General features: G+C 70.5%; 52 protein-coding genes and 1 pseudogene (2 of these 53 cut by a window edge). 24 read left to right on the top strand and 29 right to left on the bottom strand.

From position 1 onward, the window contains the following. The 4 genes from A4R43_RS05970 to A4R43_RS05955 form a co-directional block, all read right to left on the bottom strand. Positions 1–617 carry the 5' portion of a solute symporter family protein gene (locus A4R43_RS05970; RefSeq protein ID WP_113691390.1) on the bottom strand. The gene continues 907 nt to the left of window position 1, outside the view, so 617 of the gene's 1,524 nt are visible here — the first part of the coding sequence; its start codon is at positions 615–617; its stop codon lies off the left edge, out of view. Beyond that, entirely contained in the window at positions 614–835 is a 222-nt protein-coding gene (locus A4R43_RS05965; RefSeq protein ID WP_162788335.1) for a DUF485 domain-containing protein, read from the bottom strand. Before A4R43_RS05965 ends, A4R43_RS05970 begins: the two co-directional genes overlap by 4 nt. Before the next feature lie 112 nt (positions 836–947). After that, complete coding sequence (locus tag A4R43_RS05960; protein WP_113691388.1) at positions 948–1,313, bottom strand: hypothetical protein; 366 nt, start codon at positions 1,311–1,313, stop codon at positions 948–950. Further along, the gene (locus A4R43_RS05955) at positions 1,310–2,365 is read right to left on the bottom strand and encodes a WXG100 family type VII secretion target (protein ID WP_113691387.1); all 1,056 of its coding nucleotides are present in this window, start codon (positions 2,363–2,365) and stop codon (positions 1,310–1,312) included. Before A4R43_RS05955 ends, A4R43_RS05960 begins: the two co-directional genes overlap by 4 nt. Positions 2,366–2,549: 184 nt before the next feature. On the opposite strand from A4R43_RS05955, the gene A4R43_RS05950 reads away from it, so the two are divergent. The 6 genes from A4R43_RS05950 (at position 2,550) to A4R43_RS05925 (ending at position 8,770) form a co-directional block, all read left to right on the top strand. Continuing rightward, the gene (locus A4R43_RS05950; RefSeq protein ID WP_113691386.1) at positions 2,550–2,873 is read left to right on the top strand and encodes a hypothetical protein; all 324 of its coding nucleotides are present in this window, start codon (positions 2,550–2,552) and stop codon (positions 2,871–2,873) included. After that, positions 2,870–3,688: a hypothetical protein gene (locus A4R43_RS05945; protein WP_113691385.1), complete on the top strand. Its 819-nt coding sequence runs from the start codon at positions 2,870–2,872 to the stop codon at positions 3,686–3,688. The genes A4R43_RS05950 and A4R43_RS05945 overlap by 4 nt, the downstream gene beginning before the upstream one ends. Positions 3,689–3,767: 79 nt before the next feature. Beyond that, positions 3,768–4,238 (top strand): formate dehydrogenase subunit gamma, encoded by a 471-nt coding sequence (locus A4R43_RS05940; protein ID WP_113691384.1) that lies wholly within the window; start codon positions 3,768–3,770, stop codon positions 4,236–4,238. Beyond that, positions 4,235–5,782, top strand: a complete 1,548-nt coding sequence (locus A4R43_RS05935; RefSeq protein ID WP_113691383.1) for a formate dehydrogenase beta subunit — start codon at positions 4,235–4,237, stop codon at positions 5,780–5,782. Before A4R43_RS05940 ends, A4R43_RS05935 begins: the two co-directional genes overlap by 4 nt. Then, positions 5,779–8,559, top strand: a complete 2,781-nt coding sequence (gene fdhF / locus A4R43_RS05930) for a formate dehydrogenase subunit alpha (protein ID WP_113691382.1) — start codon at positions 5,779–5,781, stop codon at positions 8,557–8,559. The genes A4R43_RS05935 and fdhF overlap by 4 nt, the downstream gene beginning before the upstream one ends. A 4-nt stretch (positions 8,560–8,563) precedes the next feature. After that, positions 8,564–8,770 (top strand): formate dehydrogenase subunit delta, encoded by a 207-nt coding sequence (locus A4R43_RS05925; RefSeq protein ID WP_113691381.1) that lies wholly within the window; start codon positions 8,564–8,566, stop codon positions 8,768–8,770. 82 nt (positions 8,771–8,852) lie between these two features. Here the strand turns inward: A4R43_RS05925 and A4R43_RS05920 are convergent, their stop codons facing one another. Both A4R43_RS05920 and A4R43_RS05915 read right to left on the bottom strand, forming a co-directional pair. Further along, positions 8,853–9,722 (bottom strand): DUF4394 domain-containing protein, encoded by an 870-nt coding sequence (locus tag A4R43_RS05920; protein WP_113691380.1) that lies wholly within the window; start codon positions 9,720–9,722, stop codon positions 8,853–8,855. Positions 9,723–9,922: 200 nt separating this feature from the next. Next, complete coding sequence (locus tag A4R43_RS05915) at positions 9,923–11,461, bottom strand: aldehyde dehydrogenase family protein (RefSeq protein ID WP_113691379.1); 1,539 nt, start codon at positions 11,459–11,461, stop codon at positions 9,923–9,925. 112 nt (positions 11,462–11,573) lie between these two features. On the opposite strand from A4R43_RS05915, the gene A4R43_RS05910 reads away from it, so the two are divergent. From A4R43_RS05910 to A4R43_RS05900, 3 genes are all read left to right on the top strand, one after another. Then, on the top strand, positions 11,574–12,917 hold the full coding sequence (locus tag A4R43_RS05910; protein ID WP_113691378.1) for an MFS transporter: 1,344 nt from the start codon (positions 11,574–11,576) through the stop codon (positions 12,915–12,917). A gap of 188 nt (positions 12,918–13,105) precedes the next feature. Then, on the top strand, positions 13,106–13,858 hold the full coding sequence (locus A4R43_RS05905) for a GntR family transcriptional regulator (RefSeq protein ID WP_236808795.1): 753 nt from the start codon (positions 13,106–13,108) through the stop codon (positions 13,856–13,858). A gap of 119 nt (positions 13,859–13,977) precedes the next feature. Continuing rightward, complete coding sequence (locus A4R43_RS05900; protein ID WP_113691376.1) at positions 13,978–14,169, top strand: hypothetical protein; 192 nt, start codon at positions 13,978–13,980, stop codon at positions 14,167–14,169. A gap of 5 nt (positions 14,170–14,174) precedes the next feature. On the opposite strand, the gene A4R43_RS05895 is transcribed toward A4R43_RS05900, so the two are convergent. From A4R43_RS05895 to A4R43_RS05865, 7 genes are all read right to left on the bottom strand, one after another. Next, a complete protein-coding gene (locus A4R43_RS05895) occupies positions 14,175–15,131 on the bottom strand; it encodes a TerC family protein (RefSeq protein ID WP_113691375.1) in 957 nt (318 codons plus the stop codon). Between the two features lie 27 nt (positions 15,132–15,158). Beyond that, positions 15,159–15,716 (bottom strand): hypothetical protein, encoded by a 558-nt coding sequence (locus A4R43_RS05890; RefSeq protein ID WP_113691374.1) that lies wholly within the window; start codon positions 15,714–15,716, stop codon positions 15,159–15,161. After that, positions 15,716–17,224: an Nramp family divalent metal transporter gene (locus A4R43_RS05885; RefSeq protein WP_113691373.1), complete on the bottom strand. Its 1,509-nt coding sequence runs from the start codon at positions 17,222–17,224 to the stop codon at positions 15,716–15,718. The genes A4R43_RS05890 and A4R43_RS05885 overlap by 1 nt, the downstream gene beginning before the upstream one ends. 83 nt (positions 17,225–17,307) lie before the next feature. Then, positions 17,308–19,455: an acetate--CoA ligase family protein gene (locus tag A4R43_RS05880; protein ID WP_113691372.1), complete on the bottom strand. Its 2,148-nt coding sequence runs from the start codon at positions 19,453–19,455 to the stop codon at positions 17,308–17,310. 1 nt (position 19,456) lies between these two features. Continuing rightward, positions 19,457–20,689, bottom strand: coding sequence for a formyl-CoA transferase (frc, locus tag A4R43_RS05875; protein ID WP_113691371.1), 1,233 nt, complete (start codon positions 20,687–20,689; stop codon positions 19,457–19,459). Positions 20,690–20,701: 12 nt separating this feature from the next. Continuing rightward, the gene (locus A4R43_RS05870) at positions 20,702–22,438 is read right to left on the bottom strand and encodes a thiamine pyrophosphate-binding protein (RefSeq protein ID WP_113691370.1); all 1,737 of its coding nucleotides are present in this window, start codon (positions 22,436–22,438) and stop codon (positions 20,702–20,704) included. A 135-nt stretch (positions 22,439–22,573) separates the two neighbouring features. Next, positions 22,574–22,819, bottom strand: coding sequence for a DUF6457 domain-containing protein (locus A4R43_RS05865; RefSeq protein WP_113691369.1), 246 nt, complete (start codon positions 22,817–22,819; stop codon positions 22,574–22,576). Between the two features lie 91 nt (positions 22,820–22,910). Between A4R43_RS05865 and A4R43_RS05860 the strand changes: the two genes are divergently transcribed. Both A4R43_RS05860 and fdhD read left to right on the top strand, forming a co-directional pair. Then, a complete protein-coding gene (locus tag A4R43_RS05860) occupies positions 22,911–23,885 on the top strand; it encodes a 2-dehydropantoate 2-reductase (protein WP_113691368.1) in 975 nt (324 codons plus the stop codon). Next, positions 23,885–24,730: a formate dehydrogenase accessory sulfurtransferase FdhD gene (fdhD, locus tag A4R43_RS05855; RefSeq protein ID WP_113691367.1), complete on the top strand. Its 846-nt coding sequence runs from the start codon at positions 23,885–23,887 to the stop codon at positions 24,728–24,730. The genes A4R43_RS05860 and fdhD overlap by 1 nt, the downstream gene beginning before the upstream one ends. Here fdhD and A4R43_RS05850 read toward each other — a convergent pair. From A4R43_RS05850 to A4R43_RS05830, 5 genes are all read right to left on the bottom strand, one after another. Beyond that, entirely contained in the window at positions 24,699–25,844 is a 1,146-nt protein-coding gene (locus A4R43_RS05850) for a DUF222 domain-containing protein (protein ID WP_113691366.1), read from the bottom strand. The genes fdhD and A4R43_RS05850 overlap by 32 nt on opposite strands. Before the next feature lie 198 nt (positions 25,845–26,042). Then, positions 26,043–26,924, bottom strand: coding sequence for a 2-hydroxy-3-oxopropionate reductase (locus A4R43_RS05845; protein ID WP_113691365.1), 882 nt, complete (start codon positions 26,922–26,924; stop codon positions 26,043–26,045). Beyond that, positions 26,921–27,808 (bottom strand): succinate--CoA ligase subunit alpha, encoded by an 888-nt coding sequence (gene sucD / locus A4R43_RS05840; protein ID WP_113691364.1) that lies wholly within the window; start codon positions 27,806–27,808, stop codon positions 26,921–26,923. Before sucD ends, A4R43_RS05845 begins: the two co-directional genes overlap by 4 nt. A gap of 4 nt (positions 27,809–27,812) precedes the next feature. Further along, positions 27,813–28,934: an ADP-forming succinate--CoA ligase subunit beta gene (gene sucC, locus A4R43_RS05835; protein WP_113691363.1), complete on the bottom strand. Its 1,122-nt coding sequence runs from the start codon at positions 28,932–28,934 to the stop codon at positions 27,813–27,815. A 104-nt stretch (positions 28,935–29,038) separates the two neighbouring features. Then, positions 29,039–29,800, bottom strand: coding sequence for a chitinase (locus A4R43_RS05830; RefSeq protein WP_113691362.1), 762 nt, complete (start codon positions 29,798–29,800; stop codon positions 29,039–29,041). A gap of 348 nt (positions 29,801–30,148) precedes the next feature. Between A4R43_RS05830 and A4R43_RS05825 the strand changes: the two genes are divergently transcribed. From A4R43_RS05825 to A4R43_RS05805, 5 genes are all read left to right on the top strand, one after another. After that, positions 30,149–30,433, top strand: a complete 285-nt coding sequence (locus tag A4R43_RS05825) for a hypothetical protein (protein ID WP_113691361.1) — start codon at positions 30,149–30,151, stop codon at positions 30,431–30,433. Positions 30,434–30,469: 36 nt separating this feature from the next. Further along, positions 30,470–31,357: a DUF3800 domain-containing protein gene (locus A4R43_RS05820; RefSeq protein ID WP_113691360.1), complete on the top strand. Its 888-nt coding sequence runs from the start codon at positions 30,470–30,472 to the stop codon at positions 31,355–31,357. A gap of 4 nt (positions 31,358–31,361) precedes the next feature. Then, positions 31,362–31,730, top strand: a complete 369-nt coding sequence (locus A4R43_RS05815) for an STAS domain-containing protein (protein ID WP_236808793.1) — start codon at positions 31,362–31,364, stop codon at positions 31,728–31,730. 110 nt (positions 31,731–31,840) lie between these two features. After that, positions 31,841–36,355 (top strand): HAMP domain-containing protein, encoded by a 4,515-nt coding sequence (locus A4R43_RS05810; RefSeq protein WP_113691359.1) that lies wholly within the window; start codon positions 31,841–31,843, stop codon positions 36,353–36,355. Continuing rightward, positions 36,356–38,686, top strand: coding sequence for a SpoIIE family protein phosphatase (locus tag A4R43_RS05805; protein WP_113691358.1), 2,331 nt, complete (start codon positions 36,356–36,358; stop codon positions 38,684–38,686). A gap of 68 nt (positions 38,687–38,754) precedes the next feature. On the opposite strand, the gene A4R43_RS05800 is transcribed toward A4R43_RS05805, so the two are convergent. The 4 genes from A4R43_RS05800 to A4R43_RS05785 all read right to left on the bottom strand — a co-directional run bounded on the left by A4R43_RS05800 (position 38,755) and on the right by A4R43_RS05785 (position 42,923). After that, entirely contained in the window at positions 38,755–39,948 is a 1,194-nt protein-coding gene (locus tag A4R43_RS05800; protein WP_113691357.1) for a glycoside hydrolase family 64 protein, read from the bottom strand. A 105-nt stretch (positions 39,949–40,053) separates the two neighbouring features. After that, positions 40,054–40,848 (bottom strand): carbon-nitrogen hydrolase family protein, encoded by a 795-nt coding sequence (locus A4R43_RS05795; protein ID WP_113691356.1) that lies wholly within the window; start codon positions 40,846–40,848, stop codon positions 40,054–40,056. Positions 40,849–40,851: 3 nt separating this feature from the next. Further along, positions 40,852–42,168 (bottom strand): MFS transporter, encoded by a 1,317-nt coding sequence (locus A4R43_RS05790; RefSeq protein ID WP_113691355.1) that lies wholly within the window; start codon positions 42,166–42,168, stop codon positions 40,852–40,854. Further along, positions 42,165–42,923 carry an HpcH/HpaI aldolase family protein gene (locus tag A4R43_RS05785; RefSeq protein ID WP_113691354.1) on the bottom strand — a complete coding sequence of 253 codons (759 nt, stop codon included), beginning with the start codon at positions 42,921–42,923 and terminating at the stop codon, positions 42,165–42,167. Before A4R43_RS05785 ends, A4R43_RS05790 begins: the two co-directional genes overlap by 4 nt. A gap of 104 nt (positions 42,924–43,027) precedes the next feature. Between A4R43_RS05785 and A4R43_RS05780 the strand changes: the two genes are divergently transcribed. Then, positions 43,028–43,696: a GntR family transcriptional regulator gene (locus A4R43_RS05780; protein WP_113691353.1), complete on the top strand. Its 669-nt coding sequence runs from the start codon at positions 43,028–43,030 to the stop codon at positions 43,694–43,696. A gap of 91 nt (positions 43,697–43,787) precedes the next feature. Continuing rightward, positions 43,788–44,297 carry a hypothetical protein gene (locus A4R43_RS05775; RefSeq protein WP_113691352.1) on the top strand — a complete coding sequence of 170 codons (510 nt, stop codon included), beginning with the start codon at positions 43,788–43,790 and terminating at the stop codon, positions 44,295–44,297. A gap of 232 nt (positions 44,298–44,529) precedes the next feature. Here the strand turns inward: A4R43_RS05775 and A4R43_RS05770 are convergent, their stop codons facing one another. From A4R43_RS05770 to A4R43_RS44495, 4 genes are all read right to left on the bottom strand, one after another. Beyond that, positions 44,530–44,955 carry an SRPBCC domain-containing protein gene (locus tag A4R43_RS05770; protein WP_113691351.1) on the bottom strand — a complete coding sequence of 142 codons (426 nt, stop codon included), beginning with the start codon at positions 44,953–44,955 and terminating at the stop codon, positions 44,530–44,532. Positions 44,956–45,007: 52 nt separating this feature from the next. Continuing rightward, the gene (locus A4R43_RS05765) at positions 45,008–45,544 is read right to left on the bottom strand and encodes a hypothetical protein (protein ID WP_113691350.1); all 537 of its coding nucleotides are present in this window, start codon (positions 45,542–45,544) and stop codon (positions 45,008–45,010) included. A 133-nt stretch (positions 45,545–45,677) separates the two neighbouring features. Beyond that, positions 45,678–45,950, bottom strand: a complete 273-nt coding sequence (locus A4R43_RS05760) for a WhiB family transcriptional regulator (protein ID WP_113697370.1) — start codon at positions 45,948–45,950, stop codon at positions 45,678–45,680. Positions 45,951–46,085: 135 nt separating this feature from the next. Then, entirely contained in the window at positions 46,086–48,611 is a 2,526-nt protein-coding gene (locus tag A4R43_RS44495; RefSeq protein ID WP_162788334.1) for a LuxR C-terminal-related transcriptional regulator, read from the bottom strand. A 115-nt stretch (positions 48,612–48,726) separates the two neighbouring features. On the opposite strand from A4R43_RS44495, the gene A4R43_RS05750 reads away from it, so the two are divergent. The 4 genes and pseudogenes from A4R43_RS05750 (at position 48,727) to A4R43_RS05740 (ending at position 51,361) form a co-directional block, all read left to right on the top strand. Continuing rightward, complete coding sequence (locus A4R43_RS05750) at positions 48,727–49,392, top strand: dioxygenase family protein (protein ID WP_113691348.1); 666 nt, start codon at positions 48,727–48,729, stop codon at positions 49,390–49,392. Positions 49,393–49,698: 306 nt separating this feature from the next. After that, a pseudogene (locus A4R43_RS44730) lies at positions 49,699–50,052 on the top strand (ATP-binding cassette domain-containing protein); the annotation flags it as partial. Then, positions 50,038–50,547, top strand: coding sequence for an AAA family ATPase (locus tag A4R43_RS44725; RefSeq protein WP_418190836.1), 510 nt, complete (start codon positions 50,038–50,040; stop codon positions 50,545–50,547). The pseudogene A4R43_RS44730 and the gene A4R43_RS44725, both read left to right, overlap by 15 nt. Then, positions 50,534–51,361 (top strand): ABC transporter permease subunit, encoded by an 828-nt coding sequence (locus tag A4R43_RS05740; RefSeq protein WP_236808792.1) that lies wholly within the window; start codon positions 50,534–50,536, stop codon positions 51,359–51,361. Before A4R43_RS44725 ends, A4R43_RS05740 begins: the two co-directional genes overlap by 14 nt. A gap of 48 nt (positions 51,362–51,409) precedes the next feature. On the opposite strand, the gene A4R43_RS05735 is transcribed toward A4R43_RS05740, so the two are convergent. Both A4R43_RS05735 and A4R43_RS05730 read right to left on the bottom strand, forming a co-directional pair. Further along, the gene (locus A4R43_RS05735; protein WP_113691347.1) at positions 51,410–52,783 is read right to left on the bottom strand and encodes an MFS transporter; all 1,374 of its coding nucleotides are present in this window, start codon (positions 52,781–52,783) and stop codon (positions 51,410–51,412) included. A gap of 99 nt (positions 52,784–52,882) precedes the next feature. Continuing rightward, positions 52,883–53,722, bottom strand: a complete 840-nt coding sequence (locus tag A4R43_RS05730) for a helix-turn-helix transcriptional regulator (RefSeq protein WP_113691346.1) — start codon at positions 53,720–53,722, stop codon at positions 52,883–52,885. 174 nt (positions 53,723–53,896) lie between these two features. Here A4R43_RS05730 and A4R43_RS05725 point away from each other — a divergent pair, with 174 nt between their 5' ends. After that, positions 53,897–55,606, top strand: a complete 1,710-nt coding sequence (locus A4R43_RS05725; protein WP_113697367.1) for an AMP-binding protein — start codon at positions 53,897–53,899, stop codon at positions 55,604–55,606. 86 nt (positions 55,607–55,692) lie between these two features. Further along, positions 55,693–56,622 carry an SMP-30/gluconolactonase/LRE family protein gene (locus A4R43_RS05720; protein WP_113691345.1) on the top strand — a complete coding sequence of 310 codons (930 nt, stop codon included), beginning with the start codon at positions 55,693–55,695 and terminating at the stop codon, positions 56,620–56,622. A gap of 47 nt (positions 56,623–56,669) precedes the next feature. Here the strand turns inward: A4R43_RS05720 and A4R43_RS05715 are convergent, their stop codons facing one another. After that, positions 56,670–56,746, bottom strand: the end of a protein-coding gene (locus tag A4R43_RS05715; protein ID WP_162788333.1) for a hypothetical protein. 796 nt of this gene lie beyond the right edge of the window; the window shows 77 of its 873 coding nt (coding positions 797–873); its start codon lies beyond the right edge, outside the window — the gene reads right to left on this strand; the stop codon is at positions 56,670–56,672.

The raw sequence follows: 56,746 nt of genomic DNA, 5'->3' as shown, positions 1-56,746 counted from the left end.
CCGAGCGGGTTCCCGCCGGTGCGCACCGCGATCAGCACCAGCAGGCCGAGCACGGTGACGATCAGCAGGATCGCCTTGAACACCTGGATGTAGGTGGTGCCGACCATGCCGCCGAGCATGGTGTACAGCGTCATCAGCAGCCCGATCACCACCACCGCCAGCGGGAACTCCACGCCGAGCAGCAACTGCGCCAGCACGCCGGCGCCGACGAACTGGATGACCAGGTAGACGATGCTCAGGATCAGCGACGCCACCGCGAGCACCGCGCGCAGCAGCCGCCCGTCGAACCGCGCCGCCACCGCGTCGGCCAGGGTGAACCGGCCCAGGTTGCGCAGCGGCTCGGCGATCACCAGCAGCACCAGCAGGTAGGCGATCGGAATGCCGAGCGCGAGGTAGAAGCCGTTGAACCCGGTCAGCGCGACCGCGCCGGTGATGCCAAGGAACGACGCCGCCGAGAGCTGGTCACCGGCCAGCGCCAGGCCGTTCTGCCAGCCGCTGACCCGGCCGCCCGCGACGTAGTGGTCGTCGGTGCTCTTGTTGCGCCGGGCCGCGTAGCTGGTCAGGCCGAGGGTGACCGCGACGATCGCGGCGACCACCAGCACCGCGAGCACGTTCACCGCTCGTCCCCGTTCCGGCGCTCCCAGCGATCGGCCCACCGGCTGTAGGCGAAAGCGGCGCCGAGCGGGAAGACAATGGCGAACGCGCCGGCGACGTAACCCGCGCCGACCGGCCCGATCCAGCCGTCGAAAAGCGGGGTGAACACGGTCAGCACGGGCACCGCGAGAAACACCGCGAGCGCACTCGTGCCGCCGACGAGCGCGATTCTTTTGCGCACCGCCAATTCGTTGTCGCGCACCGGCCACCCCGCTTTCGAAGACCCGCCGATAATCACCGCACGGGCCCGCTCGCGGCAACCGTCGCGTTCCGTTCCCCGGAATCGCGGGTTTTCAGGTGGTGAACAGCCAGAGGTGCACCACCGGCCGGTCCGGGTCACCGCGGTCGACGAGCACCTCCCTGGTCACCTTCGCCGGGCGCACCCGGCCGGCGGGCAGCGCGTCCTGCGCCGAGGCGATGTCGGTGCCCCGGTCCGGGTCGAAGCCGGGCACCGGCGGCAGGAAGACCTGCCTGCCCGGCTGGAGCGCCTTGGTGAAGCCGGAATCCGCCAGCAGACTGTCCACTGTGTCCGGTTCCACCGCGACGACGACGGCGTAGAGCTGGTCGATGCCGCGCTCGTCGAGCACCCCGAGGACCTCGGCACCCGGCGGCAGCACGATGCCACCGAAGTCCAGTGCGGTCGCGGCCTGCGTGCTCATCGGCGGAGGTCCCATCGGGTGCCGTCGCGGTTGTCGGGGCTCTGCGGCAGCGCCACCTGCGTGCCGGCGCCCGGCACCGCGCCGGAGTAGTGCCGCGGATCGGTGGAGCCGGAGATGTTGTACTCCTGCGCCAAACCGGACCGGTGCAGCTCGGCCAGCGACGCGTCGGTGACCGTCATCGGGCCGATCTGGGTGGCCTTGCCGCCGTCCCAGTTGTACCGGTCGAACACGTGCGCGCGGTAGTCCATCTCGATGGTCGGCGCGCCGCCCGGCACCGCGGGCGGGTGCACCGTGGCCACCCCGGTGACCGAGTACTGGACGCCGCCCATCGCGTAGTACCAGTTCTTGCTCTCGGCCGGGCCGAGGTAGTGCCCGTGCCAGCCGGAGTCGAAGGTGACCGGCGTGCCGTAGTTGCCGGTCCGCGCGGCTTCCGCGGCGAGTTCGCGCATCTGCTCGGTGACCGTGCGGTCCACCACGCCGCGGAACGAGGGCACGTCGCGGGCGATCTGGTCGGCGTCCACGGTGACCGGGGTCCCGCTGTTGTCCAGGAAGTGCTTGAGGTGGCTGGAGGCGTTGGTCCAGCCGATGCCGTCGGCCACGTCCGCGCCCGCGTAGGCGGCCTGCCAGGTGGCCTGGTCCGCCAGCGAGGGCTGCTGCGAGGCGTGTGCCCCGGCGCCCGGATCGGTGGCGGGCTGCGGGCCGGGGCCCGGCAACTGGGTTCCGCTGCCGCCCTGCGTGCCGCCGTGCCCGGTGCCGCCGCCGTAACCACGCGCGGTGGCGTCGTCGGCGGCGGTGTACCCGTCGGCGGCGAGGCGCACGTATTCGCTGATCTGGCCGATCAGCTCGACGAACCGGCCGAGCGCGCCGGTGAGCTGCTGCTGGAGTGAGGCGTTGGCACTGCCCACCGCGCTGCCGATGCCCGCGAACGAGGCGATGTCGATGGCCAGCGAACCGACCTCCCGCGCCGACGTCGCCGCCGTGGCGTTCAGGTCCTCCATGGACCGGACCACCGATCTCGCGGCGTCCGGCTCCACCCGGAACGCTCCCGTCATCACGCCTCCTCGTCCGCGAACTCCCCTGGCGGCAAGCCTTCCGCGAGCACACCGCCCGCCGGACGGCCGAATTACCCACCGGCGAGCGGGCAATTCCGGCCGGTCCACCATTCGGCTGACGTGCGGGCCCCAGTGGTGACGCGGCGGTGGCGACCGGCGACGAACACGGCGAGGGGAGGACATCATGAAGTGCACCCGCCTGCCGTTGCTCGCCGCGCTGGCCGTGCTGCCGTTCACCGCGGGGTGCGACGAAGAGCCAAGAAGCCCCGGGTCCCCGACCTCGGCCGCCGAGCCGACGCCGGGTGGGGACCTCCTGCCGTCCGGCCACAAGCCGACCGGGCCCAAGCCGACGCGGACCCGGACCGGTGTGGTCCCGGAGCCGACGCTGACGGACACACCAGGACCGGAACCCGAGCCCGAACCGGAGCCCGAGCCCGAACCCAAGCCCAAGCCCGACCCCGAGCCGGGCCCGGAGCCCGAACCGGGTAAGCCCGCGGATCCGCCGTGACCGAGGCCGGTCCGCCCGCGCTGCTCGGCCGGGTCGGCGCGATCGTCTCGGAGGCACTGGTCGGCACCGGGCTGCTGTTCTACTTCGGCTGGATACGCACGCAGTCCACGTTCGCCTACTTCGGCGTCGACGTGAGCCTGCTGGGCTTCGCCACCGCGGACTACGTGCTGCGCAGCCTCAACGCCGCGGTGGTGCCCGCGGTGCTGGCGATCATGCTGCTGCTCCTGCTGCACACGGTGCACCGCCGGGTGGTCCAGCCCGTCGTGCGCAACGGCCACCCGTTCACCGGCGTGGTGCTCGCCGCGGCTTCCGCCACCGGTGCCGTGCTGCTCACCCTGGCCGCGGTCGGCACGGTCACGCAGATCATCACTTCGCGCTCGCTCGGCCTGGTGCTGCCGATCGCGCTGCTCACCGGCGCCGCGCTGCTCGCCTATCTCGGTTTCCTGCGCCAGGACCGCGACAGCCTGCGGAAGGTCCTGCTGATCACGCTCACCTTCGCCGGGCTGCTCTGGACCCTCACGCGGTTCGCCGAGCAAACCGGTGAGCGCGTCGCGACCGGGGTGGCGATGGACCTCTCGGCGCGCCCGTCGGTGACGCTCTACAGCGTGGACCGGCTGGCCATCGCCGGGCCGGGCGTGGCCGTGGACCCGATCACCCAGCCCGATTCGAAGTACCGCTTCCGGTACAGCGGCCTGCAGGCGCTCGCCCACACCAAGGACAACCACGTGCTGCTCCCCGCCCAGTGGAAGAAGGGCAGGGACAGCGTGTACGTCATCCCCGTCGGCGAGGTGCGCATCGACATCACCGGCGGATGAGCCCTACCCCTTTTCCCGCGCGCCCGATCTGAGTACCGTAGTGTATACCGTATGCACCGGCAGTGAGGGGAGCGCGAAGATGAGCGACATGGCCGACCGCGCACGCGCCGTGGTCGACGCACACCGCGGGGACCGGGGCGCGCTGCTGCCGGTACTGCACGGGCTGCAGGCCGAGTTCGGCTACATCGACCAGGCCCTGCTGCCACTGGTGGCCGAGGAGCTGAACCTGTCCCGCGCCGACGTGCACGGGGTGGTCAGCTTCTACACCGATTTCCGCGGTGAACCGGCCGGCCGCACGGTGGTGAAGCTGTGCCGCGCCGAGGCCTGCCAGTCGGTCGGCGCGGAACGCCTGGTCGCCCACGCCGAACAGGTGCTGGGCAGCAAGATCGGCCAGACCACCGCCGACGGCTCGGTGACCCTGGAACAGGTGTTCTGCCTCGGCAACTGCGCGCTCGGCCCGGCCGCCCAGGTCGACGGCCGGCTGCACGGCAGGCTCGACGAGGCCGCGCTGGACAGCATCATCGCCGAAGCGGAGGCGGGCAAGGCATGACCACCACGATCTACGTTCCCCGGGATTCCGCCGCCGTTTCGGTCGGCGCCGACGCCGTCGCGGAGGCGATCCAGCGAGACGCCGCCGCGCTCGGCGAAGAGATTCGCTTGGTGCGCAACGGTTCTCGCGGCATGCTGTGGCTGGAACCGCTGGTCGAGGTGGTCACCGACCGGGGCCGGATCGGCTACGGGCCGGTCACCCCCGGCCGCGCGGGCGAAGTCCTCACGGCGATTCTCGACGGCGGCGAGCACGAGCTGAACCTCGGCCGCGTCGACGACCTGCCGTGGATGAGCGGCCAGACCCGGCTGTGCTTCGCGCGTGTCGGCGTCACCGATCCCCTGTCCGCCGACGACTACCTCGCCCACGGCGGCACCGCCGGGCTGCGGCGGGCGCTGGAACAGGACCCGGCCGACGTGGTCGCCGCGGTCACCGAGTCCGGCCTGCGCGGGCGCGGTGGTGCCGGATTCCCCGCCGGGATCAAGTGGAAGACCGTGCTCGACACCCAGGCCGAGCAGAAGTTCGTCTGCTGCAACGCCGACGAGGGCGACAGCGGCACCTTCGCCGACCGCATGCTCATCGAAGGCGACCCGTTCTGCCTGATCGAGGGCATGACGATCGCCGCGTACGCGACCGGCGCCACCGAGGGCTACGTCTACCTGCGTTCCGAATACCCGGACGCGGTGGCCACCCTGCGCCAGGCCATCGAGATCGCCTACGCCCGCGGCTGGCTCGGCGAGAACATCCTCGGCTCCGGTGCGAAGTTCGACCTGTTCGTGCGCGTCGGCGCGGGTGCCTACATCTGCGGTGAAGAGACCTCCATGCTGGAAAGCCTGGAGGGCAAGCGCGGCATGGTACGGGCGAAACCGCCGATCCCGGCGATCACCGGCCTGTTCGGCAAGCCGACCGTGGTGAACAACGTGCTCACCCTGGCGTCGGTGCCGGTGATCCTCGCCGACGGCGCCGAGGCCTACGCCGCGCTCGGCCGCGAACGCTCCCGCGGCACGCAGGTTTTCCAGCTGGCGGGCAACATCGCGCGCGGCGGGGTGTTCGAGACCGCGTTCGGCATGTCGCTGGCCGAGCTGATCGACGACTACGGCGGCGGCACGCGCTCGGGCAGGCCGGTGCGCGCGGTGCAGGTCGGCGGCCCGCTCGGCGCCTACCTCCCGGCGTCGCAGCTGGACGTCCCGCTCGACTACGAAGCGTTCACCGCGGTGAACGCGATGCTCGGCCACGGCGGCATCGTGGTCTTCGACGACACCGTGGACATGGCGTCGATGGCCCGGTTCGCGATGGAGTTCTGCGCGGAGGAGTCGTGCGGCAAGTGCACGCCGTGCCGGGTCGGCTCGGTGCGCGGGGTGGAGACCATCGACCGGATCAGAGCCGGTGAGGATCCCGACGCGAACCTGGCGCTGCTGGGCGATCTCTGTGACCTGATGACCGACGGATCGCTGTGCGCGATGGGCGGGCTCACGCCGAACCCGGTGCTCAGCGCCCTCCGCCACTTCCCGGACGACTTCACGGCGCGGCAGGAGAGCCAGTCATGACGCTGTACAAGGAACACGACCTCGGCACCCCGGCGGTCCCCGGCCCGGCCACGGTTTCACTGGAGGTGGACGGCCATCCGGTGGTGGTGCCCGAAGGCACCTCGGTGATGCGCGCGGCGGCGATGACCGGGATCGACATCCCGAAGCTGTGCGCCACCGACAGCCTCGAAGCCTTCGGCTCGTGCCGGCTGTGCCTGGTGGAAATCGACGGCCGCCGCGGCACCCCGGCCTCGTGCACCACCCCGGTCGCCGAGGGCATGAAAGTCCGCACGCAGACGCCGCGCGTGGAAAAGCTGCGCCAGGGCGTGATGGAGCTGTACATCTCCGACCACCCGCTGGACTGCCTGACCTGCTCGGCCAACGGCGACTGCGAGCTGCAGGACATGTCCGGGGTGGTCGGCCTGCGCCAGGTCCGCTACGGCTACGAGGGCGAGAACCACCTCGACGCCGAAACCGACCACAGCAACCCGTACTTCGACTTCAGCCCGTCCAAGTGCATTGCCTGCTCGCGGTGCGTGCGGGCGTGTGGTGAGGTCCAGGGCACCTTCGCGCTGACCATCGAAGGCCGCGGGTTCGAGTCGAAGGTCGCCGCGGGCGCGGGCGAGCTTTTTATGGACTCCGAGTGCGTGTCGTGCGGGGCCTGCGTGCAGGCCTGCCCGACCGCCACCCTGCAGGAGAAGTCGGTGGTCGAACTCGGCATGCCGACCCGCAGCGTGCTGACCACCTGCGCCTACTGCGGGGTGGGCTGCTCGTTCAAGGCCGAGCTGCGTGGCGACGAGCTGGTGCGCATGGTGCCGCACAAGGACGGCGGCGCCAACGAGGGCCACTCGTGCGTCAAGGGCCGCTTCGCCTTCGGGTACGCCACCCACCCCGACCGCAAGCTCAAGCCGATGATCCGCGAGAAGATCACCGACGAGTGGCGCGAGGTCGAATGGGACACCGCGATCACGTATGTGGCGGACAAGCTGCGCGAAGTGCAGGCACGCCACGGTGTCGGCGCGATCGGCGGCATCACCTCGTCCCGCTGCACCAACGAAGAGGTGTACGTGGTGCAGAAGATGGTGCGCGCGGCGTTCGGCAACAACAACGTGGACACCTGCGCGCGTGTCTGCCACTCCCCCACCGGATACGGGCTCAAGCAGACCTTCGGCACCTCGGCGGGCACGCAGGACTTCCGCTCGGTGGCGGCCTCCGACGTGATCGTGGTGATCGGCGCGAACCCGACCGACGGGCACCCGGTGTTCGCGTCGCGGATGAAGCGCCGCCTGCGTGAGGGCGCGAAGCTGGTGGTGGTCGACCCCCGCCGGATCGACCTGGTCCGCTCACCGCACATCGAGGCGGCCCACCACCTGCAGCTGGCGCCGGGCACCAACGTCGCGGTGGTCAACGCGATGGCGCACGTGGTGGTCACCGAGGGGCTGGTCGATCAGTCCTTTGTGGACGAGCGCTGTGAGGACTTCGAGGAATGGGCCGAGTTCATCGCGCGGCCGGAGAACAGCCCGGAGGCGGTCGAAGAGATCACCGGTGTGCCCGCCGCCGAACTGCGGGCCGCCGCGCGGCTCTACGCCACCGGCGGCAACTCGGCGATCTACTACGGCCTCGGGGTCACCGAGCACAGCCAGGGCTCGACCATGGTGATGGGCATGGCGAACCTGGCCATGGCGACCGGCAACATCGGCCGCGAGGGCGTCGGCGTGAACCCGTTGCGCGGGCAGAACAACGTGCAGGGCTCGTGTGACATGGGCTCGTTCCCGCACGAGCTTTCCGGTTACCGGCACGTGTCCGACGACGCGGTGCGCGAGGTGTTCGAGACGCTGTGGGACCGGCCACTGCTGGCCGAGCCGGGCCTGCGCATCCCCAACATGTTCGACGCCGCCATCGACGGCACCTTCCGCGCGCTCTACGTCCAAGGTGAGGACATCGCGCAGTCCGACCCGAACACCAAGCACGTCACCGCCGCGCTCGAGGCGCTGGACCTGCTGGTGGTGCAGGACCTGTTCCTCAACGAGACGGCGAAGTTCGCGCACGTGTTCCTGCCGGGCACCTCGTTCCTGGAGAAGGACGGCACCTTCACCAACGCCGAGCGCCGGATCAACCGGGTGCGGCCGGTGATGGCGCCGAAGACCGGCAAGCACGAATGGGAGATCGTCTGCGAGATCGCCCAGGCCATGGACTACCCGATGTCGTATGCGGCGACCAGCGAGATCATGGACGAGATCGCCGCGGTGACGCCGACCTTCGCCGGGGTGTCGTTCGAGAAGCTGGACAAGCTCGGCAGCGTGCAGTGGCCGTGCAACGACGCCGCGCCCGAAGGCACGCCGATCATGCACGTGGACGGGTTCGTGCGCGGGAAGGGCCGGTTCGTGCCGACCACGTACGTGCCGACGGAGGAGCGCAGCACGCGCAAGTTCCCGCTGATCCTGACCACCGGGCGGATCCTGAGCCAGTACAACGTGGGCGCGCAGACGCGGCGCACGAAGAACGTGGCCTGGCACCCGGAGGACCTGCTGGAGATCCACCCGCACGACGCCGAGGTCCGCGGCATCACCGACGGCGACGAGGTGGCGCTGTCCAGCCGGGTCGGCGAGACGAAGCTGCGGGCGGTGCTGTCGGACCGGATGCCGGTCGGGGTGGTCTACACCACCTTCCACCACCCGGTGACCGGGGCGAACGTGGTGACCACGGAGAACTCCGACTGGGCCACGAACTGCCCGGAGTACAAGGTGACCGCGGTGCAGGTGAGCCTGCGGGGCGCGGTCCCGGCGATGGCGGAGTGAGGCGATGACCGGTTCCCCCCAGGTGCGCCTGGCCAACGAGATCGCGCTGCAGTTCCGCGGTCAGTCCCCCGACCGCGCGGCGGCCGCGATCGCCCACCACATCCGGCAGTTCTGGGAGCCGCGGATGCGCGCCGACCTGCTCGCCAGGGTGGACGCGGACCCGTCCAGTGTGGACCCGGTCGTCGTGGCCGCGGTACAGCAGCTGCGCTGATCGGGCGGCCGGCGATGTCACGAATGTGGCTTTCGAGACGTTTCGCGTCCCGAAAGCCACATTCGTGACACCTCCCAGGGGGTCAGTACGTGTCGAGTGCCACGGCCACGTCCGTGATCAGCAGCGGGAACACGCCGAGCGCGGTCGCCGTCCCGGTCAGCGGGTCGAAGGTGAACAGGGTGGCGTCGCCGGACGGCGTGATCAGCGTGGCGAACGCCCAGTTCGACGCGGTCTTGCCGCCGACGAGGTCGCTGTAGATGTCGGCACCGGCGTTCGAGGCGGCGGTGGTGCCCAGCGAGCCGGTCGGCACCACGAAACCGTTGTTCGCCGGGGACTGCACGGCCACCTGCGCGGTGATCGTGTTGAGGTCGAACAGCGTGGTCGCGGTGGCGCTGTTGAGGTCGTTGTTGGTGTAGGCCGCCGCGGTCACCCCGGCCACGGCCGAGCCGTTGGGCCCGGTGCTGAGCATGCCGTCGGCGACGGTGGTGTGGTCGTTGAGGTTGTGCCGCAGGTTCTGCCCGGTGTCGCTGACCACCCGCAGCCGGTCGGCGGCCGGGTTGAAGTCGACGCCGAAGGTGGTGCCGTGCAGGCCGACCTTGAGCTGCGACACCTTCGTCACCACCACGTCGGAGTTCCCGGTGGGCAGGGAGATCGTGTAGATGCCGCCGTAGTTGCCGACCGCGTAGAACTTGCCGTCCTGCACCCGGAAGTCGATGCCGATCGCCGCGGTGTCGGTGACCAGGCCGCTGATCCGGCGCACCCAGTTGAGCTCCTCGGGTCTGTCCGTGGTGAACGTGGCCATCGTCTTGCCGTCGTTGGTGATGCCGTACGCCCGCAGCGACACCGCCGACGTGCTGCCCGCCGCCGACCCGCCCGACAGCCCGGCCGCCAGTGCCGCGGCGGCCACCAGTGTGGTCACCGCCGCGATCCCGCGCTTGCTCCGTGACTCCATCGCTTTCCCCTTCGCTCACCGGCACCCTGCCTGGCGAACAGCCTTCCCGAGCCGGTCGTGCGGTGTCTTCGTGAAAGGCGGTGAAAACCGCGGCCCACGGGGGAAGATCGAATTGTCACTTCGGGCAATCGGGGACGGGCGGCGGGAGCCGCTCGCCGGGGCTCACCGCGAAGCACATCGACATCGGCCAGCGCGCCCGGTCAGGAGTGCAGGGTGTAGTGCGGGAAGTTGCCCGGTGGCCGTTCACCGGCCGGACCCTGGGTCACCGAGCGCACCAGCAGCTCACCGCCGACGAACGCGCCCCGCCACGAGGCGCCCAGCCCGCCGAACAGCTCCTCCCGGTCACCACGCGAACGCGGCCGGTTGATGCCCACCTTGAACGCCCGCACCTGCGCCGAAAGCCGTTGCGCCGTGCTTTCCTCATCACACGACAGCGTGGCCACCAGCGCGCCGTTGCTGGCGTTCATCGCCGCCAGCAGCTGCGCCTCGGTGTCCACCACCTCGATCGTGTCCACCGGCCCGAACGGCTCGGCGTGGAACAGCGGCGACGACCGCGGCGGGTCCAAAATGGACACCGGAGCCAGGTAGGCCGAGGTGTCCTGCCCCGGCAGGAACCGCCCCTCGGCGACCTCGCCGCGGTGCAGTGGCACGCCACCGGTGCGCACCGCTTCCTCCACCTGGTCGGCCAGCTCCTTCGCCTTGCCCGCGTTGATCAGCGGCCCGAAGTCCAGTTCCGGCAACGGGTCCTCCGGCGACTCGACCGCCAGCGGGTGCCCGAAGCGCACCGAGCGCACCGCGGGCAGGTAGACCGCCAGGAACCGGTCGAACAGCTCGCGCTGGACCACGAACCGCGGATAGGCGGTGCACCGCTGCTTGGCGTAGTCGAAGGTCTTGCGGATCTGCCCGCCCAGGGTGTCCCAGTCGCCGTACTCCCACACGCCCCAGCAGTTGAGCCCCTCCTGCTCCAGCACGTGCCGCTTGCCGGGATCGGCCAGCGCGGCGGCGATCCGGCCACCGGCGTCGCGTCCGCCCACAAAGGACACACAGCCGAGCGCGGCCCCGCCGACCAGCGGGCCGGACAGTTCCGCGCCGCTGCCGCTGAGCAGGGTCAGCGGCAGGCCCTCGCGCACCGCCAGCGCCACCGCCATGGTCAGGCAGCACAACCCGCCGTCGGTCGGTGTTTTGGCGATCACCGCGTTGCCGGACAGCGCCTGCACCAGCATCGCGTGCATCAGCACGCTCATCGGGTAGTTCCAGCTGGCGATGTTGCTGACCGGCCCGTCCAGCGGCGTGCGGCCGTCGAGCATCGGCTCGATCTGCTCGACGTACCAGCGCACACCGTCGATGCAGCGGTCCACGTCGGCCGTCGCCAGCCGCCACGGCTTGCCGATCTCCCAGACCAGCAGGAGCGCGAGCAGTTCGCGGTGCTCGGTCAGCGAGTCCAGTGCCGCGGTGACCCGCGCCTTGCGCTCGGCCAGCGGCACTTCGCGCCAGCGCACGTGGGCGTCGAGCGCGGCGGCGACCGCCTCGCCGGCGGTGGCGGCGCTCAGGCGCGGCGGGCCGTGGATGGCGCTGCCGTCCACCGGCGACGTGGCGTCACCTGGCCTGCCGTCCCACGTCCACCGCTCGCCCCAGCGGTTCGCCACCCGCTCGGGGGCGAAGGCTTCCGGGGCCAGTGCGCAGCACCGGCCGTACGCGGTCGCCCAGTCGGTCCCGGGTTTGAGCGAAAAACTACCCATGGGTGCTCCTTGCCGGTTGGTGCCGGGAAAGGGTGTGTTCTGCGTCTCAGGACCTGTAGACTGTATGCAGTATGGAGAAGGTTGGCAACGCTCGTCACGGTCGGAGGCGAAGATGAGCCCGTCTGGCGCACCGCAGCAAGCAGTAGTCGGCTACCTGGGCCGCACCTACCGGGTGGGACCGGCCGCCGAGCAGCTCACCGGGCGGTCCCGCGCCTGGGTGCTCGGCCCGGCACTGGCCGCGATGGCCGCGATCGGCGTGCCGCAGTACGCCTTCGGCCTGCTGGTGCCCGGCCTGCTCGACCGCGGGTGGACCATGACGCAGGCCTTCGGACTGCTCGCGTTGTGGACGGTTTTCCAGGCCGGGGCCGGTTTTCCCGCCGCCTACCTGCGCGAGCGCGGCCGCATCGGGCCCCGCGCGGCCATGCTGACCGGCGCGGTGCTGGTCCCGCTCGGCCCGCTCGCGCTCGCCTTCGACTCCGGGCTGGCCGGGTTGCTCGGTTATTCCGTGCTCTCCGGAACGGGCGCCGGGCTGGTGTACGCCACCTGTTCGTCCACCGTCGCCAAGTGGTTCCCCGAACGCGCCGCGGCCGCGACCAGCCTGGCCACCGGCGCGTTCGCCTGCGGCTGCGTGCCGTTCGTGATCGCCTTCGCCGTCGGCAGCGGAACCGGCGCCCTCTCCCCCGTGCTGATCGCCACCGCGGTGGTGCTCGGCGCGGTCATCGCGGCTTCGGCACTGTTGTTCCGCGATCCGCCGCCGGACTGGTGGCCGCCGCACCTCGACCCGCGCGAGTGGGCGCTGGACCGCCGCAGCAACCCGCGCCGCGCCGCCCGCGAGTACTCCTCCCGCCAGGCGCTGCGCACCGGCGCGCTGCCGCTGATGTACGTGATCGTTTTCCTTGCCAGCGCGGTGTCCCTGCTCGACGTGGCCTTTCTCGCCGTGGTGGCGGCCGAGCGCGGGCTCGGGCTCACCGCCGCCGCGATCGGTACCTGCCTGATGGTCGGCGTGAACGGGGTCGGCCGCTCGCTGGCCATCCGGATCTCGGCCGGGGCGGGCCGCGTCCGCACGATCCGCGCGGTGGTCGCCCTGCTGGGCACCGGGCAGCTCGTGCTGGCGGGCGCGGTGGCCTCGGGTTCGGTGGCACTGCTGCTGCTCGCCTCGATCGTGGCCGGCGCGGGCGGCGGTGCCTTCTACCCGCTGTTCGCCAGCCTGGCGCGGTCGTACTTCGGCGAGCGCTCGCACCTGGAGACCAACGCCGTCATCTACAGCGCGAAGGCGCTCGGCGGGGTGGCCGGGGTCGGCGCGGCCGCCGTGGTGGCCGCCAGCTGGGGCTATCCTGCCATCTTCCTGATCGCGGGCGCGCTCGCGCTCGGCGCCGCCGCGTTGTGCCGGCGGCTCCGGCAACCGGGTTTGCTGAGCACGATTCCGGCTACCCGTTCTCCATTGCCCGGAGTTTGAAAACACACGTTCGGCGGTAAGGAGACTGGGGTTTTCACCCCAGGTGGCCGCGTACCGCACGCACTGGTGAAAGGCATGTCACACTGAAAACACCCGATGTGTGACTGCGTTCACCAAACCGGACAAAGACTCGCATTGTATGCTGTAGGCAGTCGACCAAAACCCACGACCAAGCCCGGGGAGTCATCATGCAGCCGACGGAGTTGCCGACAAGCATGGCGGCTCGCCGGATCGACCGCCCGGTACCCCTGCGCGAGCGGGTGTACCAGTCGATGCAGGAGCTGATCATCTCCGGGCACCTCGCCGCCGGCCAGCACCTGGTGGAAAGCGAGCTGGCGGAGATGCTGGGCGTGTCCCGGCAGCCGGTGCGGGAAGCCCTGCAACTGCTGAACTCCGAGGGCTGGGTGGACCTGCGCCCCGGCTACGGCGCCTTCGTCCACGTGCCCACCGAGGCCGAGGCCGACGAGCTGCTGGTGGTCCGGGCGCTGCTGGAGACCGAATCCGCCCGCCTGGCGGCGCTGCACGCGGACGCGGCGGGCGTGGCCCGGCTGCGCGAGCTGTGCCGCCAGGGCGAAGCCGCGGTCGCCACCGACGACATCGAAGGCATGGTGGAGGCCAACGCGGCACTGCACCGCTGCGTGACCGAGCTGTCCGGGAACCGCGTACTGCTCGACTTCGCCACCCAGGTCGACCGCCGGGTGCGCTGGTACTACACGCCGATCGCCCGCCAGCGCGGCAAGAAGTCCTGGCAGGAGCACGCGAAGATGGTCGACGCCATCGAACGCGGTGACGCCGAGGCGGCCGCCAGGATCATGCGCGAGCACACCGAGCGGACCCGCAAGTCCTATTTGGACCAGCGCAAGTCCGCCGCGCAGCCCGAGCAGCCGCCGGCACTGGTGCGCACCCGCCGCCGCCCCGGCACCGCGTCCGCGCGGCGGTAATCCCGCCCGCGCCACCCATCCCCACCGAAAACCCCGAAGACCCCGGCACCGGGGCGGCCAACGGCGGCCACCCCGGTGAACAGGAACCTGGGTACCTCCAGAAAGAAGGTGAAACAGTTATGCGCACGATGAAGGAACTGATCAAGGACGTGCTCGGCGCGCCCCGCGGCTTCAACGCCGACGGCCGCGCGATGGGCCTCGGCCTGGCGACCGCGATGGAGGCCGCCCGCCGCGACCCCGGCACCGAAGTCGAAGACTACCTGCGCCGTGAGGCGGCGGCGGGCGGCGAACGGAACGCTCCGGTCTCCTGATCAGCTCACGAGGTGGTGGTGACCGGGTCCGACCGCGTCTTGAGCAGGCTCGCCACCGTGGTCACGGCCAGCGTGCCGGCGATCACCGACAACGACACCACGATGGGGATGGCCGGTGCCCAGGGCACCCCGTCGTGGTGCAGTGCCTCCAGCACCAGCTTGATCCCGATGAAGCCCAGCACCACGGCGAGCCCGTAGCTGAGGTAGACCAGCTTGTCCAGCAGCCCGCCGATCAGGAAGAACAGCTGGCGCAGGCCCATCAGCGCGAAGGCGTTCGCGGTGAAGACCAGGTAGGGCTCCTTGGTCAGGCCGAAGATGGCCGGGATGGAGTCCAGCGCGAACAGCAGGTCGGTGGTGCCGATGGCGACCATCACGATCAACATCGGGGTGACCAGCCGACGTCCGTCCACTTTGGTCACCAGCCGGGCGCCGTCGTAGTGCTCGGCGGTCGGCAGCACCCGCTTGGTCAGCCGCAGCAGCGCGTTCTCCTTGAAGTCCTCCTCTTCTCCGTTGTGCCGCAGCAGTTTCCACGCGGTGAACACCAGGAAGGCGCCGAAGACGTAGAACAGCCAGGCGAAGCTCTCCAGCGCCTGCGCGCCCACGGCGATGAACACCGCGCGCATCAGCAGGGCCAGCACGATGCCCACCAGCAGCACCTTCTGCCGGTAGGGTTTCGGCACCGCGAAGGTGCCCATGATGATCACGAAAACGAACAGGTTGTCCACCGAAAGCGAGTACTCGGTGAGCCAGCCGGCGAAGAACTCGCCGCCTGCCTGCGGCCCGGCGAAGACCACCAGGCCCAGGCCGAACACCGCGGCCAGGCTGACGTAGAGCGCGACCCACCCGGAGCACTCGCGCAGCGAGGGATCGCGGGGATTGCGGGCCACCAGCCAGAAGTCGAGCAGGATGACGGCGGCCAGCACGGCCACGGTCACCATCCACACCCAGGCGGGAAAGTCCATGGTCACCTTTCTCCGTGGTCCACTTGCCTAGCGGCGGTTGGCGCGGGCCTTGGCCTTCGCCTCCCGCCGGGCCTGCTTGGCGGAGTACAGCAGCCGCGAATGCGCCGCGTACCGGTCGTAGGCCAGCGCGGCGTCCGGATTGCGCGTGGCCACCTTCGCCAGCCACTGCGGTGCGATGCGCTCGTGCATCCACAGGAAACCGATGGCGAAACCGGCGCTCACGATCGCCTGGAAGGCCAGGAAACCGAGCACGTCGGCCGGTACTCCCGGCTCACCGAGGATGGCGTAGCGCGCGGCCGCCTCCTGGAACAGCCTGGCCAGCGGGAAGCCGACCAGCCAGAGCAGCGCGGCCGGGGCGAAGGTGCCCGGCCGGACCTTGCCCGCGGTCATCAGCAGGCTGTACAGCCCGCCGACGAGCCCCAGTGGCAGCGCGAGCGCCACCGCGGAGACCATCGCCCAGCCGGCCGGCTGCCCGGCGAGCGCGGTCAGCCCGCCCGCCACCACCCCGGCCAGGGTGCCCACGGCGAACCCGGGGAAAGCCAGCTCACCGAGACGGCGGAAACGTTGGGTACCCGGCGCGCCCATCAGTCCAGCACCACGCCGAAGCGGATCAGGCTGTAGAACAGCATGCCGAGGTAGAACAGCGCGCCGAAGCCGATCACCAGGTTCGTCCACAGCTTGGGCCGGATCGGTTTCGGCAGCAGCCGGTTGTTCACCAGCAGCAGCACCACGCAGTAGGCACCCATGGAGAACGCCGACAGGAACGCCAGCACGTCCAGGATCTGGCTCGGGCCGTCCGCCGGGCCGAACAGCAGGATGCCGATGCCGAACAGGATCAGGCCCCACAGGAAGCCCGCGTACAGGTGCGACATCTTCAGCTTCTTCGCGCCGGGCACGAAGAAGTAGGTCATGTCCGCCTGACCGCGGGAGAACGAGTCGAACAGGCCCAGCGTGGCGTTCATCCCGATCAGCGCGATGAAGCCGAGGAACACCGTGCCGAGCACCGGCCCGCCGACCGAGGAGAAGGTGTCCGACATCGCGCTCAGCGCCGCTTCCCGCTCCCCGGCCTCGATCAGCGCCTTGACGTCGGGGCTGTTGCGGTCCGCCGCGCGGGCCAGCACCGTGAACGAGATCGTCACCAGCATCGTGACGCCCCAGAACAACAGCAGCGCGTCGAAGGTGACCCAGCGCCGCCAGCCCTTCCACTTGCGCATCTCCTCCGGGTCGGAGGTGTCGAACATGTACCCGCGCGAGGGCATCTGCTCCTCGTTGCCGGCGTGCCGCAGGCCGCGGATCTTGGGGATGTGGCTGCCCATCGCGGCGCCGCTGTCGCGCAGGTGCAGCGTGTACCACATCTGCTGCATGCCGGACGGCCCGGCGAAGGCGATCGAACCGACCACGATCGGGAACCAGGTCGACGACATCGCCTCCTGCGGGAAGTACCCGAAGGCGAACATGCCGGACAGCGTGCTGGTCACGTCGCTCCAGTTGCCCACCATGGAGGCCACCACCGCGGTGCCGAGCACCAGCAGCCCGATCATGATCGAGAGCAGGTTCTCCAGCAGGTTGTAGACCACCTTGGCCAGGCTGAAGATGACGCCGACCAGCACCAGGCCCACGCAGGCGGCCACCACCCACGGTATGCCGGTTATCTCCTCCAGTGCCGCCGCCCCGGCCGAGACGTGCCCCGGCCAGATGTAGACGAGGATCGCCACCGCGAAGAAGAACCACATCAGCGGCTTGAAGATGCGCGCGGCGCCGGTGAAGATGCTCTCCCCGGTCGCCATCGCGTACCGCGCCATTTCCAGCATCACGATGGCCTGCAGCGTCACGCCGATCAGGAACAGCCACCGGATGTCGGGCCCGAACACCAGCACCAGCCTCGGCCACATGTAGGACTCGCCCATGCCGACGCCGAGCGCCACCAGGAACACCGTCGGCCCGAGGATGTGGATGGAGGGTGGGGCCTCGGGCAGCGGGCGGATCGGCATCGGCTCGAGGCCGCCAGCCTTCCACACCCGTTCCCCGGCTGGTGAGGCCGCGGCCTCACCACTCGCCGATCCCGAGATCGGCACTTTCGAAGAATCCACCATTGGCCTCTCCGTTTCACCGCGTTGTAGTCACACCGCATTTACCTCGCTCGCGTGGAGACCCCCTCCCGGCCGCACGCCCGGTCTCAGGGGCGCAGCAGCCCGGCCGACCGCGCCCACCGGTACTTCGCGCCGAGCACCTGGACCGGGCGCTCGGTGGTGTACGGATACGCCACGACGCCGTGGTCGAACAGGTACTCGCAGGCCTGCTCGACCTCGGTGTCCCCCGCCAGTGAGGCCACCACGGGCTTGTCGATGCCCTGGTCCCTGGCCTCCCGCACGACCCGGGCGATCAGCTCGGCGAAGACCATCGGCGGGGTGACGATGGTATGCCAGTAACCGAGGATCAGCGCGTGGATGCGCTCGTCGGTCAGCCCGAGCCGGACCGTGGCCTCGTAGGTCGACGGCGGTTCGCCGCCGGTGATGTCGATCGGGTTGCCCGCCGCGCCGAACGGCGGGATGAACTTGCGGAAGGATTCGTCCAGATCGGGCGGAATGTCCATCAGGGACAGTCCAGCCTCGACACACGCGTCCGACAGCAGCACGCCCGAACCACCCGCACCGGTGATGATCACGACGTTCTCCCCCTGCGGGGTGGGCAGCAGGGGCAGGCCGCGGGCGTATTCGAGCATTTCGTTCAACCCGGGCGCGCGCACCACCCCGGCCTGCCGCAGGATGTCGTCGTAGACCTTGTCGTCACCGGCCAGCGCGCCGGTGTGCGAGCTGGCCGCCCGCGCGCCGAGCGCGGTCCGGCCCGCCTTGAGCACCACCACCGGCTTCTTCTTGGTGATCCGGCGTGCCGCGTCGACGAAGGCCCTGCCGTCCTTGAGGTCCTCCAGGTGCATCGCCACGCAGGTGGTGTTGTCGTCGTGCTCGAAGAAGGTGAGCAGGTCGTCCTCGTCCACATCGGACTTGTTGCCCAGCCCGACGATGGCCGACACGCCCATCTTCGTGGTCCGGCTGAAGCCGAGGATGGCCATGCCGATCCCGCCGCTCTGCGAGGTCAGCGCGACCCCGCCGCGCACGTCGTACGGCGTGCAGAAGGTGGCGCACAGGTTGCTCGGCGTGTAGTAGTAGCCGTAGATGTTCGGCCCGAGCAGGCGGATCCCGTGCCGCCGGGCCACTTCGACCACCTGGTCCTGCAGTTCCACGTTGCCCGTCTCGGCGAACCCGGACGGGATCAGCACCGCCGCCGAGACGCCCTTGGCACCGCATTCCTCCAGCGCGCCGGGCACGAACTTCGCCGGGATGGCGAACACCGCGACGTCGATTTCGCCCGGTACGTCCCCGATGGCCTTGAACGCCTGGCGGCCCTCGACCTCGTCGGACTTGGGGTTGATCGGGTAGATCTGCCCCGCGTACCCGCCGCCGATCAGGTTGCGCATCACCGAGTTGCCGATCTTGCCCTGCTCGTTCGACGCGCCGATCACCGCCACCGCGGCCGGGTTCATCAGCTTCGTCATCACCCGCAGGATCTCCTCGGGCTCCGGCCGCACCGGCTCGGCGACCTCGCCGGTCTCCACCAGGATCCGGACGTCGGCCGCGGTGGCGGAGTCCTTGGTGGCGAACACCGGGTTGAGGTCCACCTCGGCGATTTCCGGGAAGTCGGTGACCAGCCGGGAAACCCGCTCGATCACCGCGGCCAGCGCCTCGGCGTCCACCGGGTCCGCGCCACGCACCCCGCGCAGCACCTCGGCCGCCTCGATACCGTCCAGCATGGACCGCGCTTCGCCCGCGTCGATCGGCGCCAGCCGGAAGGTGATGTCCTTGAGCACCTCGACCAGCACGCCGCCGAGGCCGAAGGCGACCACCTTGCCGAAGGTCGGGTCGGTGGTCGCGCCGATGATCACCTCCTGGCCACCGCCGAGCATCTGCTGCACCTGGATGCCGGCGATCTCCGCGGAAGCGTTGTACGCCTTGGCGTTGGCCAGGATCTTGCGGTAACCCTCCCGCACCTCGTCCGCGCTGTTGACCCCGACGAGCACACCGCCGGCGTCGGTCTTGTGCAGGATGTCCGGTGAGACGATCTTCAGCGCCACCGGGAAACCGAGGTCCGCGGCCAGTTTCGCGGCTTCGTCCTCGGTGGTGGCCAGTCCTTCGCCGGGGGTCGGGATGCCGTAGGCCTCGCAGATCCGCCTGCCTTCGGGCGCGGTCAGCGCCGCCCGCCCCTCGGCCCGCACCTTGTCGAGGACTTCCCGGACTTCCCTGCTCGCGGCGGTATCGGTGCTGCCCAACTCAGATCACTCCGTTCGCTTGCAGTTCGGCCAGTTCGGTGGCGTCCACGCCCAGCTCGCTGCCGTAGATTTCCTGGTTGTGCTCCCCCAGCAGCGGGGAGCGCTCGACCTCGACCGGGGAGTCCGACAGCTTGATCGGGCAGCCGACGGTGGTGAACTCGCCGCGCTCGGGGTGCTCGACGCGCACCACCATGTCGTTGTCGGCCAGCGAGGTGTCCTCGATCAGCTCCTTGGTGGACATGATCGGCCCGCACGGCACGTTGTGCGCGTTGAGCTTCGCGAGCACCTCCCACTTGCTGTGGTTGATCGTCCACTCCTCGATCAGCTGGAACATCTTGTCCAGCTTGGGCAGCCGCGCCTCCGGCGTGGCCCATTCGGGGTCGTCGGCCAGTTCGGGGCGGCCGATCAGCCTCGCGATCGGCTCCCAGCCGACCGGCTGCACGATCACGTACACGTAGTCGTTCGGCCCGCCCGGCGCGCACCGCACCGCCCAGCCCGGCTGCCCGCCGCCGGAGGCGTTGCCCGAGCGCGGCACCTCGTCACCGAACTGGTCGTTCGGGTACTCGGCCAGCACGCCGTGGCTGAGCCGCTGCTGGTCGCGCAGCTTCACGCGGCACAGGTTCAGCACCGCGTGCTGCATGGCCACGGTGACCCGCTGCCCCCGGCCGGTGTGCTCGCGCTGGTAGAGCGCGGCGAGAATGCCGGCCACGGTGTGGATGCCGGTGCCGGAGTCACCGATCTGCGCGCCGGTCGCCAGCGGCGGACCGTCCTCGAAGCCGGTGGTGCTCATCGAGCCGCCCATCGCCTGCGCGACCACCTCGTAGGCCTTGAAGTGCTTGTACGGCCCTTCGCCGAAACCCTTGATGGAGGCGTAGATCAGCCGCGGGTTCAGCTCCTGCAGCTTCTCCCAGCCGTAGCCCATCCGCTCGATGGTGCCCGGCCCGAAGTTCTCCACCAGGATGTCGAACCGCGGCACCATCTCGGTGAACAGCTGCTTGCCGCGCTCGCTTTTCATGTTCAGCGTGATGCTGCGCTTGTTGCTGTTCAGCATGGTGAAGTAGAGACTGTCCACATCGGGCAGATCACGCAGCTGCTTGCGGGTGATGTCGCCGGACGGCGCCTCCAGCTTCACCACGTCCGCGCCGAGCCACGCCAGCACCTGCGTGCACGACGGACCGGACTGCACATGGGTCATGTCGAGCACGCGAACGCCCGCCAACGCCTTGCTGGTCATCTCCGCACTCCCCTACTTGTACATGGTCTGGTTCATCGTTCCCGGCGCGTAGACGTCGGGATCGACCCAGACGTTGATCAGCGACGGCTTGCCGGACTCACGGGCGCGCTCGAGCGCCGGGCGGATGTCCGCCGGGTCGCGGACCTCTTCGCCGTAGCCGCCGAGCATGCGGGCGAACTCGTCGTAGCGGACGTCGCCCAGGGTGTTGCCGATCCGGCCGCGTGGTTCGCCGTACTTCTGGATCTGGCCGTAGCGGATCTGGTTCATCGACGAGTTGTTCCCGACGATGCCGACGAACGGCAGGTTGAACCGGACCATGGTCTCGAAGTCCCAGCCGGTCAGCGAGAACGCGCCGTCACCGAACAGGCAGACCACTTCGGACTCCGGCCGGGCGTACTTGGCCGCCATCGCGAACGGCACGCCGACGCCGAGTGTCCCGAGTGGACCGGGGTCCATCCAGTTGCCCGGTGCCTTCGGCTGCACCACCTGCCCGGAGAAGGTGACGATGTCGCCGCCGTCGCCGATGTAGATGGAGTCCTCGGTGAGGAACTCGTTGATCTCGTGCACCAGGCGGTACGGGTCGATCGGGTTCTGGTCGGACAGCTGGCGCGGCAGGCGCTTCTGGTAGGCCTCGTTCTCCACCGCGCGCAGCTCCTCCAGCCACGCCTTGCGCTTGACCGCGCCGTTGCTGATCCGGCCGGTGGAGGCCGCGGTGACCGCGGTCAGCACCAGGCCGGCGTCGCCGACGATGCCGAGGTCGACGTCGCGGTTCTTGCCGACGGTGCGGTAGTCCAGGTCGACCTGCACCACGGTGGCCTCGCGGGAAAGCCTGCGCCCGTACCCCATCCGGAAGTCGAACGGGGTGCCGACGATGATGATCAGGTCGGCGTTGTTGAACGCGTAGCGCCGCGAGAGCTGGAAGTGGTGCGGGTCGCCGGGCGGTAGCGTGCCGCGGCCGGAACCGTTCATGTAGGCCGGTACGTTGAGCCGCCGCGCGAACTCGGTGGCCGCCTCGGTGGCCCGGCAGGTCCACACCTGGCTGCCCAGCAGCACGCACGGCTTTTCCGCGTGCGCCAGCAGGTCCGCCAGTTTCTCGATGGCCACCGGGTCACCGGCCGAGCGGGTGGAGGCGCGGTAGTGCCCGGCCTCGGGCACGCGGGCCTTGTCCACCGGGACCTTCGCGTCGAGCACGTCACGCGGGATCTCCAGGAACGACGGCCCCGGCGCGCCGTGGAAGCATTCGCGGAAAGCCATCGAGACGATGTCCGCCGCGCGCTCGGTGGCGGGCACGGTGGCCGCGAACTTGGTGATCGGGGTCATCATGTCCACGTGCGGGAGGTCCTGCAGGGACCCCATCTTGTGCTGGGACAGCGCGCCCTGGCCGCCGATCAGCAGCATCGGGCTCTCCGCGCGCAGCGCGTTCGCCACGCCGGTGACCGCGTCGGTGGTGCCGGGACCGGCGGTGACCACCGCGCAGCCCGGCTTGCCGGTGATCCGGGCGTACCCGTCGGCCGCGTGCGCGGCCACCTGCTCGTGGCGGACGTCGACCACGTCGATGCCCTCGTCCACGCAGCCGTCGTAGATGTCGATGATGTGCCCGCCGCAGAGGGTGAAGATCACGTCCACGCCCTCGGCCTTGAGTGCCTTCGCCACGAGGTGGCCGCCTGAGATCAGTTCGGGCGTTTCCGTGCGCTCCGCCCCACCGACCCCCGCGGCGCTCTCCGGCACTGTCTGGACCGTCTGCGCCATTGCCTCGTCACTCCTCACTCGGTCGAACCGGTCGTACCCGCTCACGGTGTTCCGCATACTGCATACCGTATGAATCCATATCGTGGACCTCGGCGCTGACCGTTGTCCACCCCCAATCGCCGGATGACGCGATCTTCAGTCGCGCCAGTCGATCCGCGGCCAGCCGTCGGCGAGGCGGTGCACGCGCGCCACCGCCTCGGCCGCCGGAACGCCCCGCCCGACGGCCACGCCGAGCAGGAAGGCGGTGATCGGCGCGGCGGGCCTGGCCACCGCCGAAGCGGATTCCCTGGCCACCTTCAGCACCACCGCCCGCTCGCAGTCCTGGGCGTCGAGCCCGAGTTCGGCGCACACCGCCGCGATCCAGTCGCTGAGCATGGTCATTCGCGCCCACCTCGTTTCCCGGCGGCGAACTCATTGACGAGAGGTACCCATACCGTATACTGCATACAATTCCTACACAAGGAGTGACGCCGTGAAAGTCGCTGTTCTCGGCGCCGGCGCCATCGGCGCGTATGTCGGTGCCCATCTCAGCCGGGCCGGGGCCGAGGTCCACCTCGTCGCCCGCGGCCCGCATCTCCAGGCAATGGCGGAAGCAGGCGTCCGCGTGCTCAGCGCGCGCGGAGACTTCGTGGCGCGGCCACGGGTCACCGACGATCCGGGCACCATCGGCCCGGTCGACCACGTGTTCCTCGGGCTCAAGGCCAACGCGTACGCCGCGGCGGGCCCGATGGTCAAACCACTGCTGCACGAGCGCACCACGCTGATCGCCGCGCAGAACGGCATCCCGTGGTGGTATTTCCACAAGCTGCCGGGCAGGTATGAGAACTACCGGATCCGCAGCGTCGACCCGGACGGCGCGGTCACCGCCGCGCTGCCGGTGGAGCGGGCGATCGGCTGCGTGGTCTACGCCGCCACCGAGATCACCGCCCCCGGCGTGATCACCCATCTCGAAGGCACCCGCTTCTCCATCGGCGAACCCGACGGCTCGATCTCGGCGCGGTGCACGGAGTTTTCCGCGGCGATGGTCGAGGGCGGGCTGAAGTGCCCGGTGGAGCCCGACCTGCGCCGCGACATCTGGCTGAAGCTGATGGGCAACATCGCCTTCAACCCGATCAGCGCGCTGGCCAGGGCGACCATGGCGGGGATCTGCCGCCACCTCGGCACCCGCGAACTGGTGGTGCAGATGATGCGGGAGACGCTGGCCGTGGCGACCGCGCTGGGCGCGAACCCCGACATCTCCATCGAACGCAGGCTGGCCGGCGCCGAACGCGCCGGCGAGCACAAGACCTCCACGCTCCAGGACCTGGAGAAGGGCAAACCGCTCGAACTGGACGTACTGCTGCAGGCGGTGGTCGAACTGGCCGAGCTGACCGGCGTCGAAGTGCCGACGGTGCGCGCGGTGTGCGCGCTGGCCGACCTGCTCAACCACCAGCTGGTGTCGGCCTGATGGGCCGGGTGACCGCGCGGCGGCGCGTGCTGCGGATCTCGCCGTCCGGGCGCACGTCCCGCGCGGACACCCTGGCCGCCGAAGAACCACTGGAGGTGCGTGTCGCCGGACGTCCGCTCTCGGTAACCATGCGCACCCCCGGCCACGACTTCGACCTGGCTGCGGGCTTCCTGGTCAGCGAAGGCGTCGTCAGCGCGGCGGACGAGGTCAGCGCCATCACCTACTGCGCGGGCGCGACGAACGATGGCTCGAACACCTACAACGTGCTGGACGTCCGCCTGTCCCCCGGTGTCGACCTGCCGGAGTTCTCCCTCGACCGGAACGTGTACATGTCCTCGTCGTGCGGGGTGTGCGGAAAGGCGAGCCTGGACGCGGTCCGCACCGAAGCACGGTGGTCGGTGCGCGAGGACCCGCTTACGCTGGATCCCGCCGTGTTGTCGGAGCTACCGGGCACTTTGCGCGCGGCACAACGGGTTTTCGACCGCACCGGCGGCCTGCACGCGGCCGGACTGTTCACTGTGGACGGTGAGCTACGGTGCCTGCGCGAGGACGTCGGACGGCACAACGCGGTGGACAAGGTGATCGGCTGGGCCCTGCGCTCGGGCATGCTGCCGCTACGCTCGTCAATCCTGCTGGTCTCGGGACGCGCTTCGTTCGAGCTGGTGCAGAAGGCCGTGATGGCCGGAATCCCAGCACTGGCCGCCGTATCCGCCCCCTCGTCACTCGCCGCCGACCTGGCGGAGGAGACCGGCCTCACCCTGATCGGCTTCCTGCGCGGGGACACCATGAACGTCTACACGGGAACGCACCGCCTCACCCCGCACCCAGCGGCCTCGGCCTGCTGACGTACCTCTGATTGGCCGGGGTCGTGATGGTCAAGGTGCCATCAGGCGCGACCTCGTGATGCCAGCCGGGCAGGTCACGCAACTTGTGGTCGGCCCGGCACAACCCGACCAGCGTGGTCGCACCCGTCGGACACCCGTCTTTCCAGCCTCGGCCGCGATTGTCGCAATGATCAAGGTCGCTGAACTGTGCCGGACGCGTACACCCCGGACGACGACACTCGCGATCGCGAACCCGCACCAACTCATCCAGCCCAGCCCGAGGCCGATACCTCCGACGGCCAAGATCCACCACTTGGCCAGTGACGGGATCAGTAATAATTCGCTGGAAGACCGTGCCGGGCCGGGCGGCGATGTCGCGGGCAAGCGACGCCGGGATCGGCCCGTGCCCCGCCAACTCAGCGGGTTCATTGCGGAGCCCGGCGTAGGTGAGGGCATCCAAATACAGATACACATGGGCCTTCACCTCACCGCCGAACTGCTTGCCCACCAACATGTCCAGCGCCACGTCTGCGCGGAGTTGGTCGAGGGTACGGGTCTCGTCAGCAGTCTTCAACAGACGAGCTTGGCGATCGACGCACACGTACGCAGCCACCGCCTTCTCAACAGGGGCGTTCTCCAGGGAGAGCCCAGCCACGCCAGCGGTGCCGTGGTGCAGGTGGAGACCGCGATCCTCACGGGGACTACGGGCACGCTCCTCGAACCCTTCGGGATCGGCGCGGGCCGCCGCCGAAGTCGCCGACCGGCGAGCCCCCGTCGGATTCTTCCCCTCAAGGCGACCAGCCATCACCTCATCAACCATCGCAGCCTTGTCGTCGGCGAGCCAGGCGGCCGCGTCATTCACGGCGACCGCCGAGGCCATCGGAACAGCACCGGCCTCCACAAGACCCAGCACAGCCGGGAAACGATCGACCAAGCCTTCGGCGTGGGCAATCAGGGCGTGGGCCTTGTATTTGGTCAAACACAAAGCCATAGACAATTCCTCGGCCACCCCACGCCTCATCGAAGAAGCTCGGGCGAACGAGACCACCTGCCGGACCAGCCGAGCCTCAAGCCGGGCAATCTCCGCAGCAGTGGATTTCAAATCAAGGAGGATCTCCCCCTCAGAAGATTCCATACCCAATTATATCACACATACGTTCGAAACAAAAGGGTGCCTACAAAAAGCGCCCCACCTACCCACCCACACCTGCCCCAACCCCGGTCCACAGCCAAAAACACGGCGAAGACCTTGTTGTCAAGGTACTCTTTCCAGCCTTGACAACAAGGTCTTCGCCGTAGTCACAATCAAATACCGGGGTGGCCCACCCCAAAATCACCCGCGCCCAGACAACCGCTCCACCACCCGCAACAACCCAGAATGATCCAACCCCCCATCCCCCTGCGCCCTCGCCGCCCCGATCAACTGCGCCGTCAACGCCCCCACCGGCAACGCCACTTCCGCCTCCCGGGCCGCCGCCAGCACAATCCCCATATCTTTATGATGCAAGTCAATCCGGAACCCAGGCTGAAACTCCCGCGCCACCATCGACTTCCGCTTCAACTCCAGAATCCGGCTCCCCGCCAATCCCCCAGCCAACACCTCCAACCCGGCCCCCGCGTCCACCCCGGACGCCTCCAGCAGCACAATCGCCTCAGCCACCAGTGCGTAAATCCCACCAACCACCAACTGATTGGCGGCCTTCACCGTCTGCCCCGCCCCGTGTGGCCCCACATGCACCACCGTCTTGCCCAGCACCTCGAAGATCCCCGAAGCCGCGTGGAAGTCCTTCTCCTCACCACCGGCCATAATGGACAGTGTGCCGTCGATCGCGCCCTGCTGACCACCGCTGACCGGAGCGTCGAGCACTCGAAGGCACCGGGTCGAACCGAGCGCCGCCACCCGGCGGGACGTCTCCGGCCGGATCGTGCTCATGTCGATCAGCAGCGTGCCCGGCTTCGCGTTGTCGAGCACCCCGTCCTCCCCCAGCACCACCTCCTCCACCTGCGGCGAATCCGGCAGCATGGTGATCACCACGTCCGCGTCGGCCACCGCGTCGGCGATCCGGTCGCAGGCGCGCCCGCCCGCGGCGGTCAGCTGCGCGAGCGCGGGCCGATGCACGTCGTACCCGGCCACGTCGTACCCCGCGGCCGCCAGGTTCACCGACATCGGGCCGCCCATGATGCCGAGTCCGATGAAGCCGATCGAGTTGCTCATTCGCCCTCCAGGATCCGGCGCACCAGGTTCGCCGTCTCGGTCGGTGTCCGGCCCACCAGCACACCGACCGCCTCCAGCGCGGCCTTCTTCGCCTCGGCGGTGCCGGACGAACCGGACACGATCGCGCCCGCGTGCCCCATGGTTTTCCCTTCCGGGGCGGTGAATCCGGCGACGTAACCGACCACCGGCTTGGTCACCCGCTCGCGGATGTACTCGGCCGCGCGTTCCTCGGCGTCGCCGCCGATCTCGCCGATCAGCACGATCACCTCGGTCGCCGGATCGGCCTGGAACTCCGCCAGCGCGTCGATGTGCGTGGTCCCGATGACCGGGTCACCGCCGATGCCGACCGCCGTGGTGAAGCCGATGTCGCGCAGTTCGTGCATCAGCTGGTAGGTCAACGTGCCGGACTTCGACACCAGCCCGATCGGCCCGGCCCCGGTGATGTCCGCCGGGATGATCCCCGCGTTGGACTTCCCGGGGCTGATCACGCCGGGGCAGTTCGGCCCGATGATCCGCGTCCGGCCGCCCTTCGCGACCGCGTGCGCCCAGAAATACGCCGAATCGTGCACCGGGATGCCCTCGGTGATCACCACCGCCAGCCCGATCTCCGCGTCGATCGCCTCGAGGACCGCGTCCTTCGCGAACTTCGGCGGCACGAAGATGACCGAGGTGTCCGCGCCGGTTTCCACCATCGCCTTGCCGACGTCGTCGTAGACCGGCAACCGCTGACCGCCGATCTCGGCGGTCTGCCCGCCGCGGCCGGGGGTCACCCCGCCGACCACGGTCGCGCCGGCCGCGAGCATGCGCGCGGTGTGCTTGCGGCCCTCGGACCCGGTCATGCCCTGGACGATGATCCTGGAGTGCTCGGTGAGAAAGATGGCCATCGGCTCACGCTCCGGCTAGTTCGGCCGCGCGCCGCGCGGCGGAGTCCATGGTGTCGGCCCTGATCAGCCCCGGCAGGGCGGCGCGGTCGAGGATTTCGCGGCCCGCCTCGGCGTTGTTGCCGTCCAGGCGCACCACGATCGGCCGCTCCACGGTGCCGAGCAGGTCGAAGGCCTTGACGATGCCGTCGGCGACCGCGTCGCAGGCGGTGATCCCGCCGAACACGTTCACCAGCACGCTGCGCACCGCCGGATCGGAGAGAATGATCTCCAGCCCGGCGGCCATCACCTCGGCCGACGCGCCACCGCCGATGTCGAGGAAGTTCGCCGGTGCCGCGCCCGCCCCGGCCACCACGTCCAAAGTGGACATCACCAGCCCGGCGCCGTTGCCGATCACGCCGACCTGGCCGTCGAGCTTGACGTAGTTGAGCCCCTTGGCCTTCGCCGCCGATTCGAGCGGTTCCTCGGTTTCGGTGTCCTCCAGCGCGGCGTGCTCCGGGTGGCGGAAGGCGGCGTTGGCGTCGAGGGTGACCTTCCCGTCCAGCGCGACGATCTCGCCGTCGCCAGCACGGGCCAGCGGATTCACCTCGACCAGCGTGGCGTCCTCCGCGACGAAGACCTCCCACAGCTTCACCAGCACGCCTGCGGCGTCGTCGGGCAGCCCGGCGGCGGCCGCGATCTCCTTGGCCTTGGCCAGGTCGACGCCCGCGATGGCGTCGACGGGCACCCTGGCCAGCGAATCCGGGTTCTCCTCGATGTCCACCCCGCCCTCGGCCGAAGCCAGCGCGAGAAAGCTGCGCCCGGCGCGGTCGAGCAGGAAGGAGACGTAGAACTCCGCGCGGATGTCAGCGGCCGGGGTGACCAGCAGGCGGCGCACCACGTGCCCCTTGATGTCCATGCCGAGGATCGCCTCGGCACCGGCACGCACGGCTTCGGGAGTGCTGGCGAGCTTCACTCCCCCGGCTTTGCCGCGCCCGCCGGTTTTCACCTGTGCCTTGAGGACCACGGGAGTGCCGAATTCCGCGGCCGCGTCGACGGCGGCGCCGGGAGCGGTGACCACGCGCTGCGGGCCGACCGGTACTCCGTGCGCCGAGAACAGCTCCTTGGCTTGGTACTCGTACAGATCCACGATCTGTAGACTGTATGCAGTATGTAAGACGCTGTCTAGGCCCAAGCGGGCACACCCGACAGCTCACCCCGGCGGCGGCCCCGCCGGGGTGAGCGTCAGCAGGCTCAGCAGTAGAGGTTGCCGCCGGGGTCGACGCCGAGCACCGCGGCGAAGTTCTGGTACGCGGTGACCCGGCTCTGCACCTGGCCGGGGTTCTTGCCGTCGCATTCGAGCGCGCCGTTGATGCTGCGGATGGTCTCCCCGAAGCCGCGGCCGTTGACCATCGCGTCGTGCGGGGTCATCGTGCCGGGGCCGCTCTGGGTGTTCCAGTACCAGAGGCCGGTCCGCCAGGCCACGGCCGCGTCGTTCTGCACCAGGTACGGGTTGTTGAGCAGGTCGATGCCCAGCGCGTCACCCGCGGCCTTGTAGTTGAAGTTCCAGCTGAGCTGGACCGGGCCGCGGCCGTAGTAGGCGGCCTGCCCGGCCGGGCAGCCGTAGGGCTGGGTGGCGTCGCAGTAGTGCGGGTAGTTGTCCTGGTTCTGCTCCACGATGTGGACCAGGCCACCGGTCTCGTGGTTGACGTTGGCCAGGAACGCGGCCGCTTCCTGCTTCTTCACCGTGTCACTGCCGGTGTTGGCGAAGCCGGGGTACGAGCTCATCGCGGCGGTCAGCCCGCTGTAGGTGTAAAACGGGTTCCGGTTCGGGAACATCTGGTTGAACTGGGCCTCGCTGACCACGAACGCGGCGGCGTTCACGTCGCCTTCGGCCGTTCCGGTGGTTTCGGAACCCGCCGAAGCGACCGACGGCAGCACCACCGCGAGCGCGCCCGCGGCCAGTGAAGCCGCCACCACGGCCAGCTTCCGGTGAATGGACTTGCGGATGGACATAGTGCCTCCATGCCTGGTGGGGACCGGGCAGTCGCGGCCGGTCCGCGTCCGGACACGCTCCGCGACCTGGTATGCCCACCGACAATGGACTAGACCAATGTCCCCGTCAAGACGACCGGCACACCTTGTCCGGTTTTGTCAGAAGATTCCCAACCGGGTGCACACCCTTCACCAACATGCCCCGGCGTCTACAAAGGACGTTCCACGGTTGCCATCCGGCGGAACACTCGATCGATTCGGTGGAAAAGTACTGGCGAACCGCCCGGCCCCGGGTGTTCAACGGTTTGACCGGGAGCGGTTCCGGCTATTCCGCCGGGCAGCGCCACCGGCGAGGAAGTGGAGCGAGTGATGCCTGCCGAAGAACGAAGAGCCAGCACCGCGCTGAAGGTGGTCTACCTCGGCGACTCCGCCGCGATCCGCGAACTGGCCGCCTGGGCCGGGCGGCACGGGGTGATCGCGGCGGATGAGGTAGCGGACGGGGTCATCTGCGGTGTGGTCGACCAGGAACTGCTGCACGGCGACGAGCCGCGGCTGAAGCGCCTGCGGGAACGGCACCTGCCCTGCCTGACCGTCTCCCGCGGCTGGTGCTTCCTGGCCTCGGCCATCGGGCAGGGCGTGCGGCCGGTCGCCTGAGCCGGTGGCGGGGTATCAGGGGTTACGATCACCCGCATGCGTGACGACGAACGGCCGTTCGTCGAGATCGCCTGCGACGAATCGGGGTCCGAGGGCGAAAAGCTCATCGGCGGGGAAACCGACGTCTTCGCCCACGCCGGGGTGGCGCTGAGCCCGGCCGCCGCCGCGGCCTGCCTGACCGAGATCCGCGGCCGCATCCGCTCCCCCGCGCTCGAATACAAGGCGAACCACCTGCTGCGGTCCAAGCACCGGCCGGTGCTGACCTGGCTGCTGGCCCCCGGCGGTCCGCTGTCCGGCGTGGCCGTGGTGCACCTGACCGACAAGGCGTTGTTCACCGCCGGGCTGCTGGCCGAGCTGCTCGGCGAAGACCGGGACCGCCTGCACGGCGACGGGCTGCGGGCCTTCGGCGCCGCCGGCTGGTCACGCGTGCTCGGCGCCTTCAACGATCTCATTCGCACCACGAACCGTCAGGAGCCCGCCGATTCCCTCGCCGAACTGGTGGCGGGCACCGGCTTGGCGGACCGGCTGCGGCGCGCGGACGTCGCCGCCTGGCGCGGCGGCGCGCTGGTGAACCCGCTGCTGCCCGCGCTCGCCGAAACCGTGCGCTGGTTCGGCGACGGCGGCCACGGCGTTTCGGTGGTGCACGACGAACAGCCTTCGCTGACCGCCGAACGGCTCACCGTGGTGCGCCGGTTGCTGGGAAATGTCCCGCTGCGGCTGCGCTTTGTCGATTCCCGCGCGGACGCGCGCGTGCAGGTCGCCGATTTCCTCGCCGGAGTGGCCAGGAAAATCGCCTCCGACGAGCTGAACGGACGCGGTGACGCCGAGCTGAGCGCGTTGCTGCGGCCGTTCACCGCGCCTACCTCCGCATGGTGGAACGGACTGCGCCGGGGATCGGGCCGTGACCTCGCCGTGGGAGGATGACCGCGTGACTTCCGACGTGATGGCGTCCAGCGAGGGCCCTCCCCTGTCCGTGCGGACGGAGCGGCTCGGCGCCACGGTGCTCGTGGTGGTGGGCGGCGAAATCGACCTGCTCACCGCGCCCCGCGTGCGGGCCGCGGGTGCCGAAGTGCTGCGGGAGCGGCCGTCCCGGCTCGTCCTGGACCTGACCGACGTGGTGTTCCTGGCGTCGGCCGGGCTGGAGGCCATGGTCTCGCTGCGCGACGAAGCCGGGGAAGCCACCGAACTGCGCGTGGTCGCGGGCGGCACCGCCACCCTCCGCCCGCTGGAAATCACCGGGCTGACCGAGGTGCTCGACGTCTACCGCACCCGTGAAGAAGCGCTCGGCCGGAATTAACCCACTCGCGCCAGTAATCGCCTGACCCGAACCGGTCGCGGCGGCGGTAAGTTGAACCGCGGTGCCGCCGGTCCCGGCCGCGACCGGCCGATTCGAAGCGGGGTTGTGGCATGGGCGAGGCGACGATCAAGGAAAACCGCGCACCACACCGGGCCGAGCAGCCGGAACTGCGGCAATTGCTGGCGGGACTGACCGCCGTGCGCGACGGCGATTTCGGCATCCGGCTGCCCGGTGACGCCGACGGGCTGCTCGGGGAAATCGCCACCGTCTTCAACGGCATGGTGGACCAGCTTTCCCTGTTCACCTCCGAGGTCACCCGGGTGGCGCGCGAAGTCGGCACCGACGGCCGCCTCGGCGGGCAGGCGCAGGTGCCCGGGGTTTCCGGTACCTGGGAGGACCTCACCGATTCGGTGAACGCGATGGCGGGCAACCTCACCACGCAGGTGCGTGACATCGCGCAGGTGGCCACCGCGGTGGCCAGCGGGGACCTTTCGCAGAAGATCGACGTGGACGCGCGCGGCGAAATCCTGGAACTCAAGGAAACCGTCAACACGATGGTGGACCAGCTTTCCTCGTTCGCCGACGAAGTCACCCGCGTGGCGCGCGAAGTGGGCAGTGAAGGCCGCCTCGGCGGGCAGGCGCAGGTGCCCGGGGTGGGCGGGGTGTGGCGCGATCTCACCGATTCGGTGAATTTCATGGCCGGGAACCTCACCGATCAGGTGCGCAATATCGCGCAGGTGACCACCGCGGTGGCAAAAGGGGACCTTTCGCAGAAAATCGACGTGGACGCGCGCGGCGAAATCCTCGAACTGAAGAACACCATCAACACCATGGTCGACCAGCTCTCCTCGTTCGCCGACGAAGTCACCAGAATGGCGCGCGAAGTGGGCACCGAGGGAATTCTCGGCGGGCAGGCCGACGTGAAGGGCGTGTCCGGCACCTGGCGCGACCTGACCGACTCGGTGAACTTCATGGCGGGCAACCTGACCGCGCAGGTGCGGTCCATCGCCCAGGTCGCCACCGCGGTGGCGCGGGGCGACCTGTCGCAGAAGATCACCGTCACTGCGCGCGGGGAAATCCTGGAACTCAAGAACACCATCAACACCATGGTGGACCAGCTGTCCGCCTTCGCCGACGAAGTCACCCGCGTCGCCCGCGAAGTCGGCACCGAAGGCCGTCTCGGCGGGCAGGCCGACGTCAAGGGCGTGTCCGGCACCTGGAAGGCGCTCACCGAATCGGTGAACGTGATGGCCGACAACCTGACCGCGCAGGTGCGGTCCATCGCGCAGGTGACCACCGCGGTGGCCAAGGGCGACCTGTCGCAGAAGATCCGGGTGGACGCGCGCGGGGAAATCCTGGAACTGAAGGAAACCATCAACACGATGGTCGATCAGCTCTCCGCCTTCGCCGACGAAGTCACCCGCGTCGCCCGCGAAGTCGGCACCGAGGGCAATCTCGGCGGGCAGGCGACCGTGCGCGGCGTTTCGGGCACCTGGGAGGACCTGACCGACAACGTGAACGTGATGGCGTCGAACCTGACCGGTCAGGTTCGCTCCATCGCGCAGGTCGCCGCCGCCGTGGCGCGCGGTGACCTGTCGCAGAAGATCACCGTGGAGGCCAAGGGTGAGGTGGCCGCGCTCGCCGGGGTGATCAACACGATGGTGGACACGCTGTCCGCCTTCGCCGACGAGGTCACGCGCGTCGCCCGCGAGGTCGGCACCGAAGGCATGCTCGGCGGGCAGGCGCAGGTGCCGAACGTGGCGGGCACCTGGAAGGACCTCACCGACAACGTCAACTTCATGGCGAACAACCTGACCAACCAGGTGCGCAACATCGCCCAGGTGACCACCGCGGTGGCGCTCGGTGACCTGACCCGCAAGATCGACGTGGACGCGCGCGGCGAAATCCTCGAACTGAAGACCACCATCAACACCATGGTGGACCAGCTTTCGGCGTTCGCCGCCGAGGTCACGCGCGTGGCGCGCGAGGTCGGCAAGGAAGGCCGTCTCGGCGGGCAGGCCGAGGTCGAAGGCGTGTCCGGCACCTGGAAGCGGCTCACCGAGAACGTCAACGAGCTGGCCGGGAACCTGACCCGCCAGGTGCGCGCGATCGCCGAGGTGACCAGCGCGGTGGCCGAGGGCGACCTGACCCGCTCGATCACCGTGGAGGCCTCCGGGGAGGTGGCCGAGCTCAAGGACAACATCAACTCGATGGTGGAGTCGCTGCGCGAGACCACCAAGGCCAACCAGGAACAGGACTGGCTCAAGTCCAATCTCGCCCGCATTTCCAGCCTGATGCAGGGCCGCCGCGACCTGGCCGTGGTCGCCGAGCTGATCATGGACGAGCTGGCACCGCTGGTTTCGGCCCAGTACGGCGCCTTCTACCTCGCCGACGAGTCCTCGGCGACCCCCGAGCTGCGGTTGATCGCCGCGTACGGGCACCCGGCCGCCGACGGCGACATCCGCTTCCGGTTCGGCGAATCGCTGGTCGGGCAGGCGGCCCGCGGCCGCAGGACGATCGCGGTGGACGAGATGCCCGCCGGGTTCATCGCCATCTCCTCCGGGCTGGGCCGGACCACGCCGACCAATCTGCTGGTGCTGCCGATCGTGGTCGAGGACCAGGTGCTCGGCGTGATCGAGCTGGCCTCGGTGCACCGGTTCACCGCCACCCATCGCGACTTCCTCGACCAGCTGATGGAAACCGTCGGCGTCAACGTGAACACCATCGTGGCCAACGCGCGGACCGACGAGCTGCTGGTCGAGTCGCAGCGGCTGGCCACCGAGCTCCAGTCGCGCTCGGGCGAGCTGCAGATCCGGCAGGAGGAACTGCAGCGGTCCAACGCCGAGCTGGAGGAGAAGGCCGCGCTGCTGGCCAGCCAGAACAGCGACATCGAGGCGAAGAACCTGGAGATCGAGCAGGCCAGGCAGGAGCTGGAGACCCGCGCGCAGCAGCTCACCATCGCCTCGAAGTACAAGTCCGAGTTCCTCGCGAACATGAGCCACGAACTGCGGACGCCGCTGAACAGCCTGCTCATCCTGGCCCAGCTGCTGGCGCAGAACCCCACCCGCAACCTGACCTCGAAGCAGGTCGAGTACGCCGGCATCATCCACTCCGCCGGCTCGGACCTGCTGCAGCTGATCAACGACATCCTGGACCTGTCGAAGGTCGAGGCCGGCAAGATGGACATCAGCCCGGAGCGCGTGCCGCTGCGGCGGCTGCTGGACTACGTCGAGGCCACCTTCCGGCCGCTGACCACGCAGAAGAACCTGACCTTCCGCGTGCGGACCGCGCCGGGCGTGCCGGTCGACCTGCTCACCGACGACTCGCGGCTGCGCCAGGTGCTGCGCAACCTGCTGTCCAACGCGGTGAAGTTCACCGAGGAGGGCGGGGTCGAGCTGCTCATCGAACCGGCCACCGAGCCGGAGCTGCCCGCGCCGGTCGGCCACCACGGCGCGGCCATCGCCTTCCGGGTCACCGACACCGGCATCGGCATTCCCGAGCAGCAGCTGCAGTCCATTTTCGGCGCCTTCCAGCAGGCCGACGGCACCACCAGCCGCAAGTACGGCGGCACCGGGCTGGGCCTGTCGATCAGCCGGGAGATCGCCTTCCTGCTCGGCGGGGTGATCACCGTGGCCAGCAGCCCCGGCCACGGCAGCACGTTCACCCTGTACCTGCCGGTGGCCAGGCCCGACTTCGAAGAGGCCTCCCCCGCGCCCGCGCCCGATCCCGCGCCGGAACCCGACGCGGCCGCGGGCCCGCCCCAGCAGCGGCGGCTGCTGGTGATCGAGAAGTACCCGCGCGGCCTGCTGTCGCTGGTGGCCGAGAGCGTGCTGGCCGACCTGGCCGACGTGCCCGACAGCATCGAGACCAGGGGGCCGGTCGAGCTGGTCACCGTGGTCGGCGCCGAGGAGGCCGCCGCCGCGCTCGCCGCGCAGGCGTTCCACTGCGTGGTGCTGGAACTGGACATGCCCGACGGCGCCGGCCTGCGCTTCCTCGCCGCGATGGACGGCGATTCGGCGCTGCGCTCGGTGCCGGTGCTGGCGCACCACAACCGGCGGCTCGACGGCGACGCCGAGCGCGCGCTGCAGGCCAGGGCCAGCGCGCGGCCGCTGGAACTGCTGTCCAGCCTGGACGACCTGCGGGAGCGGATCGCGCTGCACATGACCGCCGAGCAGCCCGGTGACGTGCTGCCGCTGGTCCGCGCGCAGGCCCCCGAATCGCCGGGTGCACCGCGTGCGGTGGATCGGCGGGTGGCCGGGCGTACCGTGCTGGTGGTCGATGACGACACCCGCAACGTCTACGCGCTGACCAGCATGCTGGAGGTGCACGGCCTGCGGGTGCTGCACGCGGAGAACGGGCGGCGCGGGGTGGAGGCGCTGCTCGCGCACCCGGAGATCGACCTGGTGCTGATGGATGTGATGATGCCGGAAATGGACGGCTACGCGGCCACCGCGGCGATCCGGGCGATGCCCGAGCACCGCGACCTGCCGATCATCGCGGTCACCGCCAAGGCGATGCCGGGTGACCAGGAGAAGAGCCTCGGTTCCGGTGCCAGCGACTACGTGACCAAGCCGGTCGACTCCGCGCGGCTGCTGGCCTGCATCCAGCGCTGGCTGGAGGACTAGGTGGCCGATCCGAAAACCGACACCGCCGAGACCGCCGACACCGCGGACCTGAGCAGGCTCGCGGCCACCGTCGAGCGGCTGCGGGCCGAGGTCCGGCAGGCGCACGCCGAGGCCGAGGGCAGGGCGCTGGTCGAGCTGGCCAAGGGCATCCTGGTGGAAAGGCTCCACTGTGGACCGTCGCAGGCCGCGCGGCAGCTGGCGGAACTGGCCGGGCGGGCCGGGGTGCCGCAACTGGAACTGGCCGCGGACATCATCAACCAGTCCTCGCGCGACAAGCTGGGCGAGGCGGCGGACGAGCTGGTCGCGACGGCCGCCGCGCGGGAACCGGGTCCGTCGGCGGCGGTTCGCCTGCGCAGCGCGGAAAGCGGGGTGTCGGCGGCGTCGGACGCGCAGGCCGTCGCCGAATCGCTGCTGGCGCACGCGCTCGCCCCGCTGGGCGCGACCGCGGTGGCGATCTGGGCCGCGGGCGCGGACGGTTCCCTTTCACTGGCGGGTTTCGCCGGGCTCACCGCGGAGGAAGCGGGGCGGTGGCGGTACGTGCCGCCGGGACCGGTCACCCCGGCACGCCAGGCGCTCACCGAACGCCGCCTGGTCTGGCTGGAGCAGCTCACCACCCCGTCGATCGGCCAGCGGGAGGTAGCGGGCGCGCGGGTGACCGTGCCCGCCGACGCGGGCGGCCGCATCCTCGGGGTGCTGGAGGTCTGCTGGCCGGAGCCGCTGGCCAGGCAGCCGCGGCAGATCGAGCGGCAGCTCGAAGCGCTGGCCGGCCTGTGCGCGCACACCCTGGACGCCCCGGCCGTCTCGCCCGCCGGGGAACCCGGTGCGGCCCGGCTGGTGGCCGTCGCGGACGCGGTGCTCGACCCGGCGCTGGTGCTGCTGCCCGAACTCGGTCCCGACGGCGGGCTGCTGGACTTCCGCATCCACCACGCCAACGCCGCCTTCGCCGATCCCGCCGGGCGGCCGCGCAACGCCGTGGTCGGCGCGCGGCTGCTCGAGGTGTACCCGATGGTGGCCGGGAAAAGCGGGTTGTACGACAAGGTCGAGCACGTGCACGCCACCGGTGAGCCGTTCCGCACCAGGCAGACCACGCTCACCACGCTGGTGGACCAGGTGCCGGTGACGCTGACCGCGGGCATCAGCGTCAGCCGTCACGGCGACGCGGTGCTGCTGGTCTGGCGCGTGCAGGACGAGACGGCGCGGCTGGCCAGCCTGCTGCAGCACGCGCAGCGGCTCGGCCGGATCGGCGGGTTCGAGGAGAACGCGGTCACCGGTGAAATCGCCTGGAACACCGAGGTCTTCGCGTTGTACGGGCTGCCGGTGACGGCGGAACCCATTGCGCTGCAACGGTTGTCCGCGCACGCCGACCCCGACGACGCGATCGCCATCGGCCGGTTCCTGCGCACCCTGCTACACCACCGGCGGCCCGCGTCCACGGCGTTCCGGCTGCAGCGGCCGGACGGCATCTCGCGGCACATCCGGGTGATCGCCGATCCGGTGCTCGACGCGGACGGGCGGCTGCTCACCGTGCGCGGGGCGTACCAGGACATCTCGGCGCAGCACTGGACCGAGGTGGCGCTGGCGGCCACGCGGGACCAGCTGGCGCACAGCGAGCAGCAGTCCGCCGAGCGCAACCGGCTGGCCCTGCACCTGCAGCGCGCGATCATGCCGACCGCGCCCGACCCGATCGCGACCGCCGGGCTGCGCGTGGCCGTGCACTACCGTCCCGCCGAAAACGACCAGCTCGTCGGCGGCGACTGGTACGACGCGGTGACCCTGCCGTCGAAGCAGATCCTGCTCTCGGTCGGCGACATCGCCGGGCACGGCATCGAAGCGGCGACCGGCATGGTGGTGCTGCGGAACGCGCTGCGCGGGCTGGCCGCCACCGGCGCCGGTCCGGCGCAGCTGCTCACCTGGCTGAACCTGGTGGCGCACCACCTGGCGAAACGGGTGATCGCGACCGCGGTGTGCGGCATCTACGACCCGGCGACGCGCGTGCTGCGGTGGGCGCGGGCCGGGCACCTGCCGCCGGTGCTGATCCGGGAGCGGCGGGCGAGCTGCCAGCCGATGATCGGCGGCATCCTCCTCGGCGCCACGGCGGCGGCCGAGTACGAGGAGCAGAGCGTGCAGCTGGCGCCGTCGGACATCCTGCTGCTCTACACCGACGGCCTGATCGAGCGGAAGGGCCGGTCCATCGACGAGGCCATCGCGCAGCTGCTCACCCTGGCCGAGACCCCGGCGGACTCGCTCGAAGCCACGCTGGACACCCTGCTCACCCACAGCAACGCCGACACCGACGACGACACCTGCATCGTCGGCATCCAACTCGACTGAGGTGTCACGAATGTGGCTTTCGAGACGTCTGGCGTCTCGAAAGCCACATTCGTGACATCGGCGTCGCGTCAGGTGTGCAGGGACTTCAGGGTGATGGTGAGGGTGTCCGGGTCACCGGCTCGTACCGCGCCGCTGAAGTCCGGGCCGCCGGTGGAGGTGACGTCGTCGTACGGGAAGGCGTAGCCCCGGTTGTCCGGCAGCAGCCCGTGCACGATGCGCGCGTAGTGGTTCGTCCGCTCCGTCCGGTAGAAGTTCTCCGGCTTCTCCCCGTTCGGCTGGTCGGCGTTGTCGCGCAGCGTGGTGCGGTTCAGCGAAGCCGCCAACCGGGGGATGATCGCCTTCCGCACGTCGCTGGCGCCGTCCAGGGCGAACGGGCCCGAGTCGCAGCTGAGGATGTCCGCGGTGCTCGGCTTGGCGAAGGTCTCGCCGTTGTCGAACTTCAGCACGTCGCCCTCGACCCGCGCGGTCACCTTGCCCCACGAGGCCTGCGTGTCCACGGTCAGCGGACCGCCGGCGTACTTGGCCCACACCTCGTCCACGTACCCGGCGAAGTAGTCGGAGAACTCCGCGGCCTGGTAGTGCGCGCTCATCGCCCGCAGGTTCCGGCCGTCACCGGCTTTCTGGATCAGCTTGCCCCACGGTGCGCCGTCCTTGGCCGCCTGTGCCTCCAGCGCCGAGCAGACCTCGTCCAGCGCACCGGCGGGCAGGCCGGGCACGCTGTCGGACGCCCCGGACAGCGTGGTCAGCCCGAGCGCCAGCGGCGCCGCCACGAAGTCCACGTAGCTGACGTTGACGAACAGCTCCGCCTCGTTGAAGGTGAACTCCGCGAACGACCAGTCCAGCGCGTAGTTCGGGTCGTCGGGATTGAGGAAGCTCGGGTGCACCACGTTCGGGCCCGGGTTGACGAAGAAGGTCATCTTCTCCCCCGTGACCACGTAGATCCGCGCGCCGTACATGCGTGGCACGCGGACCGACGTGGTGCTGCCGGGCCCGCCGAGCGGGATCGCGCAGTCCTCGCCCAGCGGCGAGTTCGGCGCGCCCGGCGACGGCGGGAAGTAGGTGGCCCCGCCCTCCTTGACAAAAACCGGCTTCCCGTCGGACAGCCCGGTGACGTAGGCGAACGCGGTCCCGGAGCCGGACTCGTTGCGGATGCTCAGGTTGAACGTCTCCGGTGTGGCGGCCGACGCCGGCGCGAACCGGCTCAGCGCGACACCGGCCAGCGCCGCGGCGGAACCGCCGATGAAGGCGCGGCGAGAGATCATGGCTTGACTCCTCGACAGTACGGGGACCGGACAGAAACTAACCAACAACTTGGTCCAGACCACCGAGGGAAGTCAAACGCATGATCGGAACTGATCGGGATCGGCTCAGGCGGTGATCTTGAACCGCCGCAGGCGCAGCGCCGGGTTCTTCGCCCGCACCTCGTCGAGCCGCTCCCTGGTCAGTTCGGCACCCGCGCTCGCGGTCCGCTCCCCCAGCGCGGTGAGCACCACGCCCATCGGGTCGGCGATCAGGCTGTTGCCCGAACCGGTCGGCGCGCACTGGCCAGCCGCGGCGACGTACACCGTGTTCTCGATGGCCCGCGCGCGGATGAGCGTGGTCCAGTGGTCCTCCTTGAGCGGGCCGGGCACCCACTCGGCCGGCAGCAGCACCACGTCGGCGCCCGCGTCCACCAGCCGTCGCGTCACCTCGGGGAACCGCAGGTCGTAGCAGGTCTGCAGGCCGAAGGTGAGGCCGTCGACGGTGAAGGTCTCGGGCACCTCGATCTCTCCGGCACGCACGAAGTCGGACTCGCGGAAGCCGAAGGCGTCGTAGAGGTGCAGCTTGCGGTAGAGCGCGGCGATCGAACCGTCCGCGCCCGCGGCGACCAGCGTGTTCGCGATGCGGCCGGTGCCGGGCAGCGTCTCGTTCACGCCCGCGACCAGGGTGACCCGGCGCTCGGCGGCCAGCGCGCGCAGTCCGGAGACCCACTCCCCCTCCAGCGGCTCGGCGGCTTCGACGAACCGCTCGTCCATCGCGGGCACGGTGAACATGGCGTACTCGGGCAGCACCACCACCCGGGCGCCCCGCGCGACCGCCTCGTCCACCAGCCGGGTGACCTCCGCCAGGTTCGCCCGCTTGTCCTCGCCGGGGGCGAACTGCGCGACGGCGACGTGCACCATGAATCAGCCTCTTTCCGCATCGGGGGCAGGCATCGGTTCGATCCGGCCCAGTACCAGGGTGTAACACAGGATTCCGGCCACCAGCACCACACCGGTGACCAGGAAGGCACCGGCGAAGGAGCCGGTCACGTCGACCACCGCGCCGGTGACGATGGGCGCGGCGATGCCGAGCAGGTTCGCCACGAAGTTGACGATGCCGCCGAGCGTGCCGGTGAAGCCCGCCGGTGCGATCAGGGCGACGATGCTGGCGCCCGCGGGCACCGAGACGGCGAGCCCGGCCGCGCCGATCGACAGGAACACCAGCGCGACGGCGACCGAATCGGCGTACGCGGCGCCCGCCACCGAGAGCGAGACCAGCATGCTCACCACGAGCACGATCCGCCGCACCTTCGTCTCGTCACCGCTGCGCGCGATCAGCCGGTCCATCACCACCCCGGCGATGAGGAACTGCGCGGCGACCGCCACCAGCCACGGGATCATCGTGTACACGCCGCCCGCCAGCAGCTTCACCCCGAACTGCTTTTCCAGGTAACCGGGCAGCCAGGTGAGCAGCACGTAGTAGGCGTAGGTGTAGGAGGCGTAACCGAGCGCGAGCCCCCAGGTCTTGCGGCGCCGCAGCAGGTAACCGAGCCCGCGCAGCGACGAACCGCTGTTGGTCGCGTCCTCGTCCTCGGCACCGTTTTCGCGCAGGTAGGCGTATTCGGCCTCGCTGAGCCTGCCGCGCGCGAGCGCCTGCTTCGGTGTCAGGTAGAGGAACCACCACACCAGCAGGTACGCGACGCTGAGCGCACCGGTGAACAGGAAGGCCGCGTGCCAGCTGAAGGTGGTGACCAGGAAGGCCATCACCGGGATGCCCAGCACGTTGGAAGCCTTGGCGCAGCCGTCGAAGATCGCTGTGGCGGTGCCGCGTTCCTGCCGGGGGAACCACTGGCCGATCGCCTTCCAGCCCGCCGGGATCGTCGGCGCCTCACCGACGCCGAGCACCAGCCGCGACGCGAGCAGCAGCCCGAGCCCGCCCGCCGCGGCCGAGGCGAACGACGCCACCGCCCACAGCGCGGCCGCGACCCGGTTCACCCAGCGCACGCCGATCCGGTCGACGATCGAGCCGATCGGCAGCTGCAGCATCGCGTAGGTCCACAGGAACGCCGAGGACAGCAGGCCCATCTGCGACGCGCTGATCTCGAAGTCCCGCATGATCTCGGGCGCGGCGATCGACAGGTTCACGCGGTCGATGTAGTTGACGAACATGCCCACGCCCAGCACGCCCGCGATGCCCCAGCGGGCGCGTCCGGTCTTCACCGCGGCCTTGGCGGTGGTCACGGCCGCACTTCCGCGTCGATGGCGGCCATCTGCTCGAAGGGCGCGGCGAACCCGGCGGCGAGCGCGCCGTGCTGCATGATCAGCGCGAGCTGGTCGGCGCCGTGGCGCGCGGCGAACTCCTTCTCGGCCTGGCTCCACGCGGGCAGCACCCACGGCTTGCCCGCCGCGGCCGCCGCTTCGGCGATCCGGGCCAGGTCGGCGAAGTCGCCGTCGGTGCGCGCGTAGGCCCCGCGCTCGCGCCGCAGCGAGAGGTCGGACGGGCCGACGAACACACCGTCCACTGTGTCCAGTGCGAGGATTTCGGCGATCTCCTCGATGGCACCGGCGTCCTCGATCATCGGCAGGCAGCGCGTGCGGGTGTCCTGCTCGCGCACCCACTCGTCGGTGAACCCGCCGTAGCCGGTGGTGCGGCCGCCGGCGAAGCTGCGGTCGCCCAGCGGCGGGAACTTCGCGAACGCGGTGACCGCCTTGGCGTGCGCGGCGTTCTCCACGTGCGGGACGACCACCGCGTCGGCGCCGAAGTCCAGTGCCTGCTGGATCGGGCCGCGTTCCGGGCCGAGCACCTTGGCCAGCACCTCCATGCCGAGCGCGCGGGCGAACGGGATGAACCGCTCGAGGTCGGCCAGGTCGAACGCGCCGTGCTCGATGTCCAGCACCACCGCGCCGTAGCCGATGCCGCGGGCGATCTCCGCGGCCGCGAAGCTCGGGTCGGACAGCCAGACGGCATAGCGCCGATCAGCGGTTTTGCGGCCCATGCGTACCTCCGGAAGGCTTCCACTGTGTCAAGTGGAGTCTGTGTATACATGACGGATACACGAGATGTCCAGGGTGTACGATCGCTCCCGACGAGGGGAGCTTCATGACCAGGACCGCACCGGACCCCGCCCCTGCGGCGGGCGGGCCCGCGCGCGACCGGGTGTACACCTGGCTGCGCGACGGGATCATCTCCGGCGAGATCGAGGCCGGGCGGTTCCTCGACGAGCACTGGGTCTCCGGTGTGGTCGGGGTGTCGCGCACCCCGGTCCGCGAGGCCTTCCACCGGCTGGCCGCCGAACGGTTCATCAGCCTGCTGCCGCGCAAGGGCGCACAGGTCAGGACGGTCACCGCGCGGGAACTGGAGGAGGTCTACCAGACCCGGCGGCTGATCGAAGGGCACGCGATCTCGGCGTTGTGCGCGAACCGGATCGGCGTGCCGGAACCGATGCCGGAGCTGCTGGAGGCGATGGAAAGCGCGGGCGAGGCGGGTGACTGGTTCGAGGTGTCCGGCCTGGACCGCACCTTCCACCGGGCGATGGTGAACGCCGCCGGGAACTCCGTGCTCACCGAGCTGTACGACACGCTGCGCTCGCGGCAGCAGCGGGTCGCCGTGCGGGCGCTGCAGGCCAGGCCGGACAGGCTGACCGTGATCAACGCCGAGCACCGCGCCCTGGTCGACGCGCTCGCCCGGCACGACGAGCCGGAGGCGGCGCGCATCCTCAACCAGCACCTGCGGCCGGTTTCGGAGGTGCTGTCGCTGCTGCCCGAGTGAGGCGGATCGGCGACACTCCCGGGGCGCCGGCGCGGGTCCGGGGGCGGGCGGTGGCACCATCGGGGCAGCACCCGAGAAGAGGGGACCGCCCATGACCCCGCTCGACGACGCCGTTGCGACCATCACCAGCTGGTGCGCCACCGAAGCCGCAGTGCGCGGCCAGGACCACGCCGCCGCCACCTACGCGGAGTCGGTGCCCGCCGCCGCCACCTACACCGCCGGCGGGCTCGGCGCCCCGCCCGGTGTGCTCGAACTGGACGAAGAGGACATCGCCCTGCTCGCCGAACTGGCCGACCAGGCCAGGGCGAGGCTCGACACCTGGCGCCGCACCGGCTGGCTCTCCCCCGCGGACCGCGAAAAACTGCTGTTCACCGCGCGCGCGGCGCTGGCAGGCGCTCCGCACGAGGACCCAGCGGCCAGGGAGGCGGCCACGGCGTCGCTCGAGGCGCTGGAGCAGTGGTGCGCCCAGGCCCCAGCCGAACCACCCGCCGAGCCGCCCGCCGCCGACGTCGCCGCGCCCGGGGAGGCGAAGGCCGCCTCCGGGAAGGCGGACGTGGAGGAGGCGCCGGTGCAGGGCGAACTCTTCGCCCTACCTGGTTGAGCCCGGCCGCCGCGCAGCTGTCGTAGCGCTTCGAGCAGTCGATCGGGGCTGGCCAAGTGTCACGAATGTGGCTTTCGAGACGCGAAACGTCTCGAAAGCCACATTCGTGACACTTGGCGGGGCGGATCGAAGCATTCCCCGGCTCTATCGGCGGCGTCGCCCGGACTGCCGCCAGCCGCGCAGAAAATGAGCTGAGGCGCATTTTCAGCCGATGTGCAAGCCGGTGAACAATTCACCGCGCACCATCCAGGAAGGCAGCCAGCAGCTCAAGCCCGGCCTCCCAGCCCGGCGCAACCGCGGAGCCGGTCGCCTCGTCGTCGACGATATTGGTGAACACCAGCGTGCAGGCGTCCTCACCGTCGGCCAGCAACTCGAAGCGCAGGGTCTCGCCATCCCAGGTGTATTCCAGCAGGCGAGGCCGGTCGGCGCGGACAACCGTGCCGACACCGGCCGCGCCCGCGGTCGGCACGAAGGCCAGCGAGGCACCCTCGGTGAACTCCAGCCGCGACCGGTCGTAGTCGAGGATCTGGACGAACCACGCCCGCAGCTGGTCCCGCTCGGTCAGCGCGCGCCACACCTTCTCCCGGGGGTGCGCGAACCGCCGCTCGAACCGCAGCGCGAACCGCCCGTCCTCGGTCAACCCCGCCTCACCCCGCATGGCGGCCTCCTATATTCCGTCACAGCAATATTGCTTAGGCAGAATACACAGGTCACCGGCGGCGGGCGAACCGGGTTCGCCCGCCCGGCTTGAAGGCGGTCAGCACTACGCAGGTCAGGTACATCGCCGACGACACGCACCCGGCCGAGAGCAGGCCGACGGCGAATTCGCCGGTGTCGGTCAGCTGACCGGCGGGCGTGGCGGAGACCGCCGCGGCCAGGTCACGCAGCCCCGGCACCGACGACAGCGGCGTGAGCACCACCGCGATCAGGGTGAGTGCGAACTTCACCACCACCCACCAGTGCCGGAACAGGCCCCACTTGGTGCCCAGCGACAACACCAGCCCGCTGGTGAAAGCGGCCAGGCTGACCGGGATGAGCAGGGTTTCGCCGACCATGGCCATGGCCAGCAGCGCGGCGTGCTGGCGCGCCGGGTCGGCGGTGGTCAGCCCGACCACGAGCAGCACCAGGTTGGCCGCGGTGATGCCGAGCCAGCCGACGGAGGACACAACGTGGACGGCGACCACGGACTTGCGTGCCCGCGGGGTGAGCCGGAAGCGCGGGGTCTGGGTAGCGATGGTGGTATGCATGGGAAAAGTCTGGGGAACGCGGGCTCTCTCGTCGTCCGCCCGCGTCCGGCTTCACCGCCTACGCCCCAGCCGGTACGCACCCCGCCGCCCTACGACGGGGTGCGTATCCGAGTCCACAGTGGACTCAATGGACTCAGGCGGCGCGGGGCACGGCGGCGGCGCGCTTGAGCGCCCGCCGTTCGTCTTCCGTCGCGCCGCCGAAGATGCCGTGGTCCAGCCCGTTGTCCAGGGCGTAGGACAGGCACTGCGCCCGCACCGGGCACCCGGCGCAGACGGTCTTGGCCCGCTCCGCCTGCCGGGCGCCGGGGCCCACGTCGGAGAGCGGGAAGAACAGTTCGGGATCGCTGTCGCCACAGGCGGCCAGCTCGGTCCAGTTGTCGTAGTGCGCGAAATTCGTCAAGTCCATGGTGTAGCCGCCCCCTTCCAGGCGGTCGTGGTACTCGGGTGTGCCCGTGATTCTGCGGGACGACGGCAGCACGGCGCGCGCCATTTTCGGCGGTCGTGCTGGGGAACACCGCGTCCAACAGCGGCGGGCGCCCGGTTATTCCCCGGCCAGCAGGCGGCGGTCGCGCACCCGGCGCTTGCGCATCGCGCTGGCCACGTGCGCCTCGACGGTGCGGATCGACAGGAACAGGGATTCGGCGATCTGGCGGTTGGTCAGTCCGCGGCCCGCGAGTTCGGCGACCGATTTCTCCCGTGGCGACAACGCCTGCCCGTAACCACGTCTCCCCCGCCGGTGCGGAATGCGATAACCGTTGCGCCGCAAGGTTTCCGCGCAGCGTGCGGCATCCCAGGACGCACCGAGCGCGGTGTAGCCCGCGGCCGTGCGCGCCAGTGGTTTCTCGTCGCCGGAACGCAGGCGCAGTTCCGCGAAAACCTCGGCCGCGCGCAGGGCGGAATAGGGGCGGCCGAGACGCCGGTAACCCTCCACCGCGGCGGTGAATTCGGTCTCGTCCCCGTGCACCATTCCCGCGGTCAGGTGCGCACCGGCGGCCGCGAGCGGGGCGTCCAGACCGGCCAAACCGGCGCGGATTTCGTCGAGCAAGCCCTCGGCATCGTCGCAATCGCGGACGACCAGCGGCACCAGGTCCGCCGCCCACACCCACAGCTCCTGCTTGCGAACCGCCACCACCAGCTCGGTCAGCGGCTGCGGCCCGATCCTGGCCAGCGCGGTCCGCGCGGCCAGCAGCATCGGCATGGACAGGTCGGCGGCGGCGATTTCGGCCACCGCGCACAGTTCGTGACGCGCGGTCACCAGGTCACCGCGCGCCAGCGCCAGTTCCCCCAGCACCAGCCGCGCCTCGGCGTCCACTTCGGGCAGCCGCCAGGCGTCGGCGCGGACCACCTCGGCGCGTTCGGCCAGGCCCGCCCAGTCCCCCGCGGCGAAATCGGCACGCAGCCGGGTGCCCGCCATCACCGCGTCCAGGTACTCGTCCTCGTCCGCCAGCGCCCGCGCGCGGGTGAGCATGCGCCGCGCGTCCTCGGGATGACCGAGCCAGGCGGCCGCGTCGGCGAAGTTGACCGCGGCCCGGCACAACTGCGCGGGCACGCCCGGCTCGGCGAGCACCCGCTCCGCGGCCGCGCGCCCGCCGGGATCGCAGGCGAACACCAGCACGGTCGCGTGGTTGACGCGGACCGCTGTGCGGACCTCCGGATCGGCCACGTCGTCGAGCAGCGCGAGCGCCCGCGCGGCCCATTTCCGCCGTTCCGCCACGGCTTCCGTGCCGTCCCCGGCCACCGCCAGCGCCGCCATCGCCCGCGCGGCCAGTTCCGGACGGGGCGCCAGCTCATCGGCCGCCACGGTCAGCTGGTGACGGCCCTCGGCCCGGTCACCGCCCTGCTGGCACAGCAGCATGGCCAGCGCGAACCGGATTTCCCCGCGTTCGACCGGCGCGAAGTCCTCGGTGAGCGACGCCCGCAGCACCTTGATCGCCACGTCGTGGCTGCTGCCGTGGGCAGCCACCTTGCCGAGCAGCGTCGCCAGCCGCAGCCGATCGGCCCTGGTCAGCCCGGGCGCGGCGAGCGCACCGGCCAGCAGGCCGACCACCGCGTCGCCCTCGCCGGTGCGGTGGGCCTGCTCCCCCGCCGCCACCGCGTACCGCACCCAGTCCCGCACCCGCCCGGCCTCCCGGCTGTGGTGCGCCAGGCGCAACGCGGGCACCGGATCGGCTTTGGCGAGCGCGTCGGCGGCGGCCCGGTGCGCGGCCCGGCGTTCGGCGACGCCGAGCAGGTCTTCGATGGCGCGGGATGCCAGCGCGTGCCGCGTGGAGAACCGGCCGGGGCCGGTCGTCACCAGCAAACCGGCTTCGAGCGCCTCGTCCACCGCTTCCGGCGTGCCGAGCAGCGCTTCTTCCACCGGCACGGCAAAAACGGCCGCGGCCACCACCGCCGCGCGCGCCGGCGCGGACACCCGGTCCAGGCGCTGCGCGAACGACCCGCGCAACGCCACCGAAGGCTGGAGGTCGCCGAACAACGCGGTCGAGTCGGGCAGTGCGCGCACCACTTCCTCGATGACGAACGGCACCCCGGCGGTCAGCGCGTGCAGCCGGTCGGCGAACGCCGCCGAAACCGCGCGCACGCCGAGGTGCGCGGCGGCGAGTTCCGCGCCTTCGGCCTTGGTCAGCGGCGACAGGGTGATCTCCACCGCGGCCGGGGCGCCGGCGGCCAGGTCGATCGGCCGGGTTTCCTCGGGCCGGTAGGTGAGCACCACGCGCAGGCCGTCCGGCAGCCGGGGGCACAGGTACCGCAGGAAGTCCCAGGTGGCGTTGTCGGCCCAGTGCAGGTCTTCGATGACCAGCGTCGCGGGACCGGCGTCGGCGAGCAGCGTCCGCAACCCCGCGAAACCACCGGCGACACCGAGCGCCTCGACCACCGGGCCGAGCGGAAGCGGTTCACGCAACGGCGAACAGCGGCCGACGAACCGCCGTCCGGCGTGGCGCATCCCGGACACCAGCCGGGTTTTGCCGATGCCGGCCTCCCCGCCGATGAGGATCAGCGCGGGCGCGGACACCGCGTCGAGCGCGGCCCGCGCCCGCGCGCGGCCCACCATCGCGATCTGCTCGGTCACCTTCGGCTCCTTCGCGGAAGAGAGCACATTTAAGTCCGTATGCCTACGCATTGCAACGGTTCCGTTCCGTGCTGCATGGTCTAAACCACTCGCGAACCCACAAGGAGACCCCGCGATGACCGACGACCCGAACCTGCCCCACGGGAACGAGCCCGACGAGAACGGGATTTCCCGCAAGCGCGCGCTGCAGCTCGGCCTGCTCGCCGTCCCGGCGGCCGCCGCGCTCGGCGCCGCCGCCGTGCCTACCGCGCAGTCCAAAGCCGAAGCGGTGCCCCAGAACCTGGAGCCGACGCCGCAGTGCGACGACGGTGACGACCCCACCATCCCGCAGATGGAAGGGCCCTACTTCAAGCCGAACTCACCGCAGCGCACCTCGCTGGTCACCCCGCAGACCCCGGGCATCCGGCTGCTGGTCACCGGGTACGTGTTCAACCGGTCGTGCGTTCCGGTGGCACAGGCACTGCTGGACTTCTGGCAGGCCAACAGCCAGGGCGGCTACGACAACATCGGCTACAACTTCCGCGGGCACCAGTTCACCGGCCCCGACGGCAAGTTCACCCTGTCCACCATCGTGCCGGGGCTCTACCCGGGCCGCACCCGCCACCTGCACGTGAAGGTGCAGGCCCCGAACCGGCCGATCCTGACCACGCAGCTGTACTTCCCGAACGAGCCGCGCAACAACACCGACCCGATCTTCGACCCGCGGTTGCTGATGACCGTACGGAACACCCCGTCAGGCGGCCGGGAGGCGACCTTCGACTTCGTGCTGAACTTCGGCTGAGGTCCGGTACGGGCTCGAGGTCCCCGCCGGTCAGGTGCGGCGGAACTCCCGATCGGCGGTGGCCCCGGAGCGGTCGTGGCAGAGGACGGCCCCTTCGTGCCGAACCGGAGTCTGCCCCGCACCGCGGGGGAAGGCCGGGGCCAATGGCGGCCCCGGCCTTCTTTCCTTCGCACGGCACTACGTTCCCGGGCGTAGCGCCGAGTGCCGCCCGGCGCCGGACGCGGTGACCGGGCCGCGGCGCGCACGCTCTGCGGCATGAACCTCCCGGTGGAAATCCGCGAACTCTCCAAGCGCTACGGCGACGTCCTCGCCGTGGACCGGCTGAGCCTGACCGTGCGGCCAGGCGAGGTCTACGGTTTCCTCGGCCCGAACGGGGCCGGGAAGACCACCACGCTGCGCATACTGCTCGGCCTGCTGCGGCCGACTTCGGGGCAGGTCCGGCTGTTCGGCAAGCCACCCGGCGACCTGTCGGGCGTGGGCGCGCTCATCGAATCCCCTGCCTTCTACCCGTACCTGTCCGGCCGCGAGAACCTGCGGGTGCTCGCGCGCTACACCGGCGCCGGGACCGAGCGCGTCGACGCCGTGCTGGACACCGTCGACCTGCTGGCCCGCGGCGGCGACCGGTACTCGTCGTACTCGCTGGGCATGAAGCAGCGCCTCGGCGTGGCCGCCGCGCTGCTCAAGGACCCGCGCCTGCTGGTGCTCGACGAGCCGACGAACGGGCTCGACCCGGCGGGCATGGCCGACATGCGCGTGCTGATCCGCGAACTCGGGGCGAGCGGCCGGACCGTGCTGCTGTCGAGTCACCTGCTCGGCGAGGTCCAGCAGATCTGCGACCGCGTCGGCGTGGTTTCGCGCGGGCGGCTGGTCGCCGAGAACACCGTCGCCGAACTGCGCGGGACGTCCGTGCTGCGCGTGGTGGCCGATCCCCTGCCCCGGGCCGCGGAAGTGGCGGCGAACCTGCTCGGCCAGGCGCGGGTCGAGGTCCGCGACGGCGCGCTCGAACTCGGTGTCGAACCGGAAAAGGCGGCCTGGCTCAACGGCGAACTGGTCGCCGCCGGACTGGCCGTCAGCGAGCTGCGGGTCGCCGAACGCGACCTGGAACAGGTTTTCTTCGAACTCACCGAAGGTGGTGCCGATCGTGTGGTGGCGTAGTGCGAGCGCGGAACTGAGCAAGCTGGTGCGGCGCCCGGCGAACTGGCTGATGCTGGCCGTGGGCACCGCGCTGGGCCTGACCTTCACCTACCTGCTCCCCCTGGCGGGCGCCGCCGGTGCGTCCAGCGGGGCGCCGAACAGCGATCGCGGGATCGCCGCGACGCTGCCCGGGCAGCTGGTCGGCAACTCGATCGGCGGCCTGCCGGTGTTCCTCGGCGCCATCGCGGTGGTCGTCGGCGTGCTCGCGGTGGGCGGTGAATACGGTTGGGGCACCTGGAAAACCGTGCTGACGCAGGGCCCGTCGCGGCTGGTGGTGTACGCCGGGAAGCTGTTCGCGCTGGCCGTCGCGATGCTGGCGCTGGTGCTGGCCATCTTCGCCACCGGCGCGCTGACCAGCGCGGTGATCGCGCTGGCGGAAGGCGCGCCGATGGACTGGCCCGGCGTGGGCAGCCTGCTCACCGGGATCGGCGCCGGCTGGCTGATCGCGACCACCTGGGCGGCGTTCGGCGCGTTGCTGGCCATCGCGATGCGCGGGGTGGCGTTGCCGATGGGGCTGGGCCTGGTGTGGCTGCTGGTGGTGCAGAACCTGCTGATCGGCGTGGCCGCGCCGCTGGTGAGCTGGGTGAACGACCTGCAGCTCGGCCTGCCCGGTTCGAACGCGGGCTCGCTGGTGGCTTCGCTGGGTGCTTCGGCGCAGTCGCCGGGGGTCGCGGAGCTGACCGGCCCGGTGCAGGCCGCGCTGGTCGTCGGCGCCTACCTGGTGGCGTTCACCGGGCTGGGCGGCTGGCTCCTGCACCGCCGGGACGTCATCTGAAGCGCACCGAGGCGGAGCGGAGGTGAACCCCTCCGCTCCGCCTCGCGTTCACGCGGTGGTGGGTTCCGCCTCGCGCGGCAGTTCGTGCTCCAGCGCGCGGTTGCGCGTCTCGGCCAGCGCGGAGACGCAGACCAGGGACAGCACCCCGATCAGCGACAGCATCACGCCGATGGCGATGCTGCCGAACGACGCCGCCAGCCCCGGTGCGACCAGCGGCGGAATGGCACCGCCGAGCACCCCGGCGAGGTTGTAGCCGAGCCCGGCGCCGGTGTAGCGGTGCCGCGCGGTGAACAGCTCGGGCAGGTACGAACCGGCCGGGCCGTAGGAGATCGCGAAGATCACCAGGGTGACCGACAGCCCGACCGCGAACGCGGCGGCGCTGCCGGTGTCGAGCAGCGGGAACAACGCCAGCGCCCAGACGATGCCCGCCACGCACGAGGTCCGGATGACGTTGCGCCGCCCGAACCGGTCCGACAGCATGCCGGAGATCACCGTCGCGATCCCGAACAACACCGCCGCCCCGATGCCGATGCCGAGCACCACCGGGCGCGACAGCGCCGCGCCCTTCGGGTTGGTGCCGTAGCTGGTCAGGTACGCGGTGCCCATGTAGAAGAAGGCGAACAGCATGGCCAGCGCCCCGGCGGACAGCAGCACCTGGCGCGGCTGGGCGCGCATCGCCTCCAGGAACGGCAGGCGCCCGCGGTCCTCGAGCGACCGCGCCTCCGTGCGCGCCCTGGCCTGCGCCTCGCGGAAGGCGGGGGTCTCCTCGATGCTCATCCGGACGTAGAGGCCGACCAGGACCAGCACGATCGAGAACAGGAACGGGATGCGCCAGCCGTAGCTCAGGAAGGCCTCGTCGGTGTCGCCCATGATCAGCCCGGTGGCCAGGAAGGTGCCGCTGGACAACGCGAACGCGATCGCCGGGCCCAGCTGCGGGAACACGCCGTAGAGCCCGCGTTTGTGCTTCGGTGCGTACTCGGCGGTGAGCAGCGTCGCGCCCGCCCATTCGCCGCCGACCGCGAAACCCTGCGCGAACCGCAGCACGACCAGCAGGATCGGCGCGGCGACACCGATCGTGCCCGCCTCGGGCAGCAGCCCGATCAGCACGGTGGCGATGCCCATCAGCAGCAGGGTCGAGATCAGCGTGCGCTTGCGGCCGATCCGGTCGCCGAAGTGGCCGAACACGATCGCGCCCACCGGCCGGGCGACGAAGGCCACCGCGAAGGTCGCGAACGAGGCCACCGTGCCCGCGGTGGAGCCCAGTGCCGGGAAGAAGACCTTGGGGAAGACCAGGGCCGCGGCGGTGCCGTAGATGAAGAAGTCGTAGAACTCGATCGTGGTGCCGGCGCAGCTGGCGGCCGCGACCCGCCACAGCGGGACCGGCGGGGCCGCCGCCGCGGCACTGCCTTGCGAACTGGACATCGAAGCTCCTCGTTGAGCTCGAACCGAAGTGAACGAGCGGAGGTTCGCAAGACCGGGCCGCGGCCCGATACCCACGCGCGGGGGTATCGGGCAAATGCCCTAAATGAGTCCCTGCTGCCGGGCGGCGTGCACCGCGGCGGTGCGGTTGTGCACGTTGAGCCGGTGCATGGCGCTGCGCAGATAGGCCCGCACGGTTTCGGTGCGCAGGCTCATCGCGTCGGCGATCTCGCTGTTGCGCAGGCCGACGGCGACGTGCTTGAGCGCCTCGATCTCGCGGGGGGCGAGGTGCACGCGCTCGCCGGCCACCGGTGCGGGCGGCGGCTCCGCGTCGGCACCGCCCAGGTCCCGTGCGATGCCGAGCAGGGCTTCGCGGACCGACTCGTCGGCCACGGTCAGCGCGACCTCGCGCAGCCTGGCGACCGCGTCCTGGGTGCGGGACGGCACCGGTTCGGGCTCGGGCTCCGGCGGTTTCAGCAGGGTGGCGAGTTCGCGTTCGAGGCTCGCTCCGAAGGTGGTGGCCCGTTCGAGCACGACGTCACCGATCGCCTGCTGGCCGCGAAGCGCCCCGTAGATCACCCCGCGGACCGAGCCCGCCACCCTGACCGGCAGCGCGAAGACCGAGCTGATCCGCTCCTCCTGCACGACGATGGCGTCGAAGTCGTGGGTGATGGTCCGCGTGGAGGCGTAGTCGCGGACCGTGCGCAGCGCGCCAGTCTGGATCACCGAGCCGCCCAGGCCGCGCCCGGCTTCGACCCGCAGGTCCCGCAGCGAGTCCCCGACCGTGCCGCGGAGGTGGCCGATGCGCAGCTGCGGCGCCGCCTGCTCGGTCACCGTGGCGCCACCGAACACCACCGGGAGCCCGGTCAGCTGCTGCAGCTGCTTCAGGCGCAGGCCGAGGACGCGGTCGATCGTCGTGGTGTCGCTCCAGTCGACAGGCATCGGGCCTCCTTGCCGGGCACGTCCGCGCCGAAAGGTGCAGGGTGCGGTGCCGGAAGCAATACGTCAAGGGTGGCACCGGCCACTACCCCCGCGCGGGGGTGGTGAGCGGTCCTCGGCGCGGGTCAGGCTCTACCCACCTCGATCGGCGTACCTGAGGAGACAATGATGTCGTCGATGTCGTCCAGCACCACGGCGGCCTACCGCGCGGCCCGCGATGTCCTGCAGGACCTGGCCGGTGACTACGAGAAGGCGGTCACGGCCTTCGAATGGCCGGATTTCGGCGACCGGTTCAACTGGGCGATCGACTGGTTCGACGCGGTGGCCAGGGGCGTGGACCGCACCGCGCTGTGGATCGTCGAGGAGGACGGCTCCGAGGCGAAGTACTCGTTCGACCAGCTCGCGCGCCGGTCCGACCAGGTCGCCGCGCACCTCGCCGCGCACGGGGTGGCGCGGGGCGACCGCGTGCTGCTGATGCTGGACAACCAGGTCGAGCTGTGGGAGTCCATGCTCGCGGTGATGAAGCTGGGCGGGGTCATCCTCCCGGCGACCACCGCGCTCGGACCCGCCGAGCTGACCGACCGCGTCGAGCGCGCCGGCGTGGCGCACGTGCTGGTCAACGCGGCGCAGACGGCGAAGTTCGACCAGGTCCCCGGCTCGTACCGGCGGATCGCCGTCGGCGACGCCCCGGCGGGCTGGGTCGCCTACCGGGACGCCTACGAGCTGTCCGTGCCGCCCGCCGAGCACCCGGGCACCGCGCCCGGCGACCCGCAGCTGCTCTACTTCACCTCCGGCACCACCAGCAAGCCGAAGCTCGTCGAGCACACGCAGGTGTCCTACCCGGTCGGGCACCTGGCGACGTCGTTCTGGGTCGCGGCCAAGCCCGGCGACGTGCACCTGAACATCTCCAGCCCCGGCTGGGCCAAGCACGCCTGGTCGTGCTTCTTCGCGCCCTGGATCGCCGAGGCGACGATCTTCGTCTACAACTACACGCGCTTCGACGCGGCGAAACTGCTGGAGCAGCTGCGCCGCGCCGGGGTGAACACCTTCTGCGCGCCGCCGACGGTGTGGCGCATGCTGATCAAGGCCGACCTCTCCGGCGGGCCGGGCGCGCTGCGTGAACTGCTGTCCGCGGGCGAGCCGCTGAACCCCGAGGTGATGGACCAGGTCGCCAGGGCGTGGGGGCTGACCATCCGCGACGGTTACGGGCAGACCGAGCTGCCGCTGGCCGTCGGCAACGTGCCGGGCATGCCGGTCAAGCCCGGGTCGATGGGGCTGCCGCTGCCGGGCGTGCCGATCGTGCTGGTCGACCCGCTCACCGGCGAACCGGCGGACGAGGGCGAGATCTGCGTCGACCTGTCGCGGCGGCCGATGTCGCTGATGACCGGCTACCGCGGCGACCCGGAACGCAACGCCGAAGCCATGGCGGGCGGCTATTACCACACCGGGGACGTCGCCTCCCGTGACGCCGACGGCTACATCTTCTACATCGGGCGCACCGACGACGTGTTCAAGGCGTCGGACTACAAGATCTCGCCGTTCGAACTGGAAAGCGTGCTCATCGAGCACCCGGCCGTGGCGGAAGCCGCCGTGGTCCCGGCCCCCGACGAACTCCGGCTCGCGGTGCCCAAGGCCTACGTCGCGCTCGCCGCCGGGTACGAGCCCACCGCCGAGACGGCCTTCGCCATTCTCCAGCACGCGCGGGAGAACCTCGCGCCGTACCAGCGGATCCGCCGCATCGAGTTCTTCGAGCTGCCGAAGACGATCTCCGGCAAGATCCGCCGGGTCGACCTGCGCGGCCGCGAGGAGCGGGCGGCGGCGGGACAGGCCGAGGTCACCGAATACCGCGACGACCAGTTCCCCCAGCTGAAGGCACCCAAGGCCTAGGCGGTTCATCCGGTTGATCCATTTCGCCGCACTCGCGGAAGCGAAAGACTCTCCTTGCCTGTCCCCACCCCGACAAGGAGAGCAGCATGTCCCGCACCCTCGGCGCGCTCGCCGCGGTGGTCCTCGGCGTTTCGCTGGTGACCACCGTGCCCGCCGTCGCCGCGCCTGCCCAGCCGTTCCCCGCCGAATTCCCGCTGCCCGACGGATTCCTGCCCGAGGGCATCGCGATCGGGCACGCCCCCACCGCCTACTTCGGCTCCCGCGCCGACGGTGACCTGTTCCGCGTCGACCTCCGCACCGGCAAGGGCGAGGTGTTCAGCCAGGGCCCCGGCACCCCGTCGGTCGGGCTGAAGGCCGACCACCGCAGCCGCCTGTTCGTCTCCGGCGGCGTCGGCGGTGACGCGCGTGTGGTGGACGCGAAGACCGGGAAGGTGCTCAAGACCTACCAGCTCGCCGCCGACACCGACACCTTCGTCAACGACGTCGTGCTCACCAGCGAGGCGGCGTACTTCACCGACTCCCGCAAGGCCGTGCTGTACCGCGTCGCCATCGGGAAGCACGGCAAGCTGGCCGACACGCACACCACCCTCCCGCTCACCGGCGACTTCGTGGTCACCCCCGGGGCGATCAACGCCAACGGCATCGCCGAAACCCCCGACCGCCGCTCGCTGCTGGTCGTGCAGAGCAACACCGCGCAGCTGCACCTGGTGGACAAGAAGACCGGTGTGACGAAGCTGGTCGACCTCGGCGGCGAGACCCTGGTCAACGGCGACGGCCTCCTGCTCCGGGGACGCACGCTGTACGTGGTGCAGAACCGGTCGAACGCGGTCGCCGTGTTCACCGTCACCGAAGACGGCAGCCACGCGAAACTGCGCGAGCGGATCACCGACCCGCGCTTCGACGTCCCCACCACGATCGCCGCCTACGGCAACCGCCTCTACCTGCCCAACGCCCGCTTCACCACCCCGCCGACGCCGACCACGCCCTACAACGCGGTCGCCATCCCGAAGCCCTGACCCAGCGGCCGGGGCCGGTCAGTCCACATCGGACTTTCCGGCTCCGGTCACTGTCCTGGCAGGGAGGACAGGGCTCGTTCGGCGGCGCCCGCCGCGCCCTTCGCTTTTTCCAGGGTTTTTTCGG

Source organism: Amycolatopsis albispora, assembly GCF_003312875.1.
Classification (GTDB): Bacteria; Actinomycetota; Actinomycetes; order Mycobacteriales; family Pseudonocardiaceae; genus Amycolatopsis; species Amycolatopsis albispora.
Note: the sequence above shows the minus strand (reverse complement) of the source record. Positions and strands in the feature narration are given on the sequence as shown.

Excerpts from the sequence above, each read along its gene's own strand:
- A4R43_RS05735 (WP_113691347.1), bottom strand. The coding sequence starts at position 52,783 with ATGTCCAGTTCGCAAGGCAGTGCCGCGGCGGCGGCCCCGCCGGTCCCG.
- A4R43_RS05955 (WP_113691387.1), bottom strand. The coding sequence starts at position 2,365 with ATGACGGGAGCGTTCCGGGTGGAGCCGGACGCCGCGAGATCGGTGGTC.
- A4R43_RS05850 (WP_113691366.1), bottom strand. The coding sequence starts at position 25,844 with ATGGAATCTTCTGAGGGGGAGATCCTCCTTGATTTGAAATCCACTGCT.
- A4R43_RS05925 (WP_113691381.1), top strand. The coding sequence starts at position 8,564 with ATGACCGGTTCCCCCCAGGTGCGCCTGGCCAACGAGATCGCGCTGCAG.
- A4R43_RS05785 (WP_113691354.1), bottom strand. The coding sequence starts at position 42,923 with ATGGGCCGCAAAACCGCTGATCGGCGCTATGCCGTCTGGCTGTCCGAC.
- A4R43_RS05910 (WP_113691378.1), top strand. The coding sequence starts at position 11,574 with ATGAGCCCGTCTGGCGCACCGCAGCAAGCAGTAGTCGGCTACCTGGGC.
- A4R43_RS05770 (WP_113691351.1), bottom strand. The coding sequence starts at position 44,955 with ATGCGGGGTGAGGCGGGGTTGACCGAGGACGGGCGGTTCGCGCTGCGG.
- A4R43_RS05810 (WP_113691359.1), top strand. The coding sequence starts at position 31,841 with ATGGGCGAGGCGACGATCAAGGAAAACCGCGCACCACACCGGGCCGAG.
- sucD (WP_113691364.1), bottom strand. The coding sequence starts at position 27,808 with ATGGCCATCTTTCTCACCGAGCACTCCAGGATCATCGTCCAGGGCATG.
- A4R43_RS05895 (WP_113691375.1), bottom strand. The coding sequence starts at position 15,131 with ATGGACTTTCCCGCCTGGGTGTGGATGGTGACCGTGGCCGTGCTGGCC.
- A4R43_RS05780 (WP_113691353.1), top strand. The coding sequence starts at position 43,028 with ATGACCAGGACCGCACCGGACCCCGCCCCTGCGGCGGGCGGGCCCGCG.
- A4R43_RS05920 (WP_113691380.1), bottom strand. The coding sequence starts at position 9,722 with ATGGAGTCACGGAGCAAGCGCGGGATCGCGGCGGTGACCACACTGGTG.
- frc (WP_113691371.1), bottom strand. The coding sequence starts at position 20,689 with ATGACCAGCAAGGCGTTGGCGGGCGTTCGCGTGCTCGACATGACCCAT.
- fdhF (WP_113691382.1), top strand. The coding sequence starts at position 5,779 with ATGACGCTGTACAAGGAACACGACCTCGGCACCCCGGCGGTCCCCGGC.
- A4R43_RS05960 (WP_113691388.1), bottom strand. The coding sequence starts at position 1,313 with ATGAGCACGCAGGCCGCGACCGCACTGGACTTCGGTGGCATCGTGCTG.
- A4R43_RS05885 (WP_113691373.1), bottom strand. The coding sequence starts at position 17,224 with ATGGTGGATTCTTCGAAAGTGCCGATCTCGGGATCGGCGAGTGGTGAG.
- A4R43_RS05730 (WP_113691346.1), bottom strand. The coding sequence starts at position 53,722 with ATGCCTGTCGACTGGAGCGACACCACGACGATCGACCGCGTCCTCGGC.
- A4R43_RS05940 (WP_113691384.1), top strand. The coding sequence starts at position 3,768 with ATGAGCGACATGGCCGACCGCGCACGCGCCGTGGTCGACGCACACCGC.
- A4R43_RS05905 (WP_236808795.1), top strand. The coding sequence starts at position 13,106 with ATGCAGCCGACGGAGTTGCCGACAAGCATGGCGGCTCGCCGGATCGAC.
- A4R43_RS44725 (WP_418190836.1), top strand. The coding sequence starts at position 50,038 with ATGAAGCAGCGCCTCGGCGTGGCCGCCGCGCTGCTCAAGGACCCGCGC.
- A4R43_RS05950 (WP_113691386.1), top strand. The coding sequence starts at position 2,550 with ATGAAGTGCACCCGCCTGCCGTTGCTCGCCGCGCTGGCCGTGCTGCCG.
- A4R43_RS05845 (WP_113691365.1), bottom strand. The coding sequence starts at position 26,924 with ATGAGCAACTCGATCGGCTTCATCGGACTCGGCATCATGGGCGGCCCG.
- A4R43_RS05865 (WP_113691369.1), bottom strand. The coding sequence starts at position 22,819 with ATGACCATGCTCAGCGACTGGATCGCGGCGGTGTGCGCCGAACTCGGG.
- A4R43_RS05820 (WP_113691360.1), top strand. The coding sequence starts at position 30,470 with ATGCGTGACGACGAACGGCCGTTCGTCGAGATCGCCTGCGACGAATCG.
- fdhD (WP_113691367.1), top strand. The coding sequence starts at position 23,885 with ATGGGCCGGGTGACCGCGCGGCGGCGCGTGCTGCGGATCTCGCCGTCC.
- A4R43_RS05800 (WP_113691357.1), bottom strand. The coding sequence starts at position 39,948 with ATGATCTCTCGCCGCGCCTTCATCGGCGGTTCCGCCGCGGCGCTGGCC.
- A4R43_RS05765 (WP_113691350.1), bottom strand. The coding sequence starts at position 45,544 with ATGCATACCACCATCGCTACCCAGACCCCGCGCTTCCGGCTCACCCCG.
- A4R43_RS05725 (WP_113697367.1), top strand. The coding sequence starts at position 53,897 with ATGTCGTCCAGCACCACGGCGGCCTACCGCGCGGCCCGCGATGTCCTG.
- A4R43_RS05915 (WP_113691379.1), bottom strand. The coding sequence starts at position 11,461 with ATGGGTAGTTTTTCGCTCAAACCCGGGACCGACTGGGCGACCGCGTAC.
- A4R43_RS05775 (WP_113691352.1), top strand. The coding sequence starts at position 43,788 with ATGACCCCGCTCGACGACGCCGTTGCGACCATCACCAGCTGGTGCGCC.
- A4R43_RS05760 (WP_113697370.1), bottom strand. The coding sequence starts at position 45,950 with ATGGACTTGACGAATTTCGCGCACTACGACAACTGGACCGAGCTGGCC.
- A4R43_RS05750 (WP_113691348.1), top strand. The coding sequence starts at position 48,727 with ATGACCGACGACCCGAACCTGCCCCACGGGAACGAGCCCGACGAGAAC.
- A4R43_RS05870 (WP_113691370.1), bottom strand. The coding sequence starts at position 22,438 with ATGGCGCAGACGGTCCAGACAGTGCCGGAGAGCGCCGCGGGGGTCGGT.
- A4R43_RS05935 (WP_113691383.1), top strand. The coding sequence starts at position 4,235 with ATGACCACCACGATCTACGTTCCCCGGGATTCCGCCGCCGTTTCGGTC.
- A4R43_RS05795 (WP_113691356.1), bottom strand. The coding sequence starts at position 40,848 with ATGGTGCACGTCGCCGTCGCGCAGTTCGCCCCCGGCGAGGACAAGCGG.
- A4R43_RS05890 (WP_113691374.1), bottom strand. The coding sequence starts at position 15,716 with ATGGGCGCGCCGGGTACCCAACGTTTCCGCCGTCTCGGTGAGCTGGCT.
- A4R43_RS05825 (WP_113691361.1), top strand. The coding sequence starts at position 30,149 with ATGCCTGCCGAAGAACGAAGAGCCAGCACCGCGCTGAAGGTGGTCTAC.
- A4R43_RS05900 (WP_113691376.1), top strand. The coding sequence starts at position 13,978 with ATGCGCACGATGAAGGAACTGATCAAGGACGTGCTCGGCGCGCCCCGC.
- A4R43_RS05830 (WP_113691362.1), bottom strand. The coding sequence starts at position 29,800 with ATGTCCATCCGCAAGTCCATTCACCGGAAGCTGGCCGTGGTGGCGGCT.
- A4R43_RS05720 (WP_113691345.1), top strand. The coding sequence starts at position 55,693 with ATGTCCCGCACCCTCGGCGCGCTCGCCGCGGTGGTCCTCGGCGTTTCG.